The organism is Lentzea atacamensis (assembly GCF_003269295.1).
Classification (GTDB): Bacteria; Actinomycetota; Actinomycetes; order Mycobacteriales; family Pseudonocardiaceae; genus Lentzea; species Lentzea atacamensis.
The window spans coordinates 55,523-113,193 of the sequence record NZ_QLTT01000006.1; the positions used below are offsets into that span (position 1 = coordinate 55,523).

The 57,671-nt window shown below is 69.1% G+C and carries 52 protein-coding genes (2 of these 52 running past the window's edge); 19 read left to right on the forward strand and 33 right to left on the reverse strand.

The features are described 5' to 3' along the window. A protein-coding gene (locus C8D87_RS25890; RefSeq protein ID WP_112228750.1) for a hypothetical protein crosses the window boundary here: on the forward strand, positions 1-870 show its 3' portion. The gene continues 777 nt to the left of window position 1, outside the view; 870 of the gene's 1,647 nt are visible here — the last part of the coding sequence; its start codon lies beyond the left edge, outside the window; the stop codon is at positions 868-870. Here the strand turns inward: C8D87_RS25890 and C8D87_RS25895 are convergent, their stop codons facing one another. From C8D87_RS25895 to C8D87_RS25925, 7 genes are all read right to left on the reverse strand, one after another. Then, entirely contained in the window at positions 871-2,028 is a 1,158-nt protein-coding gene (locus C8D87_RS25895) for a WXG100-like domain-containing protein (RefSeq protein ID WP_109632621.1), read from the reverse strand. A 3-nt stretch (positions 2,029-2,031) separates the two neighbouring features. Next, positions 2,032-2,340 carry a WXG100 family type VII secretion target gene (locus C8D87_RS25900; protein WP_170154757.1) on the reverse strand — a complete coding sequence of 103 codons (309 nt, stop codon included), beginning with the start codon at positions 2,338-2,340 and terminating at the stop codon, positions 2,032-2,034. Then, positions 2,337-2,813: a YbaB/EbfC family nucleoid-associated protein gene (locus C8D87_RS25905; RefSeq protein WP_112228751.1), complete on the reverse strand. Its 477-nt coding sequence runs from the start codon at positions 2,811-2,813 to the stop codon at positions 2,337-2,339. The genes C8D87_RS25900 and C8D87_RS25905 overlap by 4 nt, the downstream gene beginning before the upstream one ends. Positions 2,814-2,917: 104 nt before the next feature. Next, the gene (nudC, locus tag C8D87_RS25910; protein WP_109632613.1) at positions 2,918-3,874 is read right to left on the reverse strand and encodes an NAD(+) diphosphatase; all 957 of its coding nucleotides are present in this window, start codon (positions 3,872-3,874) and stop codon (positions 2,918-2,920) included. Beyond that, positions 3,871-5,259 carry a M16 family metallopeptidase gene (locus C8D87_RS25915; RefSeq protein ID WP_112228752.1) on the reverse strand — a complete coding sequence of 463 codons (1,389 nt, stop codon included), beginning with the start codon at positions 5,257-5,259 and terminating at the stop codon, positions 3,871-3,873. Before C8D87_RS25915 ends, nudC begins: the two co-directional genes overlap by 4 nt. Then, on the reverse strand, positions 5,256-6,539 hold the full coding sequence (locus C8D87_RS25920) for a M16 family metallopeptidase (RefSeq protein ID WP_112228753.1): 1,284 nt from the start codon (positions 6,537-6,539) through the stop codon (positions 5,256-5,258). Before C8D87_RS25920 ends, C8D87_RS25915 begins: the two co-directional genes overlap by 4 nt. A 10-nt stretch (positions 6,540-6,549) precedes the next feature. Continuing rightward, a complete protein-coding gene (locus tag C8D87_RS25925) occupies positions 6,550-8,184 on the reverse strand; it encodes a DUF2207 domain-containing protein (protein ID WP_109632607.1) in 1,635 nt (544 codons plus the stop codon). Between the two features lie 216 nt (positions 8,185-8,400). Between C8D87_RS25925 and C8D87_RS25930 the strand changes: the two genes are divergently transcribed. The 3 genes from C8D87_RS25930 (at position 8,401) to C8D87_RS25940 (ending at position 11,775) form a co-directional block, all read left to right on the forward strand. After that, positions 8,401-9,498, forward strand: a complete 1,098-nt coding sequence (locus C8D87_RS25930; protein ID WP_233439272.1) for a neutral zinc metallopeptidase — start codon at positions 8,401-8,403, stop codon at positions 9,496-9,498. 325 nt (positions 9,499-9,823) lie between these two features. Further along, positions 9,824-10,861 (forward strand): neutral zinc metallopeptidase, encoded by a 1,038-nt coding sequence (locus tag C8D87_RS25935; protein WP_233442331.1) that lies wholly within the window; start codon positions 9,824-9,826, stop codon positions 10,859-10,861. A 17-nt stretch (positions 10,862-10,878) separates the two neighbouring features. Beyond that, positions 10,879-11,775, forward strand: coding sequence for a neutral zinc metallopeptidase (locus C8D87_RS25940; RefSeq protein ID WP_112228754.1), 897 nt, complete (start codon positions 10,879-10,881; stop codon positions 11,773-11,775). On the opposite strand, the gene C8D87_RS25945 is transcribed toward C8D87_RS25940, so the two are convergent. From C8D87_RS25945 to C8D87_RS25955, 3 genes are all read right to left on the reverse strand, one after another. Beyond that, the gene (locus C8D87_RS25945) at positions 11,772-12,251 is read right to left on the reverse strand and encodes a hypothetical protein (protein ID WP_112228755.1); all 480 of its coding nucleotides are present in this window, start codon (positions 12,249-12,251) and stop codon (positions 11,772-11,774) included. The two genes, C8D87_RS25940 and C8D87_RS25945, sit on opposite strands and share 4 nt — an antisense overlap. Positions 12,252-12,370: 119 nt before the next feature. Continuing rightward, positions 12,371-13,630 (reverse strand): sensor histidine kinase, encoded by a 1,260-nt coding sequence (locus C8D87_RS25950; protein WP_233442289.1) that lies wholly within the window; start codon positions 13,628-13,630, stop codon positions 12,371-12,373. Positions 13,631-13,641: 11 nt separating this feature from the next. Further along, a complete protein-coding gene (locus C8D87_RS25955) occupies positions 13,642-14,310 on the reverse strand; it encodes a response regulator transcription factor (protein WP_109632599.1) in 669 nt (222 codons plus the stop codon). An 80-nt stretch (positions 14,311-14,390) separates the two neighbouring features. Between C8D87_RS25955 and C8D87_RS25960 the strand changes: the two genes are divergently transcribed. The 3 genes from C8D87_RS25960 (at position 14,391) to C8D87_RS25970 (ending at position 16,198) form a co-directional block, all read left to right on the forward strand. Then, positions 14,391-14,960, forward strand: a complete 570-nt coding sequence (locus tag C8D87_RS25960; RefSeq protein WP_109632597.1) for a single stranded DNA-binding domain-containing protein — start codon at positions 14,391-14,393, stop codon at positions 14,958-14,960. A gap of 43 nt (positions 14,961-15,003) precedes the next feature. After that, entirely contained in the window at positions 15,004-15,456 is a 453-nt protein-coding gene (locus C8D87_RS25965; RefSeq protein ID WP_146231419.1) for a hypothetical protein, read from the forward strand. A gap of 319 nt (positions 15,457-15,775) precedes the next feature. After that, positions 15,776-16,198, forward strand: a complete 423-nt coding sequence (locus C8D87_RS25970) for an RICIN domain-containing protein (RefSeq protein WP_233442333.1) — start codon at positions 15,776-15,778, stop codon at positions 16,196-16,198. A 56-nt stretch (positions 16,199-16,254) separates the two neighbouring features. Here the strand turns inward: C8D87_RS25970 and C8D87_RS25975 are convergent, their stop codons facing one another. Both C8D87_RS25975 and C8D87_RS25980 read right to left on the reverse strand, forming a co-directional pair. After that, positions 16,255-17,295, reverse strand: coding sequence for a potassium channel family protein (locus tag C8D87_RS25975; RefSeq protein ID WP_109632590.1), 1,041 nt, complete (start codon positions 17,293-17,295; stop codon positions 16,255-16,257). Beyond that, positions 17,292-18,701, reverse strand: coding sequence for a M20/M25/M40 family metallo-hydrolase (locus C8D87_RS25980; RefSeq protein WP_233442290.1), 1,410 nt, complete (start codon positions 18,699-18,701; stop codon positions 17,292-17,294). Before C8D87_RS25980 ends, C8D87_RS25975 begins: the two co-directional genes overlap by 4 nt. Before the next feature lie 62 nt (positions 18,702-18,763). Here C8D87_RS25980 and C8D87_RS25985 point away from each other — a divergent pair, with 62 nt between their 5' ends. Both C8D87_RS25985 and C8D87_RS25990 read left to right on the forward strand, forming a co-directional pair. Beyond that, entirely contained in the window at positions 18,764-19,144 is a 381-nt protein-coding gene (locus C8D87_RS25985; protein ID WP_112228758.1) for a DoxX family protein, read from the forward strand. A gap of 66 nt (positions 19,145-19,210) precedes the next feature. Continuing rightward, positions 19,211-19,747, forward strand: a complete 537-nt coding sequence (locus tag C8D87_RS25990; protein WP_112228759.1) for a hypothetical protein — start codon at positions 19,211-19,213, stop codon at positions 19,745-19,747. Between the two features lie 116 nt (positions 19,748-19,863). Here C8D87_RS25990 and C8D87_RS25995 read toward each other — a convergent pair whose 3' ends face one another. Continuing rightward, on the reverse strand, positions 19,864-23,223 hold the full coding sequence (locus C8D87_RS25995; protein ID WP_112228760.1) for an ATP-dependent helicase: 3,360 nt from the start codon (positions 23,221-23,223) through the stop codon (positions 19,864-19,866). Positions 23,224-23,446: 223 nt separating this feature from the next. Continuing rightward, the gene (locus tag C8D87_RS26000; RefSeq protein WP_112228761.1) at positions 23,447-26,587 is read right to left on the reverse strand and encodes an ATP-dependent helicase; all 3,141 of its coding nucleotides are present in this window, start codon (positions 26,585-26,587) and stop codon (positions 23,447-23,449) included. Positions 26,588-26,761: 174 nt separating this feature from the next. Between C8D87_RS26000 and C8D87_RS26005 the strand changes: the two genes are divergently transcribed. Beyond that, positions 26,762-27,709 (forward strand): chitinase, encoded by a 948-nt coding sequence (locus tag C8D87_RS26005; protein ID WP_112228762.1) that lies wholly within the window; start codon positions 26,762-26,764, stop codon positions 27,707-27,709. Between the two features lie 42 nt (positions 27,710-27,751). Here C8D87_RS26005 and C8D87_RS26010 read toward each other — a convergent pair whose 3' ends face one another. Continuing rightward, on the reverse strand, positions 27,752-29,761 hold the full coding sequence (locus tag C8D87_RS26010) for a putative bifunctional diguanylate cyclase/phosphodiesterase (RefSeq protein WP_233439223.1): 2,010 nt from the start codon (positions 29,759-29,761) through the stop codon (positions 27,752-27,754). Positions 29,762-29,969: 208 nt separating this feature from the next. Next, positions 29,970-30,785 (reverse strand): SAM-dependent methyltransferase, encoded by an 816-nt coding sequence (locus C8D87_RS26015; protein ID WP_109633269.1) that lies wholly within the window; start codon positions 30,783-30,785, stop codon positions 29,970-29,972. A 160-nt stretch (positions 30,786-30,945) separates the two neighbouring features. Here C8D87_RS26015 and C8D87_RS26020 point away from each other — a divergent pair, with 160 nt between their 5' ends. Further along, positions 30,946-32,259 carry a cytochrome P450 gene (locus C8D87_RS26020; protein ID WP_109633267.1) on the forward strand — a complete coding sequence of 438 codons (1,314 nt, stop codon included), beginning with the start codon at positions 30,946-30,948 and terminating at the stop codon, positions 32,257-32,259. Between the two features lie 17 nt (positions 32,260-32,276). After that, on the forward strand, positions 32,277-33,275 hold the full coding sequence (locus C8D87_RS26025; protein WP_233439222.1) for an alpha/beta hydrolase: 999 nt from the start codon (positions 32,277-32,279) through the stop codon (positions 33,273-33,275). Here C8D87_RS26025 and C8D87_RS26030 read toward each other — a convergent pair. Together C8D87_RS26030 and C8D87_RS26035 are read right to left on the reverse strand one after the other, a co-directional pair. Next, positions 33,272-35,353 (reverse strand): putative bifunctional diguanylate cyclase/phosphodiesterase, encoded by a 2,082-nt coding sequence (locus C8D87_RS26030; RefSeq protein WP_109632574.1) that lies wholly within the window; start codon positions 35,351-35,353, stop codon positions 33,272-33,274. The two genes, C8D87_RS26025 and C8D87_RS26030, sit on opposite strands and share 4 nt — an antisense overlap. Positions 35,354-35,455: 102 nt before the next feature. Further along, on the reverse strand, positions 35,456-36,274 hold the full coding sequence (locus C8D87_RS26035) for an SAM-dependent methyltransferase (RefSeq protein WP_109632572.1): 819 nt from the start codon (positions 36,272-36,274) through the stop codon (positions 35,456-35,458). Between the two features lie 178 nt (positions 36,275-36,452). Here C8D87_RS26035 and C8D87_RS26040 point away from each other — a divergent pair, with 178 nt between their 5' ends. From C8D87_RS26040 to C8D87_RS26050, 3 genes are read left to right on the forward strand one after another with little or no spacing between them, the layout of a single operon-like run. Beyond that, on the forward strand, positions 36,453-37,748 hold the full coding sequence (locus C8D87_RS26040) for a cytochrome P450 (protein ID WP_112228763.1): 1,296 nt from the start codon (positions 36,453-36,455) through the stop codon (positions 37,746-37,748). Positions 37,749-37,765: 17 nt separating this feature from the next. Beyond that, entirely contained in the window at positions 37,766-38,755 is a 990-nt protein-coding gene (locus C8D87_RS26045; RefSeq protein WP_170166594.1) for an alpha/beta hydrolase, read from the forward strand. Between the two features lie 13 nt (positions 38,756-38,768). Beyond that, positions 38,769-39,086 carry an MGMT family protein gene (locus tag C8D87_RS26050; RefSeq protein ID WP_109632568.1) on the forward strand — a complete coding sequence of 106 codons (318 nt, stop codon included), beginning with the start codon at positions 38,769-38,771 and terminating at the stop codon, positions 39,084-39,086. Positions 39,087-39,245: 159 nt separating this feature from the next. On the opposite strand, the gene C8D87_RS26055 is transcribed toward C8D87_RS26050, so the two are convergent. The 11 genes from C8D87_RS26055 to C8D87_RS26105 all read right to left on the reverse strand — a co-directional run bounded on the left by C8D87_RS26055 (position 39,246) and on the right by C8D87_RS26105 (position 52,895). Further along, positions 39,246-39,887, reverse strand: a complete 642-nt coding sequence (locus tag C8D87_RS26055; RefSeq protein WP_109632566.1) for a sirohydrochlorin chelatase — start codon at positions 39,885-39,887, stop codon at positions 39,246-39,248. Further along, positions 39,884-40,978, reverse strand: a complete 1,095-nt coding sequence (locus tag C8D87_RS26060; RefSeq protein ID WP_112228764.1) for a uroporphyrinogen-III synthase — start codon at positions 40,976-40,978, stop codon at positions 39,884-39,886. The genes C8D87_RS26055 and C8D87_RS26060 overlap by 4 nt, the downstream gene beginning before the upstream one ends. Beyond that, a complete protein-coding gene (nirD, locus tag C8D87_RS26065; RefSeq protein WP_109632561.1) occupies positions 40,975-41,289 on the reverse strand; it encodes a nitrite reductase small subunit NirD in 315 nt (104 codons plus the stop codon). The genes C8D87_RS26060 and nirD overlap by 4 nt, the downstream gene beginning before the upstream one ends. Next, a complete protein-coding gene (gene nirB, locus C8D87_RS26070; RefSeq protein ID WP_112228765.1) occupies positions 41,286-43,742 on the reverse strand; it encodes a nitrite reductase large subunit NirB in 2,457 nt (818 codons plus the stop codon). The genes nirD and nirB overlap by 4 nt, the downstream gene beginning before the upstream one ends. A 112-nt stretch (positions 43,743-43,854) precedes the next feature. Then, entirely contained in the window at positions 43,855-45,159 is a 1,305-nt protein-coding gene (locus tag C8D87_RS26075; RefSeq protein ID WP_109632557.1) for an MFS transporter, read from the reverse strand. Positions 45,160-45,257: 98 nt separating this feature from the next. After that, positions 45,258-46,688, reverse strand: a complete 1,431-nt coding sequence (locus C8D87_RS26080; RefSeq protein WP_112228766.1) for an FAD-dependent oxidoreductase — start codon at positions 46,686-46,688, stop codon at positions 45,258-45,260. After that, a complete protein-coding gene (locus tag C8D87_RS26085; protein ID WP_109632553.1) occupies positions 46,673-48,604 on the reverse strand; it encodes a molybdopterin oxidoreductase family protein in 1,932 nt (643 codons plus the stop codon). Before C8D87_RS26085 ends, C8D87_RS26080 begins: the two co-directional genes overlap by 16 nt. A 105-nt stretch (positions 48,605-48,709) precedes the next feature. Continuing rightward, entirely contained in the window at positions 48,710-49,507 is a 798-nt protein-coding gene (locus C8D87_RS26090; protein ID WP_233442293.1) for a TIGR02569 family protein, read from the reverse strand. Positions 49,508-49,655: 148 nt separating this feature from the next. Next, the gene (gene moeZ, locus C8D87_RS26095; RefSeq protein ID WP_109633261.1) at positions 49,656-50,828 is read right to left on the reverse strand and encodes an adenylyltransferase/sulfurtransferase MoeZ; all 1,173 of its coding nucleotides are present in this window, start codon (positions 50,826-50,828) and stop codon (positions 49,656-49,658) included. 83 nt (positions 50,829-50,911) lie between these two features. Next, positions 50,912-51,901: a DUF3152 domain-containing protein gene (locus tag C8D87_RS26100; protein ID WP_233439219.1), complete on the reverse strand. Its 990-nt coding sequence runs from the start codon at positions 51,899-51,901 to the stop codon at positions 50,912-50,914. Between the two features lie 40 nt (positions 51,902-51,941). Next, entirely contained in the window at positions 51,942-52,895 is a 954-nt protein-coding gene (locus tag C8D87_RS26105; protein ID WP_233442294.1) for an alpha/beta fold hydrolase, read from the reverse strand. 126 nt (positions 52,896-53,021) lie between these two features. Between C8D87_RS26105 and C8D87_RS26110 the strand changes: the two genes are divergently transcribed. Next, the gene (locus C8D87_RS26110) at positions 53,022-53,651 is read left to right on the forward strand and encodes a TetR/AcrR family transcriptional regulator (protein WP_109632542.1); all 630 of its coding nucleotides are present in this window, start codon (positions 53,022-53,024) and stop codon (positions 53,649-53,651) included. Between the two features lie 30 nt (positions 53,652-53,681). Here the strand turns inward: C8D87_RS26110 and C8D87_RS26115 are convergent, their stop codons facing one another. Further along, positions 53,682-54,464, reverse strand: a complete 783-nt coding sequence (locus C8D87_RS26115; RefSeq protein WP_109632540.1) for an alpha/beta fold hydrolase — start codon at positions 54,462-54,464, stop codon at positions 53,682-53,684. Then, positions 54,437-55,324 carry an AurF N-oxygenase family protein gene (locus C8D87_RS26120; protein WP_112228769.1) on the reverse strand — a complete coding sequence of 296 codons (888 nt, stop codon included), beginning with the start codon at positions 55,322-55,324 and terminating at the stop codon, positions 54,437-54,439. The genes C8D87_RS26115 and C8D87_RS26120 overlap by 28 nt, the downstream gene beginning before the upstream one ends. A gap of 61 nt (positions 55,325-55,385) precedes the next feature. Here C8D87_RS26120 and C8D87_RS26125 point away from each other — a divergent pair, with 61 nt between their 5' ends. Further along, positions 55,386-56,069, forward strand: a complete 684-nt coding sequence (locus C8D87_RS26125; protein ID WP_109632536.1) for a TetR/AcrR family transcriptional regulator — start codon at positions 55,386-55,388, stop codon at positions 56,067-56,069. Continuing rightward, a complete protein-coding gene (locus tag C8D87_RS26130; protein ID WP_109632534.1) occupies positions 56,069-56,377 on the forward strand; it encodes a DUF4873 domain-containing protein in 309 nt (102 codons plus the stop codon). Before C8D87_RS26125 ends, C8D87_RS26130 begins: the two co-directional genes overlap by 1 nt. Positions 56,378-56,423: 46 nt before the next feature. On the opposite strand, the gene C8D87_RS26135 is transcribed toward C8D87_RS26130, so the two are convergent. Together C8D87_RS26135 and C8D87_RS26140 are read right to left on the reverse strand one after the other, a co-directional pair. Continuing rightward, the gene (locus C8D87_RS26135) at positions 56,424-56,648 is read right to left on the reverse strand and encodes a DUF3107 domain-containing protein (protein ID WP_109633259.1); all 225 of its coding nucleotides are present in this window, start codon (positions 56,646-56,648) and stop codon (positions 56,424-56,426) included. A 43-nt stretch (positions 56,649-56,691) separates the two neighbouring features. Further along, entirely contained in the window at positions 56,692-57,333 is a 642-nt protein-coding gene (locus C8D87_RS26140) for a ferritin-like fold-containing protein (RefSeq protein WP_109632532.1), read from the reverse strand. 168 nt (positions 57,334-57,501) lie between these two features. On the opposite strand from C8D87_RS26140, the gene C8D87_RS26145 reads away from it, so the two are divergent. After that, positions 57,502-57,671, forward strand: partial view of a DEAD/DEAH box helicase gene (locus tag C8D87_RS26145; RefSeq protein WP_112228770.1) — the beginning only. The gene runs 1,462 nt beyond the window's last position; the window shows 170 of its 1,632 coding nt (coding positions 1-170); it begins with the start codon at positions 57,502-57,504; its stop codon lies off the right edge, out of view.

Here is a 57,671-nt window from a genome sequence, read left to right on the forward strand (position 1 = left end):
GTGCTGAACCGGAACGTGCCGTGGGTCTGGGGCAGGGTGGCGTTCCTGTCGGTGCCGATCAGCGTGATCTGGTTGATCGGCAAGGGCGGGTACGTCTGGATCCCCGTCCTGCTGGTGCTGTGTCCGATGCTGGGATACCTCGGCGGACGAATGTTCCGGCTGGGCGCCAACCTCGGCCGCAACGTCGAGGTGCGGGTGCCGTTGCGCGACGGCTCATCGCTGTACGTGCAGCGAGATCGCCTGGTGCACAAGCCGAACAGGGCACACGCGACGGGTTCTTACCCGCAAGCCGTGTGGCTCGGTGACATCACGCTCGTGCAATCGGGCACCACGCCGGATGTGCATCCGTGGCCGACGCCCACCGGCACCACGACGTTCGTCGGCCAGAATCCGTTGCTGCGGCTGGTAGCGCGGCCGCAGCAGTGGATCCTGCCGGCAACTCAGGCCGGTGAGCTCGCCGAGCTGATCCGGTCCCGCGGTGGCACGCCGGCGTCGCCCACCCGGATGTCGGTCGAAGAGTGGCGCGAGCTGCGGCAGTGGGCCGTGCGGCGGCAGGTGGGCTTCATGCAGCAGACGGTCGGGATCGGCAAGGGCGCCTTCATACCGGCCGGCATCGGGTGGCGGCTCTTCGCGGCGGCGTTCACCGGCCAGTTCGCCTGGATCTTCCTCTACCTCGGCAGCACCGGCGTCGACGTACGGGTCGGAATCCTGATCTCGGTGGTGCTGACGGCGTGGCTGCTGGGCGACTGGTGGCGGGTGCGCCCGAGGATGCGGGTCGCCGAGCACAACGCGCTGCCGCCGGGCAGCCGGGACTGGGGCGAGACCCGTCCGGATCACGCCCCACTTCCCGGCTGGCAGCCCTGGCGGTGACTACTTTCGCGGCGGCGGGTCGGGTAGATCGAGGTGCCCGACCATCCGCGGTGGGTTCGCCCCGGACTTGACCTGGTAGTCGCTGTCCTCCTGATCGTTGACGTTGTTCGGCCCACCCGCGCCTGGGATCTTGCTCGCGTTCTCGGACCCCCAGCCACCGTGGTACGGATTGCCCTCGGTGTTGGCGCGCGTCGTCGACCCGTCGGGCGTCGTGTAGGTGTGCCCCTGCGTGTTCGCTCCGCTGGTCGTGCGAATGCCGGTCTCCGGATCCGTGTGGGTCCCGGTATCCCAGGTGTTCGACAGGCCCTCGTGCCTGTTCTGCACACCTCCGAGCGCACCACCGACGCCGCCGGAGATACCGCCGGACAGGATCGCCGAACCGAAGTCCTTCGCCTCGAACTTGCCGTGATAGACGTTGTTCAGCACGTTGCCGCCCGCACCCGAGACGGCGCCTTCCACCGCGCCACGGCCAGCAGCCGCCAGGAAGTTCTTCGACGTGTTGCCGAGTGCGGCGCTGCCCGCGCCGACCGCACCACCCGCGATGCCCGCGGCGACACCCGCGACGCCCGCGTCGACCGTCTTGCCGACGTCCCAGGACTTCCGCTCACCCGTCGCGAACTGGATCGTCTGGATCGCGGCGTCGACACCGACGTTGATCGCGACGTTGAGGATGATCTGCTTGATCAACTGCTGGAAGAGCATCTGGACGAAGGTGCGCGTGGCCACCTGCGCGATCGGGATGCCCGCGGTCGACGCACCGAACGTGGCCACCGCCGAGGCGATCATCGCGGCGATCTGGGCGGCCAGGATGATCAGAGCGGCGATGATGCTGAGTTTCGTGTACTCGACGCCGAGTGCCGCGTTGTCACAGCCTGAGGCCAGGTCGGTGCACAGCTGCTGCAGGTTGACCAGGTAGGCGTCGCCCTCGGTGTACTTCTTCCAGTACTCCTCGAACTTCTCGGCGGTCTGCCCGCGCATGCAGCCCAAAGCCGCTTTCGAGGCGCTGTTGCCGTCGTTCAGCACCTCACCGATCGACTTGGCGGCGGCCTCCCACGCGTCCCGCATGGCGCGCAGCTTGGTCTCGTCGCCCTCCGGCCACGACGCCCCGACCACGATGGGCGTGAGCCATTGAACAGCGCCCGGAATCTCGATGCCCACGGCTCACTTCCCTCCCAGCGACTTGGCGCCACCCTGGTCGACGGCTTCCCAGGTGTCGGCAGAGGCGTCCAGACCTTTGCGGATCGAGTGGATGCCCTCTGCGACCAGCGGAATCGCCTGGCGTGCCGACTGTTCGAGCGGCAGGTAGGACTTGGCGAACTCCTGGCCCGCCTCGTCGTTGCCCCAGCAGCCGTTGTTGGCGTCGAGCACGCCCCGCAACGTCTCCCACGCGGTCTGCAGCTTGTCGCCCGCCGCCGAGAACTTCGGCGACGCCGAGCGCAGCGCCGTCGGGTCGACCTCGAAGCCGGTCACCACTGACCCCCTCGGCGGTCCATGAAGGACTCCGGCGGCTCGTCGTCGTCATGCTGCTGCGGTTTCGGCTGCACGACGGGCGGCGGGGTCGGGATGAGGTCCTTGAGGGACGGCATGCCCGGGAACAGGTCCGGCAGGTCGGGAATGCCCTCCTGATAGGGCGCGAGCGCGGCGTCGGCCTGCTCCCGCGCGGAGAGGGCGGCCTTCTGGATCGTCGCGACGACGCTCTGCGCCAGCTTCTCCGGGGTGCTGCGTTCGAACGCGGCCGGCGCGAACTTGACGTCGGTGACGATGCCCCCGGCGTTGACCGTGACGTCGACCAGGCCGTCCTGCGAGGTCGCCCTGCCGACCTTGGCCATCGCCTCGGCCTGCGCCTCTTTCAGCTGCGCGGTCTGCCGTTCGAGGTTCGCCAGCATCTGGTCGACCTGGCCGCGCAACGCCGCGTTGCGCGCTTCGAGCTCAGCGTTGTTCACGAGCCCCCCTCACTCTCGGTGTGATGTGCGCTACTAGACCACACCGGATGAGGCTAATTGGCGCAACCTGGTCGCACCGCCGAATCAGCTGAACGGATGTCGTGTCACCCGCTGTGGCCGGCCGCCGCCCAGCTCTGCAGCATCCGGAACGCGATCGACGAACCGCCCGCGAGCCCGAGCCCCGGCACGCTGCCGGGCACCTCGATGGCCTGCCGGACGTCGGCCCGCGACACCCACCTGGCCTCGGCGATCTCCCCTTCGGCCAGCACCAGCGGCTCCGAGGGATCGGCCACGGCCTCGAAACCGATCATCAGCGAGCGCGGGAACGGCCAGGGCTGACTGCCCAGGTAGCGGATGTCCCGGACGGCCACGCCGACCTCTTCGAAGATCTCGCGCGCCACGCAGGCCTCGAGCGACTCACCGGACTCGACGAACCCGGCCAGCACAGAGAACCGGCCCTCCGGCCACTCCGGCCCGCGAGCCACCAGCACCTGGTCCGCCCCGTCGTGCACGAGGCAGATCACCGCGGCATCGGTGCGCGGGTACTCCTCGCGGCCGCAGCCGGAGCACACCGAGATCCAGCCCGACTTCTCCAGCACGGTCGGCGAACCGCACTTGGCGCAGAACTTCGCGAGCCGGTGCCACTGGAACAACGCCGCCGCGGTGGTGAACAACCCGGCCGACATGTCGTCCAGGGTCGCCCCGGCCTGCCGCAGGTCGAGCCACTGCGGCTCGTCCGTCAGCTCCGGCGGGCCCCACGCCCGCGAAGCCGGCACCTGCTCACCCTCCTCCGCCGGCGTCAGCACGGCGAAGTAGGCCACTCCGTCCTGCTCACCCAGCAGGACGGAGCCCGGCGGCGGTTCCTCTCCGAACTCCACGGCCGGCCGGTCGACGACACGGGTGCCGCGCTCCGCCACGAGCGTGCGTCCCCGCGTGTCGACGACGACCATCCTGGCCTTGGGCCACAGCGCGGCGATCCGCTCGGAATCGCCGCGCAACGGCTCGCACCTGTCGATCACGAATCTCGACAGCGCGGGCAGACCGACCAGATCGAAGCTCACTGGAACGAGACTCCACCCAGCGCGGAGAGCTTCGGCTTGAGCAGCTCGGCGTCACCGACCAGCACACCGGTGAAGTTGCCGGGGGCGAAGAACTCCAGCGCCGCCGCGGCCACCTGCTCCGGCGTGACCTTCTGCAGCCGGGCCGGGTGCTCGACCAGCCAGTCGATGCCCAGCCCGAGCGCGACGAGGTTCACCAGGAACGACGCCAGACCGGACTGCGACGACGTCGTGGTCAGCAGCGTGCCGATGGCGTACCGGCGTGCGACGTCCACTTCGGACTCCGACGGCGGCACCAGGCCGAGGCGCGCGAGCTCGTACCGGGTCTCCAGCAGCGCGGCCGCCGTCACGTCGGACGCCGTGTCCGCGTCGATCAGCAGCGTGGCGCCGTGGACGGTGAACTCGGGGTGCGAGCGGGCGCTGTAGGTGTAGCCCTTGTCCTCACGGATGTTCTCGACCAGCCGGGACGAGAAGAACCCGCCGTAGACGAGGTTCGCGAGCTGCAGCGCCGGGTAGCGCTCGTCGGTGCGCGGAATCGCCTGCGCGGCAAGGCGGATCTGCGACTGCACGGCACCGGCGCGGTGCACGAGCAGCACGTCGCCACCGGAGACGGGCGGCAGCGGCGGCAGCTGGACGGCCTCGCCGTCGCCCTGCCACGCGTCCAGCGCCTCGCCGATCTGGGCCACGGCTTCGGACGGCTCGACGTCGCCGACGATCACGAGGACCGAACCGCGCGGCAGCAACGCCTTGCGGTGCAACGCCAGCACGTCGTCACGGGTGACCGCGGCGACCTCGTCGGCCTCCGGCATCTCCTTGGCGTACGGGTGGTCGCCGTACAGCAGCTTCTGCAACGCCTCGCGCGCGATCACGTTCGGCTGCGAGCGGGCGATCGCGATGCGCTCGACCAGGCGGGACTGCTCGCGCTCGAGCTCCTCCGCGGGGTACGACGCGGAGGTCAGCACGTCGCGCAGCACGTCCAGCACGGTGCCGAGGCCGCTGGCCAGCGCGTTGCCGGTGATGCTCAGGCGCTCCGGGTCGACCACGGAGTCGAGCTCGCCGCCGACCAGCGCCAGCTCGGTGTCGATCTGCACGCGGGAACGGGACGCGGTACCGGTCAGGATCGTGTTCGCGAGCACCTCCGCCTGGGCGGAGTGCTGCGAGCCGGCGCTCGACGTGGCCGGGTCCGCGAACGGGACGCGCAGACGCACCTCGACCATCGGCACGGTGGCGCGCTTGACCGCGATGACGCGCAGGCCGTTCGGCAGCACGGTGTCCACAGCGGACAGGTCAGCGGCCGCCTTCTGCACACCCAGCTCGGGCAGCGGACGCGGGCCGGTGGGGGTGCGACCGATCTCCTCGGCGGAACGGTGGGTCTTGGCCGAGGTCACTGGGCTCCTCCGGTGGGCTTGACGAGAAGAAGGGCGCGGGCGTCGGGACGCAGCGCCTTGGCCGCGGCGGACACCTCGTCCACGGTCACCGAGGCGATCCGCTCGGGCAGTTCGTAGATCAGCTCGGCGCGGCCGAACAGCAGCTCCGCGGAGCCGAGGCCCAGCGTGCGGTTCGTGAGCCGGTCGTGCTCCTTGTGCATGGTCGACGCCCAGCGGGCGGTGACCTTCGCGAGCTCCTCCACCGACGGCGGCTCCTGCGCGAGCTTCTGCAGCTCCTCGTCGATGGCCGCGACGACCTGGTCGGCGGACACCTCGGCGGTGTGGATCGCGGTGATGCTGAACGTGTCGGGGTCACGGGCTTCCAAGGGCCCGAACAGGCCGCAGCCGGCGTTCAGGTCGATCACGATGCCCTCGCGGTGCACCAGGCGCTGCTGCAGGCGCGAGCTGTCGCCGTCGGTGAGCACGCCCGCGAGCACCAGGTACGCGAGGTAACCGTCGATGTCGGTGACCGGGTCGGGCACGCGGTAGCCGATCGCGATCGCGGGCAGCGGGGCCAGCGCGTCGCCGTGCTCGTGCCGCACCTCGCCCTGCGGGGCGGGCTCGGCGAACGAAGGGCGCTCCGGCTTCGGCCGCGCGGGCACGTCGCCGAAGTGCTTCTCCACCAACGCCTTCGTGGCCTCGACGTCGAGGTCGCCGGCCACGGTCAGCACCGCGTTGGACGGCGAGTAGTAAGTGTCGAAGAACTCCGCGCAGTCGTCGACGGTGGCGCTCTCCAGGTCGACGAAGTCGCCGTAGCCGTTGTGCGCGTTGGCGAACGTCTTGAACAGCACCGGCGGCAGCAGGATCCAGGGGAACCCGCCGTACGGGCGGTTCAGCACGTTGAGCCGGATCTCCTCCTTCACCACGTCGATCTGGTTGCGGAGGTTCTCCTCGGTGATCTTCGGCGCGCGCATGCGGTCGGCTTCGAGGAACAGCGCCCGCTCGAGCGCCGCCGAGGGCAGCACCTGGTAGTAGTCGGTGTAGTCCGGGTGTGTGGACCCGTTGAACGTGCCGCCCGACGACTGCACGTGCCGGAAGTGGGCCAGCTTCTCCAGGCTCTCGCTGCCCTGGAACATCAGATGCTCGAACAGGTGCGCGAACCCGGTGCGCCCCTCCGGCTCGGAGCGGAAGCCGACGTCGTAGTGCACGCTGACGCCGACGACCGGTGCGCTGGCGTCGGGGGCGAGCACCACCCGCAGGCCGTTGGGCAACGTGAACCTGTGCAGTTCGGGTGAGGCCATGTCCGCAAGCCTACGGGTTCGGCGCCCGGAGCGATCGCAGGTGGCCCGCCTGGGCGAGCACACCGTCCAGCGCCCCGAGGAACGCCGGGAAGCTGCGCCGGAAGTCCGTGTTGGTTCCCGAGTTGCCGTACCAATAGAGGTCTTGCTGACCGAACGTGGTGAGCCAGCGCTCGGTCTCGCCGAGCACCACCGCGTACGGCAGGGAACGCGAGAACACCAGCTCGCGGTCGGCCTCGGGGACGTCGTCCGGGGTCACTCCGTGCAGGTAGCCGCGCAGCCCGCGGACGTGCTCCAGCAGCTCGCTGCCGCGCTTGGTCCGCGCGGGCATCGACCGCGCGCCGAACGCCAGGGCGACACCGCCGACCGCGACCGCGAGGCCGAACAGCGCGTTGCCGATCGTCAGCGCCAGCACGACCGTGGCGGCCACGCCCAGCACCGCGATCACGATGCCGACCCACCAGAAGAGGCTCCGCTCGGCGTCGGGGCGGCGCACGAACCAGCGCTTCTCCACGACGTCCGCGTAGAGCCGGTCGCGGACCAGAGCGAGGTCGATCCGCCGGCCGCGCAGCTCGGACACCGTCACGGCGTCGACACCCTGCGGCAGCAGGGCGTCGTAGACGGCCTTCTCGTACCCGGACAGCGAGTCGTCGGCCGGGTTGCGGCGCACGATCTGCCAGTCGTGGCCCTCGACCTCGGCGATCCACAGGTAGTTGCGGACGGCGAGGTCGATCACCGTGGCCGTCACGTCGACGACGTCCACGTGCTCGTCGACGACCGTGCCGACCTGGCCGGGCAGCACGCCGTCCGGCGAGGCGAACGCAACCCTTCCGCTCTGGTCGCGCACCAGCACGGACACCGCGCCGACCTCGCTCGCGAGCGCCGCCGCGTCCCGGCCGCGCAGGTACCAGAGCAGGCCGACACCGCCGAGCAGCAACACGAGCAGCCCGCCGAGCGCGGCACCGCTGATCGGGGTCAGCGCGAACGCGGCCGCCAGCCCGGACTGCTCGACCACGACGGCGTTGGGCGGCACGACACCCGCGGACAGTCCAATCGCGACGTCGACCCGTTCGCCGGCGCCGAGCTTGATCTCCTGCGCGCGCACGCCCTTGCCGTCCGCGAGGTCCGCGCTGGTGCACGGCTGCGACGAGCCGACGGGTCCCGCGAGGCAGTTGACCGACGTGGGTGAGTCGGGGGCGGAGAACGTGACGGCGACCTTGTCGAGCTCGGTGTCCCAGCCGCCCGCGACCTGCCAGCGGACCTCCAGCGCGTCGCCGACCGGGGCGACCGCGCCGACGACCGTGTAGGTCAGCGTCGCCTGGCCGCCCTCGAACGTCGTGGAGAACTGGTCGTCGCCGACGGACGCGCTGCCCTTGCCCTCGACGCGCGCATCGGTGACCTGGTACCGGCGCTCCAGGCCGTTGCCGACCGCGAGTCGCAAGGGGACGGTCCGCTTGACCGTCTTGCCGTCCGGCACGTGGACGGTCTCGGTGATGGACAGCCTGGAGTCGCGCTCCAGCTTCATCCGGACCTCGGTGCTGACGGTCCCTGGAAGCGGCTGCGCGAGCGCGCCAACAGCCGTGCCAGAGGTCATGGCTGTCGTCAGCGCGGCCACGGCGAAGATCGCCGCTCCCCAGTTCTTCAACACGGCTGCGGACAATAGCGGAGTCCTCATATGCTCTGGCGCACTTTCGAACAGACGCCATCTGGGGGATTTTCGGCGATGACGCAACCACCGCCGCCGGGCAATTGGCCGCCGCCACGCCCGGTAGGCCCACCGCCCGTGCCCGCACCACGGCAGTACGGGCCGCCGATGCCTCCCCGCCCTGTTCAGGGACCTCCGCGTCCACCCCAGATGCGTCCGATGGGCCCGCCTCCCGGCCACCGGCCGTTGCCGCCGCCGCGTCCCGTGATGCCGCCGCCTCAACGGATGTGGGGCCCGCCGCCGTCCGGAGCGCCCGGCGGGTTCGCGCCGCCGCACCCGGTGATGCCTCCGCGCCGCCAGAGCAGCAACGGCCCGATCCTCGCGTTGGTGCTGGGCGGCGTTGTGGTCCTCGGCCTCGGCGCTGTCGGCGTCTTCGCGGCGACGTTGAACAGCAAGGTGAAGGACGCGGGCTACTCCAACTACACGACGTACAGCCCGACCTACACCTACACAACTACGGCGGCAGCGACCACCACGACGACGCCGTCCACCCGTACGTCGTCGACGCGGACGTCCTCGACGCCGACGACGCCGCCCGGCCCGAAGGCGGTCTACAAGCTCGCGGACCACCCGATCTTCGCCACCGGGGTCGGCGCCAACGACTTCCCGTCGTGCCCGCTGCCGAGGATGGAGTACAACCCGGCGGGCGAGGAGCGGTTCCTCTCGGCCGCGCTGCCGTGCATCGAGAAGGCGTGGCAGCCGGCGCTGAAGGCGGCCAACCTGCCGTACCAGCCGGTCGAGCTGCAGGTGTTCACCGGCACCGTGCAGACGCCGTGCGGCTCGCGCCAGGCGAACTCGACCGCGATGTTCTGCCGCGGCGTCATCTACTGGCCCGGCAACTTCTACGCGAACGAAGGCGGCTCGACGGTCCGTCACCCCGGCGTCTACCTGGGCCAGCTCAGCCACGAGTACGGCCACCACGTCCAGTGGCTGACCGGCCTGCTGCGCGCCGCCGACCAGGCCCAGTACGACGTCGGCGGCTGGGACACGCCGAAGGGCCTTGAGCTCAACCGCAGGCTGGAACTGCAGGCCACCTGCATCGGCGGCATGACGCTCGCCCCGTTCTCGCACAAGAACGTCGTGCCGATGGACGTCGTGAACACCGGTCTGCAGGACGCGGGCCAACGCGGCGACTACAACCGCACGCCAGACCACGGCAGCGCGCCGAACAACCAGCGCTGGGTGATGCACGGCCACAAGCAGAACGACATCAAGGCCTGCAACACGTGGGCGGCGAGCCCAGCGGACGTCTCGTGAACCGATCCTCCGGCCCGTGCGTCACAAGGACGTGGACGGGACGCGTTAGCCCGGTCGGGGGACGCACGAAGACAGTCCGCATATGCTCGTACCCGACCCAGGCTCACCAATGGGGGGACCTCAGGCGATGACGCAACCACCGCCGCCGGGCAACTGGCCGCCGCCACGCCCGGTCGGCCCTCCGCCGATGCCCGCACCTCTCGGGCAGCGTCCGCCCCAAGGCCCACCACCTCCCTATGGCATGCCGCCACAGGGAAATCCGCCACAGGGCCCGCCGCCCACCTACGGTCGGTACGGCGCTCCGCCGCCGCCACCGGGCCCGGTCATGCCACCCCCGCAACCGTCGTGGGGCGGCTACCAGCCCGGTTACGCGCCGTACCCGACGATGCCGCCCCCAAAGAAGAGCAACGGCCCGATCGTGGCGCTGATCCTCGGCGGCGTCGTGGTCCTCGGCCTGGGCGCCGTGGGCGTCTTCGCGGCGACCCTGAACAACAAGGTGCAGGACGCGGGCTTCTCGAACTACACGACGTACAGCCCGACCATCAGCTACACGACCACCACCGACGCCACGACCACGACAACCACCCCGTCGCGCCCGTCGGCCTCCCGCGCCCCGTCGACCTCAACGGCCCCGGCAGGCCCGAAGGCCGTCTACGCCCTCGCCGACCACCCGTTCCTGAAGGGCAACTTCGGCGCGAACACGATCTCCGGCTGCGCCCTCCCGGCGATGGACTACTCCCCTGCGGGCCAGGACCGCTTCCTGCGCGCCGCCCTCCCGTGCATCGAAAGCATGTGGAAGCCGGCCCTGCAGGCCGCCAACCTCCCGTACCAGCCGGTGGAACTGCACGTGGTCACCGAAACGATGCAGTACCCGTGCGGCACCGTCCGCCCCGACTCCACGGCGCGCTACTGCCAGGGCGGCATCTACTGGACGGCCAACGCCTACGCCGCCGAACGCAACCCGAACAACCCGAACCACCCCGGCAAGTACCTGGGCCAGCTGGCCCACGAGTACGGCCACCACATCCAATGGCTCACCGGGATGCTCAAAGCCTCGGACCGCGCGCAGTACGACGCGGGCGGGTGGGATACTCCAAAGGGACTTGATCTGAACCGCCGGATGGAGCTGCAGGCCACCTGCTTCGGCGGCATGACCCTGGCCCCGCTCTCGCACGGCGCAGTACCGATGGACGTGATCCGGGTGGGCCTGTCCGACGCAGGCAACCGAGGCGACTACGACATCTACCCGACGAAGGACCACGGCACACCGCAGAACAACGCGAGCTGGGTGGACAGGGGCTACCGCACCAACAAGGCCTCCGAGTGCAACACCTGGGCCGCCGACGCAGGCTCAGTCTCCTAGACCCGGAAGGGGCAAACGTGACCCAACCAGCCAAGAACAACCCGGTAGTGCTCGGGTCCGTCTTCGTGCTGGTGGTCGCCTTCGTCCTCGGAATCGGTCAACTGAGCCGCCCCAGACTGGTGACGGGCCACCCCTTGGCGGGTTCCCGCCCGGCCCCGTCCCCGTCCACCACGGAACCGTCCACCCCGGTGCGCCCCCGCGCGGTCTACCGCCTGGCGGACCACCCGTTCCTGGTGACTCCGGCCTCGCTCCCCCAGGTGACCTGCCATCTCCCGGTCTTCGGCCTCTCCGACCAACAGCTGGCGGCCTACTACGCCGCGGGCGTCGAATGCCTGGACAACGCCTGGGGCCCGCTCCTGACGTCGGCAAACCTCCCGTTCGAAAAGCCCACCCTGGACGCCTCCCCGGAGCTGAAGGACGGCCCGTGCGGCGCCGCCCCGGAATCCGACCACGCCGTCGCCTACTACTGCGGCCGCAACCGCACCATCTACATGCCCACGGCCCGCCTGCGCGACAACGGCGGCGGCGACGCCCCGGCAACCCACCTGGCCACCCTCTCCCACGAGTACGGCCACCACGTTCAAGCGCTCTCGGGCCTGCTGCGCGCCGCCGACCTGAAAATCACCGACGCGGGCGAGAAGACCCCGGCGGGCCTGGAAATGTCCCGCCGGCTCGAACTCCAGGCCAACTGCTTCGCGGGCATGTTCCTGACCAGCGTCTCCGGCAAGGGCTCCATCCCCGCCAGCCTCGCCAGGCAGGCGCAGGAGGACTTCAAGTACGCCATCGAGGAAAAGCCGGAGAACAACGCCCACGGCTCAGCGGCCAACCAGGCCCAATGGGCCACCACAGGCTTCAAGTCGAACTCCACGGCCGCCTGCAACACCTTCGCCGCCCCCGCAGCCCAAGTCGCCTAACGCAGCCGAGCCCGCTCGTCCACCAGCCGAGTGGGCTTCCCGAGGAACACCTTCAGGTCCGCAACGCCGCCGTACGCCAGGTTGAGCGTGGTCATCTCGTAGTTCCACCCACCGTCACGCGGCCGCACCCACCGGTGGTTGAGCTGCCACCGAACCCACTCCCCACGCTGCAACCGCACAGGCGAAGGCCGGGCCCACCGACGAGGCGCGGCCAGCATGACATCCTGCAACTGCACCGCCAGGATCCCGTCCTCCTCCCGGAGGCCGAGCCGCATCCGGTCGATCGAGGAGCTCTCCTCGGACCACACGGGCTCGTAGTCTTCCCACTCCCGCTGAAACACCTCGTGCACAGCAGCCTTGGTGTGCGGCAACGCAAACGCCACAGGCAGCGAGTTCCGCAGACCGGCCGAAACCCCACCCCGTGAGGCCTTGGTCCACTCAGTCCGCACCCACTGCACAACAACGTCAACGTCCATCTCTAAAGGGAACCAAACCCCGCAAAGCGAAGCGACTGGTTAACCCCAGAGGACGGAGCCGAAAAGACCAATGCGGCCTACCCCCACGCATCGCAACCACCTGCGCAACCGGGAACGACCTACGAAACCGGCGCGCCCCCAGAAATCACCCCAGGCAGAACAACCCGAAACACCGCCCCAGAATCCGAAGGCTCACAGGTCAACTCCCCACCATGAGCCAGAACGACCCCACGAGCGATGGCAAGCCCCAACCCAGACCCCCCGGACCGCCGATCCCGAGCATCATCCAACCGAACCAGCCGGTCAAAAATCCGCTCCCGCTCAGACTCCGGCACCCCAGGCCCATCATCAGAAACGGTGAACCCAGAAGAATCCACGGAAATCCGAACCGACCCCTGAGGCCCAGTGGCCTGCCGAGCGTTGTCCACCAGGTTGGCCAACACCTGAGCCAACCTCTGCCCGTCCCCGACCACAACCGCCGATTCCCCAAAAGCGGCAATGTCAAAATCAGGGGCCACAAACCGAGTCCGAGCCACCTCAGCCTCAGCCAGCCCCATCAGGTCCACGCTCTCCCGCTGCATCTCGTACCCGGCATCCAACTGGGCCAGCGCAAGCAGGTCATCCACCAGCCGCCCAGCCCGCCGAGCCTCCCTCACCAGCAGGAACGACATCTGATCCCGATCAGGAGAGTCGACCGGCGCCTGCACCAGAGCCTCAGCCACGGCCTGCACCCCGGTGATCGGCGTACGCAGCTCATGAGCAGCATCAGCGACAAACCGCCGAGTCCGCTGCTCCGACCCCTCCAACGAATCCAGCATCCCGTCAAAAGCGGCAGCGGTCCGCCCCAGCTCGGTGTCCGTCCGAGAGGGATTCAACCGCCCACCCCGATGCCCAGCGGCAATGGCCTGAGCCAGCGAGGTCATGGCGTCCAACGGCGCCAACGCCCGCCGAACAACCCAAATCATCAGAACCCCGGTGACCACGATGGCCCCGAGCCCCAACAAGATCAACAGCTTCCGCAACCGGACCTGAGCCTGCGAAATGGCCTCGGTGTCAGCGTAGAACGTGAACTTGGCCCCGCCGATGACCCGGTTCTTGCGCTGAACCGATCCCCCGTCCGGAGCCTCCCCGAACCGAGCACCGTTACCCAGCTCCACGGTGACGTGAATGTTCCGCTTGCTCAGCTGCCGAACCACGTCCCGAGGCGCCGCCCCGCGCATCATCTGCGCGACGGCCCGGTTCTCGGCATCCCGCAGAACGACATCGACGTCCCGGTTCGAAAGCCCCTGGAACGTCCGGTCCACCGAGATCACCAGCGCCACCAGCACCAGGAACAGCACCAGCAGCACCGAAACAGCGACCCGTCGCCGCAGCGACACCGTGCGAAGGTTCATTCGTCAGCCCGCAACACGTACCCCAACCCGCGCACGGTGTGCACCAACCGGGGCCCGTGCTCCTCCAGCTTCCGCCGCACCGCGCTGATGTGGACCTCGACGAGGTTCGGGTCGTAGTCCTCGTACCCCCACACAGCGGTGAGAATCTGCGTCTTGGACACCACACGCCCACGCTGAGCCGCCAGGTACACCAGCAACCGCAGCTCGGTGGCCGTCAGCTCGATGGCCTGATCGGCCCGCATGACGACGCCGGCGTCCGCGTCCACCACCAGGTCCCCGACCTGGACCGTCGTGGGCGTCCGCCCGAGCCGGCGCAACACCGCGGACACCCGCGCCACCAGCTCAGCCAGCACGAACGGCTTGCCCACGTAGTCGTCGGCCCCGCCGGACAGCCCGCGCAACCGGTCGGGCACCCCGTCCCGCGCGGTCAGCATGACCACCCCGGCCCCGGAAGACCGGCGGATCACCTCCAGCAGCTGGAAGCCGTCCCTGCCGGGCAGCATCACGTCGAGCACGACCAGATCGGGCCGGAAGCGACCGAGATCGGTCTCCAGCTGACGCCCGTCCAGCCGGTGCTGCACCTCGTACCCGGACTCGCGCAACGCGGACGACACCGCGGCGCCGATCGCCTCGGCGTCCTCGATCACCAACACCCTGGCGGACACCTCACCATTCTGCTGATCATCCGGACTTCGGGCGACTTGCCTTCAGCTCACGCTCAGAATGCGCGCGCACTCTGAGCCACATGTCGAAGAAATCTGCGTGGGCCGGCGCCATCGTCGCGGCCGCCGGACTCACCGTCGGCGGCATCGCGGTCGCGGCAGCGGCCGACAACCCCGACGGCCCGCCCGCGGCGTTCGCGGAACGCCACCCCGGCGGTCCCGGCAAGCCCGGCCGCCCGGACAAGGTGAAGCTGAAGGACAGCACTCTCGTCGTCGGACGGGTGAAGTCCGTCGAGTCCGGCAAACTCACGATCACCAAGGACGACGGCAGCGACGTGTCGTTGACCACTGACGGCTCCACGAAACTGCGCGGCGGCGACCTCAACGGGCTCAAGGCCGACCAGCGCGTGACCGTGCGCGTGAAGGACGGCAAGGCGCTGAACGTGGCGCTGGCCAAGGCCCACGAGCAGGGCACGATCAAGGACGTCAACGGCAACAACGCCACGTTGATCCAGCTCGACGGCCTGCAGACGCCGCTGGACCTGTCCGCGGTCAGCGAGAAGCCGAAGAACGGCGACCTCGTCGCGGTGACCGGAACGGTGTCCGACGGCAAGACGGTCAAGGTCGAGCAGCTGCGTCAGCTGCCGAAGTAAACCTGGGCTCCACGCGGGCCGCCGCGTCTGCGAACATCGCAGTGTGGCGGTTCCGCGAAGCCCCGACAGATGGGTGTTCATCCTGCTGGTCGTCGGACTGGTCGGGATCGGAGTCGCGATCGCACTTCTGGTGCCAGCCAAGGTGCTCGGCGCCGAGGAACCCCCCAGACCCGTGGCCGCGACCGTCGTCGAGACCGGCGCGTGCGGCCAGGGCATGGACACCGTCGAATGGGACGCGGGCGGCCAGAAGAAGCAGGCCAAACTCGACGGCTGCGGTCACAGCAAGGGCGAGACCGTCGAGATCGTCATGACGGGCGGCGACATGGTCTCCTCCGCCGCCTCGGTCCCCGCCGGACTGCCGGTCGGGCGCCGCCTCACCGCGCTGCTGCTCTGCATGGCAGCCCTGGCAGGCGGCTTCTACGCGTTTCTCTTCCGCTACGCACCTCTGCGCGCACCGGCCGTGCTGCCTGCTCCCAAGCAGGGGACGCTTTCTTAGATCCGTTCGGTCTATTTCCCTTTATGGACTTCCCCAATACCGTGGCTCTCGGACCAGGCATGGGGGCATCGAGGTCCATTGGGGGTTAAGACACTTCGTAACGCAGCCACGACTGCGCCCTCGATCACGCTGAGCTGCTGTTACGGCGTGCGACCGATTCTGCCGTTACGCATTCTTTCAGTCTGGGGACTCTTTGAAGCGTGCAAGCATTCGAATCGTCATCGCATTTTTCGGCGCGCTGTTCGCCCTGGTCGGCGCGCTTCAGCCGGCCAGCGCGGAACCGGCGGCCGCTTTGCCGGGAAATGCTGCTCCGGTGAAGATGGACATGGCGGCTTCGGCCGCCACGTGGCTGATGAACCTGAACAGCGGCAAATGTGCACTGTCCCAAGGTGGGGCCGACGGCCAGCCCGTCGTCCAGTACCAGTGTCTGAACTACAACGACCAGAGGTGGAGCCTCGTCGACAAAGGCAGCTCGCGGTTCCAGCTTCGCAACGCGAACAGCGGCAAGTGCCTGCTCGTCCGCGGTACTGGCAACGAGGCGCCCGCCGTCCAGTTCCAGTGCCTGAACTACGTCGACCAGTACTGGGAGTTCTACAACTACCCGGGCTACCCCGGTTGGTACTGGCTGCAGAACGTCAACAGCCGCAAGTGCCTGATCGTACGCGGAGGCAGTGACGGCACCCAGCTGGTGCAGTTCGACTGCGCGCAATACATCGACCAGGCGTGGGGTCGGGTCATCTGACCTGGTGAGCCCAAGTGCCCGCCTCGGCAAGTCCGAGGCGGGCACCGGCGCATCGGCTAGTCCCCGGCGGGCGTCACCTTCTTGACGTAGAGCAGCCGGTCGCCCGGCTCGATCGCGTCGGCCTCCGGTGCGTCGACCCGGTACAGCGTCCCGCCTCGCACCACACCCAGCACTATGTCCGACAGGTGCCGCGGCGAGCCGCCGACCTCGCCCGGTTCGACGTCGCGTTCGGCGATCGCCAGACCCGCGTCGGGCGTGAGCAGGTCCTCCACCATCGCGACCACCGTCGGCGTCGCCGTGGCCATGCCGAGCAGACGGCCCGCCGTTTCCGACGACACGACGACCGAGTCGGCACCGGACTGCTTGAGCAGGTGCTCGTTCTCCCGCTCCCGCACCGACGCCACGATCTGCGCCTTCGGCGCCAGCTCACGGGCGGTGAGAGTGATCAGCACCGCCGTGTCGTCCCGGTTCGGGGCAACGACGATCGCGCGCGCTCGGGCCGCACCGGCGACCCTCAGCACGTCGTTGCGCGTACCGGAACCATGCACGGTCACGAGCCCGATGGCGGACGCGGCGTCGAGCGACTCCTGCACGGTGTCCACGACGACGATCGAGCCGGGCTCGACACCGTCGCCGAGCAGCGCGGCGACCGCCGACCGCCCCTTCGTGCCATAACCCACGACCACAACGTGGTCCCGCACGACCCGCCTCCACTTCTGAATGCGCAACGCCTGACGGGAGCGCTCGGTGAGAACTTCGAGTGTCGTGCCGACCAGCACGATCAGGAACAGGACTCGCAACGGCGTGATGACCAAGACGTTGACCAGCCGTGCCGACGACGAGGCGGGCGTGATGTCGCCGTAGCCGGTCGTCGAGAGAGAAACAGTCGCGTAGTAGAACGAGTCAAGCAGTGAAACGCCGTCCTCGTTCACGTCGCGATAGCCATCGCGGTCTATGTAGACGATCAGCACGGCGAGCAACAGCGCGGCCGACGCGCCGATCACGCGCTTGACGATCGCCTGGACCGGGCTCTGCACCTGGTCCGGCATCCTGATCACACCGACGAGCGAGTGCGACGCTTCGTCAGACAGGCTCATCGTGTCAACCTCTCGGGCAACATCCGCCACAGGTGAGCAGCCCCCTCCGCGCCTTTGAGGAGCAACGGCACAACCACGCGCTCGTTCGGCGCGTGCACGCGATCATCCGGCAAGGTCGCTCCGAGGTAGACGAGGGGCACCCCGAGCCACGCCTGCAGCACCGCCGCGGGCCCCGACCCGCCGGCCCGTGCGAACCGCACCGGCTGGTCGAACGCCAGCTCCATCGCCTCCTTGACGGTCGCGTTGGCCGGGTCGTCCGGGCTGATCGCGTACGGCGGCACCCCGTCGCCGCGGAAGCTGATCTCCGCCCGGATGCCCGGCGGCGTGTGCTTGGCGACGAACTCCTTGAGCTGGTCCGCGACCTTCTCGGGCAGCTGGTCGGGCACGAGCCGGAAGCTGATCTTCGCCGTGGCACTGGCCGGGATGATCGTCTTCAGGCCGGGCCCGGTGTAGCCGCTGCTCAGACCGTTGATCTCGGCGGTGGGCCTGACCCAGATCCGTTCGAGGGTCGTGTAGCCGGGCTCGCCGCTCAGCGCCTGCGCCCCGCCTCCGTTGTGCGCCAACCACTTCTGCTCGTCGAACGGCAGCTCCGCGTAGTCCTTCCGCTCCCGCGCGGACGGCTCGCGGACGTCGTCGTAGAAGCCAGGCAGCTGGATCCGGCCTTCCTCGTCGTGCAGCGCGGCGACCAGTTTCGCCAGTGCTGTCGCGGGATTCGGAATCGCGCCGCCGGCCCGTCCGGAATGAACGTCATCGGTGCCGCCGAGGAACGTGATCTCGCCACCGAGAACACCGCGCTGGCCGGTGTTGACCGTGGGCGCGTCGCGTTCGTGCAACGCGGTGTCGGTGAACACCACAAGATCGCAAACGAGATCGTCCGCATGGTCCTGCAACAGCTTTCGCAAGTGCGGAGAACCCGATTCCTCCTCACCTTCGATGAAGAGTTTCAACGTGACGCTCGGCGCATTCTGTCCGGTCGCCGCCAGATGCGCCTTCACCGCGAGCAGGTGCATCGCCACCTGCCCCTTGTCGTCGCTAGCGCCCCGGCCGTACAACTCGTCGCCGCTGGTCACAGGCTCGAACGGCGGATGGTGCCAGCGCTCGACGGGATCGACGGGCTGCACGTCGTGGTGACCGTAAACCAGCACGGTCGGCGCCCCGGGATCCGCGGCGGGCCAGCAGGCGTAAACGGCGGGAAGCGCCGGTCCGCGATCCCAGATCGCGATCTCCGGCCACCCGTCGGCGCGCAGCTGATCGGCCAGCCATTCCGCAGATCTCCGCACGTCAGCATGATGCGCCGGATCGACGCCGATGGACGGGATCTTGATCCACTCGCGGAGCCCGGCGACGAACGAATCGCTCAGCGCGGCAACCGCGGCGCGTTCGGGATGATGAGAATCACCTGCCACGCTCGTGGACAATAGGCCAGCCCCATCTCGCCTACGCGGCGTAGGCATGACAGGGTGACGGCATGGAACCGAACCGTTCCCGAGCGCGATCGGCGCTGGCGCTCGCCGCACTGCTCGGTCTGGCGGGCGCAACCCACTTCACCAGGCCGAAGTACTACGACGCGATCGTCCCGCGCGCGCTGCCCGGCACCCCGAGGCAGTGGACCTACGCGTCGGGCGCGGCAGAGCTGGCCCTGGCGACGGCGGTGGCGGTTCCGCGCACCCGCCGGCTGGGCAGTCTCGCGGCCGCGGCGTTCTTCGTGGCGGTGTTCCCGGCAAACGTGAAAATGGCTCTGGATTTCCGCTCCAAGTCGCCAAAAGCACGCGCATTGGCGTATGGTCGCCTGCCGCTACAGGTTCCACTCATCGCTTGGGCCTGGAAAGTGGCCAAAGCAGCCCCATGACCACCCTGGGTAATCCTTAACCAAGAACTCCCAAACGCTGTCATTTTCCGCGCGAGGAACCCTAGGATGCGCCCTGTGCAAACGCTTCTTCAGCGCGCTGCGACAGCGCTGGCCTGGGACGGATTCGTCGTTCCCGACGTCGCCGTGCTCGGCCAGCAGGTGTCAGCGGTGGTGCGTTTGCTGCCCGAGGTCCACGAGTGGAGGATCCAGAACGGCTGGCCACCCCGCGCCGACCCGTCGTGGTTCCGCTCCTGGTTCGAGCCGGCCGCCCACGACCGCCTGCCCGTCGCGGCCGTCGAGCTCGTCGGCGTGCTCGTCAGCGAGTCGACCACGGACCGCGCCCTCCAGTCGTGCGGCACTCTGCTGACCCTCGCGCCGTGCGCGGTGATGCTGCCGCGGTCCGACGAGTCGCAGGCCTGGTCGTACATCGAGCTCGACTACTACGGCATCGGCGTCGTCGTGGCCGACGAGTCGTCCGCCGACCTGATGGTGCCGCCGGAGGACCGCTCGCCCGAGTTCGGGCCGTCCCTCTTCGGGCGGTGGCTGCTCGAGGTGTTGTACGAACGGGTCCTCAAGGCCTCGCACGCACCCGCCAGCACCTGAACCGACCGGCACCTGAGCCGAGATGTCGTCCGGTCCGACCCACCGCGCGACCAGGTCGGCCCGATCCCGCGACCAGGCCGACCCGATCCCGCGGGCCCACCGTCCTGATCACGCCATCACGACCCCACCGACCTGATCAGGTCCTTGAGCCCCTGCTCGTCCAACAGGTCCGCCGGCCGCACCGTGTGGTCGTGCCGCACGTAGTGGAACGCGGCCCGCACCCGTTCCAGCGGCTCCCCCACCAGCGCCGCCCACGCCAGCCGGTACGCCGCGAGCTGCACCGAGAGTGCGGGCAGGGCTTCCGCGTCCGGCACCGCGCCGGTCTTCCAGTCGACGACGGTCCAGCCGTCCGGGTCCTTGTAGACGGCGTCCATCCGTCCGCGCACCGAAATTCCGTCGAACTCCGCCTCGAACGGCACCTCGACGTCGTGCGGGGTCCGGTCGGCCCAGGCGCTGGCGAGGAACGACTCCTTCAGGCGTTCGAGGTCGGCGTCCGGGGCGGCGTCGGCGTCGCCCGCTCCCGGCAGTTCGTCGATGTCGAGCAGGCGGGTGGCGCCGAAGCGGTTCTCCAGCCAGGTGTGGAAGGCGGTTCCGCGGCGCGCCAGCGGGTTCGGCGGGAACGGCAGCGGGCGGCGCAGGCGGCGGGCCAGCAGGTCAGGGTCCTTGGCCAGCTCGACGAGCTGGCTGACCGACAGGTGGTCGGGCAGCTCCACCTGTTCGCGGCGGTTCATCGACGCCGCTCGTTCGGCCAGCAGCACGTCGACGTCCTTGGCCCAGCCCTCCGGGTCGTCGTCCTCTGGCATCTCCGGGTCGTCCGGGACCACGTCGTCGGGCAGCGGTTCGGGCTCCGGCGGGAAGTCTTCGTCCGGAGGTTCGTCGGGTGGCGGGTAGTCCTCGTCCTCGACTAGCGTGGCGGGTTCTTCCTCGAAGATCAGCGGCAACGGCTCCGGCGGGGCCTTGCGCAGTGCGTCGAGCGCGGCCAGCACCATCTCGGCGCCCTCGACCACGGCGTCACGGCGCTTGCCCAGCGGGTCGGCGGGCCACTGCGAGGTCTTCACGTCCTCGGCGAGCGGGTTCGGGGTGTCGGCTTCCGGCTCGGCGGCCCACACGCTGATGTCGCCCGGCGGGTTGTCGCGTTGCAGGACCTCGTGCATCTCCTGCAGGAACACCGACGGGCCTTTGGGCTTGTCGCCCGCCTCCGCCCACCAGTGGCCCGACATGAGCAGGCTGTGCTCGGCCCTCGTCACGCCGACGTAGAAGAGCCTGCGTTCCTCGACCAGGCGCCGGTCCTCGAACTCCTCCGCGTGGACGGTCAGCGCCTCGTCGACCTCCTTGCGGTTGAAGCCCGCCGACAGCCGCAGCACCGGCAGGTCCTGCGCGTCACCGCGAAGGTCCGCCGGCAGCTCTGTCACCGCCTTCAGCCAGCACGACGACTTCTTGCGGCCGGGGAAGACGTCCTTGACCAGGTGCGGCAACGCCACGATCCGCCACTCCAGGCCCTTGGCGGAGTGGACGGTCAGGATCTGCACGCGGTCCTCTGACACCTCGATCTCGCCGGGCTCCAGCCCGTCCTCGGCGTGCTCGGCCGTGTACAGGTAGTCGAGCAGCGACGGCAGCGTCGCCGACGGACTGGCCGCCGCGAAGTCCGTGACGACGTCGGCGAACGCGTCGAGGTGGGCCCGCCCGACCATGCCCGGCCGCGACATGGCCTCGATGTCGAGCAGCAGCGTGCGTTCGACGTCCGCCACCAGTTCGGGCAGCGGCTGGTCGAGCCTGCGCCGCAACGCCGCCAGCTCGCCGCCGAGCCGCCTGATCCGCCGGTAGCCGTCGGTCGAGTAGGCGTCCGGATCGCCGGGGTCGTCCAGCGCGTCGGCCAGACCTGCCTGTTCCGCGTGCTCGCCCGGCAGCGCGTCCGCCAGCACGAGCAACGGGTCGTCCACAACGGACTGTCGGCTTTGGACTCCGGCCAGGTCGCGCGCCCTGCTCCACAAAGCCGCCAGGTCTCGGGCCGCCAGCCGCCAGCGCGATCCGGTCAGCAGGCGCGCGGCCGCCGTTCCCGCCAGCGGATCCACGAGAACGCGCAGTGCCGACACCAGATCGCGCACCTCCGGCTCGTCGAGCAACCCGCCCAGGCCCACGACCTCGACCGGCAGCCCGCGTTCCCGCAGTGCCGCCGCGATGGCCGCCATGTCCGACCGGCGCCGCACCAGCACGGCGGCGGTCGGTGGCACGCCTTCCGCGTCGAGGTGCGCTTCCCATTGCGCCGCAACGTTGTCCGCCATCCAGTCGAGTTCCTGGCGGATGTCCTCGTGCAGCGCGAGCCGGACGTCGCCCGGCCCCGCACCCGGCCGGGCCCTGAGCTCCTCGACGTCCAGCCCGGACTCGCGCAGCGGCAACGACACCGCGTTCGCCAGCTCCAGCACCTCCGGCGGGTTGCGGAAACTGGTCAGCAGCCCGAACTTCTTCGTCGGCGGGAAGTCGTCCGCGAACCGCGGCAGGTTGGCCGCACTCGCCCCGCGCCAGCCGTAGATCGCCTGCGCCGGGTCGCCGACCGACGTGACCGGCATCGGCTTGCCCTCACCGAACAACGACCGCAGCAGAACGCGCTGGGCGTGCCCGGTGTCCTGGTACTCGTCGAGCAACACCGCGCCGTACCGTTCGCGTTCGCCCTCTGCGACCTCCTTGAACGCGGCGAGCTGCGCGGCGAGCGACATCTGGTCCGCGAAGTCGAGCGCCGCCTCCTTCCGCTTGCGCTGCTGGTACGCCTCCAGCAACGGCATCAGCGCGACCCTCAGCCGTTGTGCCCTGATGATCTCCTGCAGCTTCTCCGGCAACCCGTCGCGCTGCCTCGGCGCGCGCGGGGCGTTCTCGATCAGCGCGCAGAGCCGGTCCGCGTGGTGCTGCAGGGCTTCCGGGGTGACCAGGTGCTCGCCGAGCTCACCTGCCAGCGCCAGCAGGTAGCCGGTGATCGTCGCCGGCACCTTGTCGGTGTCGAGGTCCTTGGCCCACGTCGACACCACCCGGTGCGCGAGCTGCCACGACGCGGTCTCGGTCAGGAGCCGCACCCCCGGCTCGACCGGCAGCCTCAGTCCGTGTTCGGACACCAGCCGTCCGGCGTACGCGTGGTACGTCAGCACCACGGGTTCGCCGGTCAGCACGGCCATCTTCCGCTCACCGCTCGGGTCGAGCTCGTCGAGCAGGGGCGACCCGGCCAGCCTGCGGAGCCGCGCCCGCACGCGGTCCGCGAGCTGGCGCGCGGCCTTGCGGGTGAAGGTCAGGCCCAGCACCCGGTCCGGCACCACGATGCCGTTCGCGACCAGCCAGACGACGCGCGCGGCCATGGTCTCGGTCTTGCCCGCGCCCGCACCGGCCACGACCAGCGCGGGCTGGGTGGGCGCGGCGATGACCTCGGCCTGCTCGGGGGTCGGCTTGTTGAGCCCGAGGGCTTCGGCGATCTCGAAGGGACTGACGGTCATCGGCCGGCCAGCCTCCGGACGACGCGATGCCGGACAACACGCTGTGCGGTGGTCCGGTCGCAGGTCCAGGGCGAAGTCACCAGCACATCTTCCTACCCCGGCCGTACGCGTCCGCAGCACCCAGGACCGTGTGTTCGCCGACCGTTCGATCGAACGAAACACGCAGGTCAACGGCTGACCGTACCCCCGCAGCCCCAGTGCTCGGCCGCGCCACTCTCACCACCTACTCGCTCACCTGTCGCCCGGACGGGTGGACCGGACACGTCGTGCGTGCCGGGCAACGGTCGCAGTCCGCGTTCTCCCGTGCGGTGTAGTCAGGACCCAGCACCGACTCGGCGGCGCCCTGCACCACCTCCAGCCACGCTCGGACGCCCTGTTCGTCCAGCGGCGCCTGAGTGCGTTCCACGGCGCCGGTCTTCTTGTCCTCCTTGGCCACGTAGAGCAGGCGGGCGCCACCCGGTTCGGTGCCCAGGCCGATGTGGGTGAAGCCGCCCAGCGACGTCGCCAGCTGGTAGACGGCCAGCTGCGGGTGTTCCTGCGAGGCGTCGCGGGAGACCGGGCTCTTGCCGGTCTTGATGTCGATGACGACCGGGCGGCCGTCCTCGTCGTGTTCCAGTCGGTCCACCCGGCCGCGGACCTGGAGCCACGGGCCGCCGTCGCGTTTGGGGACCTCGACGACCATCTCCTCCTCCACGGCGACCTGGGTGAGCTGGCTGCGGCTCATGGTCAGCCAGGCGAGGAACGTGTCGAGCATGCGTTCCACGCGCAGGCGTTCGCGGCGGGAGAACCACGGTGCGCCGGCGTCGACGGCTGCCCAGGCCTCGTCGAGTTTCACCCGCAGCTGGGCCGAGTCGGCACCGGAGGCCGCTGCCTGGGCCAGCGCGTGGACCAGGGTGCCCGTCACGGACGCCAGTTCGGCCGGGTCCTGGCCTCCATGGCGTTCCACGACCCAGCGCAGCGGGCACTTCGTGATCACCTCGATGGTCGACGGCGTCACGCTGACCTTCTGCTCCTCCGTCCACAGTGGAGCATCGGTGGACACGTCCGCGACGCCGTACCAGGACTCCGGGTGCGCGCCGGGGACGCCGGCCTCGGCCAGCCGGGCGAGCTGAACGGCTGCCCGCGAACGACGATCCGGGGTCTCCGAGTCCGAGCACACGACGCGGCGCAGCTCGCCGACCAGCTCGGCGAGCACCAGGCCGCGTTGCGGGCGGTGCAGCTTGCGCTCTTCCTCGGCGGACGACTCGATCTCGTCGAGGAAGCGCGACGGCTGTTCGTCCTCACCCCGGACGGCGCTGATCAGCAGCTTCGAGCGGGCGCGGGAGGCGGCGACCAGCAGCAGGCGGCGTTCCTCCGCCAGGATCGGCGCCACGGCCGACACCGACGGTTCGAGGCCGGCCAGGACGTCCACCATGCGTTCGACGCCCAGCACCGTGCCGCGCAGGCGCAGGTCGGGCCAGCTGCCCTCCTGCACCCCCGGCACGGCAACGACTTCCCACTCGCGGCCGGCCGCGGAGTGTGCGGTCAGGACGGACACGGCCTCGCCCGTGGGTGCGGAGGCGGCCAGGGTGTCGCCGACGATGCGCTGGGACTCCAGGTAGTCCGCGAAACCCGCCACGCCCGAACCCGGCAGGCGGTCGACGTACTTCGCGGCCGCCTCGAACAGAGCGACGATCGCGTCCAGGTCGCGGTCCGCCTGCATGCCCGGCACGCCGCGGCGGGCCGACTGCGCCACCCACCGGTCCTGCAGGCCCGCCGCAGTCCAGATGTCCCACAGGACGGCCTCCACCGACTTGCCGGCCTCGATCGCCTTGCGCGCGAGCCCCAGCAGGTGCGAGATCCGCCGCGCGGGCAGCGACTCCACGTCCTCCAGGGCCGCCAGCCTGTCGGCGGTCTCCACGACCTCGACCAGCAGCTCGCCACTCGGGCGGTCACCGCCGGCGGCCATCTCGAGCCGCCGCAGACCACGCCGCAACCGCCGCAGCGCCAATGGATCCGCACCGCCGTACGCGGACGACAGCAGCATCGCGGCCGTGTCCTCGTCCAGCGAACCCGGCACCGCCGCCGCCCGCACCAGAGCGAGCAGCGGGCGCACGGCGGGCTGCTGCGCCAGCGGCAGCTCCTCCGACGGCACGGCCACCGGCACCCCCGCCGCCAGCAGAGCCCGCTGCAGCACCGGCAGGGAAAGCGTCGCCGAACGCACGACCACGGCCATCCGCGACCACGGCACCTCGTCGGCCAGGTGGGAACGGCGCAGCTGGTCGGCCACCCATGTCGCCTCCTGCGCTGACGACGCGAGCAACCGCACCTGGACGGAACCCTCGCCGTCGGCGGGCAGCACCGAACGCGTGGGAGAGGCGCCGGGCAGCCGGGCGGCCAGGCGAGCCACCGCGTCCCGGATCTCCGGCATCATCCGGTGCGACTGGCGCAGGACCACCGTCTCGCCCGGCACGTCCCGCAGGATCTCCGGGTCGGCGCCGCGGAACGTGAAGATCGCCTGGTCCGGATCGCCGGCCAGGACGAACCGCGCCGCCCCCGAACCCAGCGAGCTGATCAGCGAGTACTGCATCGGGTCGAGGTGTTGCGCGTCATCGACCAGCAGATACCGCACTCGGCGCCGTTCGTTGAACAACAGCTCCTCGTCGTTCACGAACGCCGCGTACGCCGACGACACCAGCTCGGCGGCGTCGTAGGCGGGGGCGAAAGCCGTCGCGGAGTCCAGGCCGGACAGCAGGTTCACCGACTCGTACTGCTGACCGAAGAGCCCGGCGGCCACCCACTCGTCCCGGCCGTGCTCCTCGCCGAGCTCGATCAGGTCCTCGGGCCCCAGCCCTCGTTCGGCCGCGCGCAACAGCAGATCGCGCAGCTCGTGCGCGAAGCCCGGCAGTTCCAGCGCCGGCCGCAGCCGCTCGGGCCAGTTCAGCGCGCCCAGCTCGGCGTCACCGGCGAGCAGCTCGCGCACCATCGCGTCCTGGTCGGGGCCGGACAGCAGCCGCGGCGGCGGTTCTCCCAGCAGCACCGCTTGGTTGCGCAGCACCGCGAACGCGTAGGAGTGCACCGTGCGCACGAGCGGCTCGCGGATCGTGGAGAGCCGCCCGGTGAGCAGCCGCGTGATGTGCGCGCGCAACGCCACGGACGCGCGCCGGTTCGCGGTCAGCACCAGCACGTTCTCCGGATCGGCTCCCTCCTCCAGCACGACGTGCGCGGCCAGCTCGGCGAGCAGCGTCGTCTTCCCCGTCCCCGGACCGCCCAGGACGCGCAGGAACCCGCCCGGATGCGAGAAGACCCGCTGGGCAGCAGCGTCCCACCGGGGACGCGGGCGCGTCTCCGGCTTCCGGCGGACCAGCTGGGGTGGAAGTGCCACGTCCCGATTTCACCACGCTGCACCGACAAGATCAGTCATGCCCGCCGGAAGGAGCATCGCCGATTTCGACTACCTTCTTGACAGAGAGAGGTGGTCTAGTCCACTTTTGAAGTCGTTGTGAGCCCTCTCACTGCCAGCTCCGCCGCCCTGGACCGAGCAGTTCTTGGAGGACTGATGAAGCGGTTCCTCGTCGGCGCTGTCGCTGCCGCGTGCGCGGCGATGCTGCTGCCCACGACCGCACAGGCGGCCGTCAACCCCGTGCTCGCGGCGCCGTACCTCTACCAGTGGGGCAGCGCGCCCAACCCCGCCACGGTGATGCAGCAGACCGGCATCAAGGCCTTCACCCTCGCCTTCATCCTCAGCGACGGCACCTGCAACCCGAAGTGGGACGGCAACCGCTCGCTGACCGGCTCGGACGCGACCCTGATCAGCAACATCCGTGCGGCGGGCGGCGACGCGGTGCCGTCGATCGGCGGCTGGTCCGGCAACAAGCTCGGCCAGTTCTGCACCTCGGCCAGCGCGCTCGCCGGCGCCTACCAGAAGGTGATCAACGCCTACCAGCTCAAGGCGATCGACATCGACATCGAGGCCGCGGAGTTCGAGAACAACACCACGCAGGACCGCGTGCTCGGCGCGTTGAAGATCATCAAGCAGAACAACCCCGGCGTGAAGACGGTCATCACCATGCCGACCGACCGCACGGGCCCGAACTCCTGGGGCAAGCGCCTGATCACCCGCGCAAAGGAGCTCGGCGCGCCGATCGACACGTGGGCCGTCATGCCGTTCGACTGGGGCAGCGGCGGCGACATGTTCGCCTACACCAAGAGCGCGGTCGACGGGCTCAAGAACCACGTCAAGTCCACGTTCGGGCTCACGGACGACGCGGCGTACCGGCGCAGCGGCCTGTCGTCGATGAACGGCAAGACCGACACCGGCGAGACCGTCACCCCGCAGAACTTCCGCGACATCGTGACGTGGGCGAACTCCAAGCACCTGGCCCGCGTGTCGTTCTGGGCCGTGAACCGGGACCGCGGCAACTGCGGCGCGATGAGCTCCTCGTGCAGCGGCATCAACCAGCAGACCTACGAGTTCACCAAGGCCCTGGCGAAGTTCACCGGGTAGCGATCTCCTCCGGTGACCGGACGTGACCCCGACCCCGTCCGGTCACCGGGGTTCCAAACCCCTCAGGAAGTCTCCCGGTGCCCCCGCTGTGCCGAACAGGTCGCCGGTCGCGAAGTCCGCACCAGCCGCACGCCACCACTGAGCCTGCTCCTCGCTGCTGATCCCGTCGACCGCGACCGTCACACCCGCCTCGCGCATCAGTGGCATCAGCGCCGCCACGAAAGGCGATCGGCGTTCGACCAGACCGCGAGCCACCCGCACCGACTTCACCGGCAGGTCCGAAACGGTCGAGGGATCCAGCGGTCCAAGCCCGAAGTCGTCGATTCCCACGTGGACGCCCAGCCCCGCGAGCACGCTCAGGTTGTCGGCGGCGTCGGACTCCGGCAGCACCTCGGCAGGCATGCTGAGCGCCAGTTCGTGCGTCTTCAGCCCGGTTTCGCCGAGGACTCTCACCACGCGCTCGACCAGATCCGCGTCGGACGACTGATGCGCGGTGAGCCGCACGACCAGCGACCTGTCGAACTGCCCGCGCTGCCGCCACCACGCCGACTGGCCGCTCGCGACCCGAAGCAACCACTCGCCGAGCGGCAGGATCAACCCGGTCGCCTCGGCCAGCGCCGCACACCGGTCGTGGTCCAGCACCTCGGCATCCGGCCGCTCCCAGCGCAACGCCGCCTCGACCCCGCTGACCACGCCGTCGGCCAGCCGCACGATCGGGCGGTACCGCACCGTGATCTCGCCGTCCTCCCACGCACCCGGCATCGCCACGGCCACCGCGTGGTCGCGGCGCTCCTCGGCGTCCTGATCGGGGTGAAACACCTCCCACTGGCCACGCCTGCGCATCTTGGCCCTGCGCAACGCCGTGTCCGCCGCACGCAGCAGGTCCACCGGTTCGGCGGCACTGTCGGGTCGATGCACCACGCCCGCGCTCACCGACACCGCCAGCCCGTGACCGTCCACATAGGTCGGTTCGAGCAGGTCGTCGTTGATGCTCTTCATGATCGTGCCGATGCCCGGTGTGGTCGCCGTGTTCTCCAGAAGGACACCGAACTCGTCGCCGTCGAACCGGGCGATCATCGCCTTCTCGCCCGCGAGCAACACTTCCAGCCGCCGGGCCACGTGCTGCAGCAGCCGCTCGGCGACTCTGCCACCGACGCTGTTGGACACCATGCCGAACGCGTCGATGTCCAGGTGGAAGAACGTGATGCCGTACCCGGTGTCCGTCTTGCGCAGCGCGGTCTCCAGCTGCGTGGTGAAGAACTGGCGGTTCGGCAGCCCGGTCAGCACGTCGTGCAGCGCCTGCCGCTTGAGCTCGCTCTGCAGCAGCTCCAGCTCGGTGCCGTCCTCGACCACCACGACGAAGTGGCTGGGCTCGTCGTCGGCACCTCGCAACAGTGACGCGGTCAGGGACAGCCGTGCCGCTTCACCGTCCTTGCGCAGCATCCGCTGCGACTGCCTGATCCGCTCCGCGGTGCCGCCGACCAGCTCGGCCATCGCCGTCTGCAGCATCTCGGTGAAGCCGGGAGCGATGAGGTCGGTCAGCAGCACCCCGACGAGCTCGTCCTGGGAGTGCCCGAGGATGTCGCAGATCGCCGTGTTCGTCCTGAGGAGCCGCCCCTCGATGTCGACGATCAGCACACCGTTGGTGGACGACGTGACGACCTCGTTGAAACGGGCCTCGCTCTCCTTGAGGTTCCAGTTCGCGTCGCGCACGGCCTTGAGCAACGACTTCTGCATGCCCTCCTGCTGCGCGAGCACGGACTCGGTGTTGGCCCCGGTGAAGCCGGTGCCGAGCGCGCCGATCGCGAGCGCGATCCGTTCCGCGTACCGCTCGACGGGCTGGAACTCCGGCAGCGCCAGCAGCCCCTTGCCGAGCACCTCCGCAGTGCACCGCAGCCCGAACTTCCCGAGGTGGCCCAGCGCGGTCAGCTCCGCGCCGAGCCGCTCGATCGAGGCAGTGCTGAACGGTTCCTCGTGCAGCATGGCGCACAGCGCGTCGAGGCGGCCGCTCAGCTCCTCGTCGAGTTGTGCCTGGCCCAGCGGAATTGCCACGCTGCTGAGCAGCCGATACGACCATTTCCGCGCAAGTGTCGCCCTCGCCCGAACAGCCTCCTCGGGCGAGGGCGTTACGTCAGGTGTTCGACTCGGCATGGGCATTCGGGCCGCCTCATCACGGGCTCAGAATGTCCGGCAGTTTACCCACGCACGGTTGACCTAACGAGACCGACCGTGTGAACCAACCTCACTCTATCGGCATCCCCTATGGCTTGCGGCCGACGCCCGCGTACGCGATCCCGTTCACCTCAGGGTCGTCGGAGATGTCACCCGGCCCGGTAGGCCGCCATTCGGCGAATTTGACGAGCCCCGGCTCGACGAGTTCGAAATCACCGAAGAAAGCCTCGACCTCGTCGTGAGTGCGCTCGATGACCTCGCCGCCGCCCACCTTGTTCATCCTGTCGGTGACGGCCCTCGCCTCCGCGATGGTGTGCTCGGAGGCCAGGTGTGAGATCGCGAGGTAACTCCCGCTGGGCAGCGCCTCGCGGTAGCGCTTCATCAGGCTCTGCGGGTCCGCCGCTGTCGGCACCCAGTGCAGCATGAACAGCAGCAGCAGACCGATCGGCTGGTCGAAGTCGAGCAGCCGGCCCGTCTCGTGGCTGTTCAAGATGCTGTCCGGATCGCGCATGTCGGCCTGCAGCACGCCGACGCGGTCGTTGCCGGCCACGAGCAGCTCGCCGTGCGCGACGGCGACGGGATCGCGGTCCACGTAGACGACCCTGCACTCCGGAGCCACGTCCTGCGCGACCTCGTGCACGTTGGCCACGGTCGGGATGCCCGAGCCGATGTCCAGGAACTGACGCACCCCCTGCTCGGCCATGAACCGCACCGCGCGGCGCAAGAACGCCCGGTTGAGCCTGGCCGCGCTGCGCGCGAGCGGCATCATCTGCTCGGCCTTGTCGCCCATCAGGCGGTCGACCGCGAAGTTGTGCGCGCCCCCCAGCAGGTAGTCGTACACCCGCGCCGCACTCGGCACGGAAACATCGACTCCCGGTGGGATCCAGCTCTGTCCGTCGGACACGGCGACCACCTCTTCGGTCGGGGACGCACAAGCTTAGTCATGCACAAAGGACGCATGATTAGTCCACAAGCGTGAACACGCGCCACCCGATCGGGCACTGTCACTCTCGACCGAACGACTCCTATGGTGGTCCATCTCTTTCCACTCGCGAGGAGCGATGATGTCCGTCCCGGTGGCACCCGGCAGGCTGCCATTTCTCGGACACACCCTGCCGATGCTGCGGAAAAGATTCGAGTTCACCGCGAATTTACGGCACCAAGGCGATCTCGTCGAAGTTCACCTCGGGCCGTTGCGAGCCTATTTCGTCACGAGCCCGCGGTTGATGCACCAGGTGCTGGTCACCGACGCACCGAAGTTCCACAAAGGCCGTATGTACGACAAGTTCCGGCCGTTCGTCGGCAACGGGCTCGCCCTGTCGAACGGGGCCTTCCACCTGCGCCAGCGTCGGATGATGCAGCCTGCGTTCCACCGCGACCGGATCGCGGGCTACGCGAACATCATGGCCCGCGCAGCGCGTGACCTCGTGGAGGGATGGCAGCCGGGCGAGGTGCGGCGGCTCGAGGAGGACATGCAGGGCCTCGCGGTGACGATCGTCGGTGAGGCGCTGTTCTCCACCGAGATCGGCGAACGCGCGATCGACGAGGCCCGCCGATCCGTCTTCGTGATCATCAAGAACGGAATGCTGCGCGCGCTCTCACCGGGGTTCGTCGAAAAGCTGCCCATACCGGCCAACCGCGAGTTCGACGAAGCCATCGCCCGGATGCGCGCGATCGTGCACGAGGTCATCGAGAGCCGGCGCGACGACGACATCGACCATGGCGACCTGTTGTCGATGTTGCTGCTGGCCAGGGACACCGAGACCGGTGAACCGATGACTGACGAGCAGGTCTTCGACGAGGTCGTCACGCTGCTGACCGCGGGGATCGAGACCACCGCGCTGGCGCTGGCCTGGATCTTCCACGAGATCGCCGCCAACCCGGAGGTCGAACAGCGCGTGCTGGCGGAGATCGACGAGGTGCTGGCCGGGCGGCCGGTCACGTTCGACGACGTGCCGAAGCTGACTCATCTCGCCAGGGTGGCGAACGAGGTCCTGCGGAAGTACCCGCTCTGGCTCGTCATGCGCCGCACCGCGGAGGAGGTCGAGCTCGGCGGCATCCGCCTGGCACCGGGCACCGAGGTGATCCTCAGCCCGCACACGATGCACCACGACCCCGCGCACTTCCCCGACCCGGAGCGATTCGACCCGGACCGCTGGACGCCCGAGCGCGCCAAGCACCTGCCGAAGGGCGCGTTCGTCCCGTTCGGCGGCGGTATCCACCACTGCATCGGAAACCACTTCGCACTGACCGAGATCACCATCGTGGTGGCGACGGTCTGCGCCCACCACCGGCTGGTCCCCGACCGGCCCGTGCGCACCAAGTTCACGAATGCGGCCTACCCCAACGACCTGATGATGAAGGTCGTCCCCCGCTAGTTGGAGGTTGTTCCCCCATGCGTTTTCGTCGGCTCTGTGCCGCCGTGCTGCTCGCTGCGCTCATACCGGTTCCCACGCCGGCAAGCGCTGCCCAGACCACCTGCGAGGACGTGTACACACCGGTTCAGTTCGGACTCGTCCGGCAGATGATGTACGGCAGGCTGTGTGTCCCGCAGAGGGCCACGACCGTCCAGGTGCTCATCCCCGGTGGCACGTACACCAGCGGGTACTGGGACATCCCGGTGGAGAGCGAGACCCGTTCGGTCACGCGCGCGATGAACAGCGCGGGCATCGCCACCATGGCGGTGGACCGGATCGGCTCCGGCAAGAGCACCAAACCGCTCAGCATCCTGGTCGACGTCCCCAACCAGGCCGAGGCGGTGCACCAGGTGATCCAGACCCTCCGCCCGCGGTTCTCGAAGGTGTTGGTGGGCGGGCATTCCATCGGTTCGGCCATCGCGATGGTCGAGGCGGGCAGGTACCACGACGTCGATGGCGTCCTGGTCACCGGCATGACGCACCAGTGGGACTACGTCCGGGCCGTGCCCGCGCTGACCAACCTGATCCCTGCCGCGATCGATCCCAGGCTTGGCCTGCGCAACCTCGACGTCGGCTACCTGACGACGGCGCCGGGAACCCGCTACACCATGTTCCACGCGCCAGGTCCCAACATCTCCACCGTGATCAACCTCGACGAGTCCACAAAGGACGTGGTGTCGGCCGGTGAGTTCGTCACGACCGCTCTGATGTCCAACCTCGTGCTTCCCGCGAGCAACGCCATCAACGTGCCGGTGATGACCGTTCAGACCTCGGCCGACTACTTCTGCGGCACCCCGCCGCTCGGTGCCGACTGCTCGTCGGCGCAGGCGCTGGTCAACTCCGAGAGGCCGTTCTACCTCAGGGCACCTCGACTGAACGGCTTCGTCGTCAACGGCTACGGGCACGTCTTCAACTTCGACACCAAGAACGCGAACCGCTACCACGCGGCCGTGACCGCGTGGCAGCGCAGCATCTAGAGCTCTTTCAGGAAGTCGCCCGCATCCAACGGGGAACCGAAGTGGGCGCCGATCGCGAGGTCGGCGCCCGCTTGCGTCCACCACGCCGCCTGCTCGGCGGTCTCGATGCCGTCGACGCAGATGTTCACGCCCACCTCGTGCACGGCCGGGATCAACGCGACAGAACGGGGATCCATGCGCCGCGTCAGATCCTTCGGCACGCACACGGACGCGATCGGCAGCTCCGAGAGCCAGGCCAGATCCCGCGGACCGAGTCCGAAGTCCTCGAGCGCGATCCGCACTCCCCTGGCCGCGAGCGTGCTCAGGTTCTCCGCCGCGTCGGCCACGCCGAGCACACCGACCGGCATGCACAACGTCAGCCGTTCGTGCGGCATCCCGGTCTCCTCCACGACCTTCGCCACCCGTGACACCAGATCCGCGTCGGTCGACTGGTGGTGCGTGAGCCGGATGCCGAACTGCGCGTCGAGCTCGCCGCGCTGACGCCACCACTGCGCCTGGCCGGCGGTGATCCTCATCAGCCACTCGCCCATCGGCAGGATCAGGCCGGTCTGGTCGGCCAGCTCGGCACACCGGTCCGAGAGATCCCAGTGCAGCACCGCTTCGACGCCGGCCAGCTCGCCGGTCGCGAGCACGCGAACGGGCTGGTAGCACACACCGATGTCGCCCTGCTCCCACGCTCCCGGCATCACCACGGCCAGCGCGTGGTCACGCCGGCGCTCCATGTCCTGGTTGCCGTGGAACAACTGCCACTGACCGCGCTGGTCCTTCTTGGCCTGCCGCAACGCCAGATCCGCCATGCGCAGCAGCTCCGTGGGATCGACGTCGGGCGACGGCCGGTCGACCACGCCGGCGCTCACCGAGACCGCGAGCCCGTGATCGTCCACGAAGATCGGTTCGGCCAGGTCGGCGTTGATGGAGGCCATCGTCGTCGCGATGTCCGGCGTGGTGGCGGTGTTCTCCACGATGATGCCGAACTCGTCGCCGTCGAACCGGGCGACCATCGCCTGCTCGCGCGACATCACCGCCCGCAGCCTGCGTGCCACGTGTTGGAGCAGTTGGTCGCCGACTCGCCCGCCGAGGCTGTTGCACACCAGGCCGAACGCGTCGAGGTCGAGGTGGAAGACCGTCACGCCGAACTCGGGATCGGCCCTGCGCAGCACGGTTTCGAGGTGGGTGGTGAAGAACTGCCGGTTCGGCAGGCCGGTGAGCACGTCGTGCAGCGACTGCCTGCGCAGTTCTCCTTGCAGCAGCGCGAGTTCCGTGTCGTCGTCGATCATGGCGAGGACGTGGCTCGGCTTGCCGTCGTCGTCGCGCAGCAGCGACGCCGTCAGCGTGACCCTGGAGAACTCGCCGTCGCCGCGCACCAGTTGCATCCGCTCGCGCTGGAACTCGTCGCGTTCGGCGAGAACCCGTTCCATCAGCTCGCGGAACACCACGATCGACTGCGGTGCGACGAGCTCCGCGAGCCTGGTGCCAGGCTCCGGCTGATGGCCGAGGATGTCGCCAATCGCGTCGTTGCCCCAGGCCACTCGTCCGTCGAGACCGACGATGAGGATGCCGTTCGTCGACGAGGACGCGAGGCCCGCGAACTTCGCCTCGCTCTGCCGCTGGTCCCGTTGCGCGTCGTGGGCAGCCTTGAGCAGCGAGCGCTGCATGCTCTCCTGCTGGTCCAGGATCGCCCTGGCACGGGCGCTGACGAAGCCGCACGCCAGCGCGCCGATGCCACCGACCACGTGGACGGTGTGCTGCTCGGTCGCGCTGAACTCCTCCAGTGCCAGCAAGCCCTTGCCCAGCACGTCGACGGTGCGCCGGAGGCCGGGCTCGTTGACGTAGCCGAGAGCGACGAGTCGCTCGCCCACCTCCTCGAACGGAGCAGGGTCGAACGGCTCCTTGTGCAGCGCAGCGCACATCGCGTCGAGCTGGGCGCCCAGTTCAGCGTCCAGCTCGTCTCTGCTCAGCGCGACAACTATGACGCTGCTGACCAGGTAGCTCCACTTGCGCGCCAAGGCTTCGCGCGCCCGGACGGCGGCGGTGTCCGCAGGTGGAACGGCATCGGGTCTTCGGCTCGGATTCGTCATTCCCGTTGCCCTGTATGGGTTGGAGAGTGTTCGGCAGTTTACCTACCGGCAGTCGACGCCTGCTGCGCCGACAGAGTGAACCTCCGACACTACCGGGTGGTTTCAGTCCTTACGACCGACACCAGCGTACAAGAACATGTTCATGCTCGCGTCGTCCGCGATGTCACCAGGTCCGTCCGGCCGCCACTCGCCGCAGCCGACCAGGCCGGGCTCGACCAGCTCGAACCCGTCGAACAGCGCGTTGACCTGCGCGTGCGTGCGCATGTGCATCTGGTCCGCGCTCTTGCTGCGGTTCACCACCTCGGCGGCCTCGCCGACGTTCTCACCGATCTGGTCCTTGGCGACGTGGGTCATCACGATGAAGCTGCCGGCGGGCAGCGCGTCGCGGTACGTGGCGACGAGCTTCTGCGGGTCGTCCTCGTCCGGCACCCAGTGCAGCATCAGCAGCATCAGCAGGCCGATCGGCTCGTCGAAGTTCAGCAGGCGGCCGACCTCGGAACTCGACAGCACGGCTTCGGGATCGCGCATGTCGGCCTGGACGATCGCGGCATTTTCGTTGTCGGACAGCATCAACTGACTGTGCGCGACGGCGACGGGGTCCTTGTCGACGTAGACGATGCGCGCCGCGGGGTCGCGTTCCTGGGCCACCTCGTGCACGTTGGCGACGGTCGGGATGCCGGAGCCGATGTCGAGGAACTGGCGAATCCCCTGGTCCATCAGGAAGTTCACCGCGCGGCCGAGGAACCGCCGGTTGAGTCTGGCGACGCTCGGCAGGCCGGGGACCAGCTTCTCGATCTGGGAACCGACCTGCCGGTCGGCGGCGAAGTTGTGGGCGCCGCCGAGGATGTAGTCGTAGACGCGGGCCATGCTCGGCACGTTCGTGTCGATGCCGAGCGGAACCCAGTTCTGGGGCTCTGCCACGGGAAACACCTCTTAGGTTCGTGGCGGTTCGAGGGAGACGCACGAGCTTAGTCACCCGTGCGGCTTGCGCGCTGAACCATCAGAGTGATGCGGAACCACCCGTTCAGGCACTGTCGTCTTCCTCCAAACGGCTCCTAGGGTGGTCCGTCCCCATTCGGCCCAACTCCTGGGAGTCTGGATGCCCGTCCCGGTGGCTCCGCGCCGCTGGCCGTTACTCGGGCACACACCGGCAATGCTCACCCAGCGTGCCAAGTTCACCGACGCGCTGCACGAGCACGGCGATGTGGTGCGCCTCGACCTGGGCCCCTTGCACGCCTACTTCGTCACCGATCCCGCGCTGACCCACGAGGTTCTCGTCGCCCAGGGGTCGAAGTTCCGCAAGGGCGCGATGTTCGACAAGTTCCAGCCGTACCTGGGAACGGGCCTGCTGCTGTCGAACGGCGAGTTCCACCTGCGACAGCGCCGGTTGATGCAGCCGGCGTTCCATCGGGAACGGATGGAAACCTATGCCTCGACGATGGCTCGTGCCGCTGCTTCGCTGGTTGCGCGGTGGCAGCCCGGCGAGGTCCGCGTCATCGAGAACGACATGCAGGAGCTCGCGGTCACCATCGTCGGCGAGGCGCTCTTCTCGACGGAGATCGGCGAGCCGGCCGTCGAGGAGGTCCGCCGGTCGATCTTCACCGTCATCCAGCAGGGCATGATCCGGGCGCTGTCCCCGTCGTTCGTCGAAAAGCTCCCGATTCCAGGTAACCGAGAATTCGACGCGGCCATCGCCCGCATGAAAGCCGTTGTGCTGCAGGTGATCGAGAGCTGGCGCGCCGACGGCGTGGACCGCGGCGACATGCTTTCGATGCTGCTGTTGGCCGGCATGACCGACCAGCAGACCTACGACGAGGTCCTGACCCTGCTGACCGCGGGCATCGAGACCACCGCGATCGCACTGGCCTGGGCGCTCTACGAGGTGGGCCGCAACCCCGAGATCGAACGACGGCTGCACGCCGAGGTCGACTCCGTGCTGGGCGGCCGCCCCGTGACGTTCGCCGACGTGGCCTCCCTGACCTACACCGAGCAGATCGTGCAGGAGACCCTGCGGATGTACCCGATCTGGTTCGTGATGCGCCGAGCGCTGGTCGACGTCCAGCTGGGCGACGTCCACCTCCCCGCGGGCGCCGAGGTGATCGTCAGCCCGCACGCCCTGCACCACGACCAGCGCTACTTCACCGAACCGTGGCGCTTCAGCCCGGACCGCTGGACACCTTCCTTCGCCTCGGGACTCCCGCGCGGAGCGTTCATCCCGTTCGGCGGCGGCAACCGACAGTGCCTCGGCAACACCTTCGCCCACACCGAGATCGTCATCACCCTCGCGACCATCGCGGCGAACTGGCGTCTCACCCCCACCCGTCCGGCGCGCGTGAAGTTCACGTCCGCCCCGTACCCAAACGGCCTGCTGATGAAGGCTGTCCCCCGCAACTAGTTGGAGGTCGTTCCACCATGCGTTTCCGCCGGTTGTGCGTCGCGGCTCTGCTCGCCACCGGAACACTGCTGGCCCCCACACCCGCTTCAGCCGCCGTGACGTGCGAGGACGTCCACACCACCGTCAACATCGGCCTGACCCCGCTGGTGCCCATGCTGGAAAGGATGTACGGCAGGCTTTGCACCCCGCAGGGCGCGAAGACCGTGCAGGTGCTCATCCCCGGCGGCACCTACGACAACTCGTACTGGGACATCGGCTACGAGCCCAACTCCCGCTCCTACACCCGCGCCCAGAACAAGGCGGGCATCGCCACCCTCGCCGTGGACCGCCTGGGCACCGGCAGGAGTTCCAAGCCGCTGAGCGCCCTGGTCACCGCCTCGGCCCAGGCGAACGCGGTCCACCAGGTCATCAAAACCCTGAAGCCCCGCTTCGAAAAGGTCATCGTCGGGGGCCACTCCATCGGCTCGGCGATGGCCATGATCGAGGCAGGCACCTACCGCGACGTGGACGGCGTCCTCGTCACCGGCTTCACGCACAAGATGAACTACATCACCGTCGTCCCGGTGCTGGCCAACATGGTCCCGGCGGGCCTGGACCTCGGTTACCTCACGACGATGCCGGACACCCGCTACAACTCGTTCCACAAGCCGGGCCCGCTGGTCTCCGGCGCGATCTCGTTCGACGAGTCCACCAAGGACGTCTTCTCCGCCACCGAGGCGGTCGACACGATCCTCCTGAACACCGTCATCATCCCGATCTCCCGCAAGATCAACGTCCCGGTGATGATCGCCCTTGGCAACGACACCCACTTCTGCGGCAACAACTTCCCCCTGATGGGCAGCGACTGCTCGTCCCCAGCCGCCCTGAAGGCCGACGAGCGCCAGTTCTTCCCGTCGGTCCCCCGCCTCGACACCTTCATCCTCAACGGCTACGGCCACTCCATCAACTACGCCCCGAACGCCCCCGACTACCACTCCGCAGTCGCCGCCTGGTCCAAGAGCCTCTGACTAAACTCAGGGGATGGACGAAGAGATCCACGAGCGAGTCCGCGACATCATCAAGGCCATCCCCCGCGGACGCGTCGCCACCTACGGCGACATCGCAGATCTCGCCAAGGCGCCGTCGCCACGACTGGTCGGCCGCATCCTCAACGAGGACGGGCACGACCTGCCGTGGCAACGCGTCCTGAAGGCGGACGGCACCTGTGCGCCGCACCTCCGTGAGACGCAGCTGCAGATGCTGCACGAGGAGGGCGTGCCGAACCTGGACGGCAAGGTCAACCTGCGCGAGTACCGGTGGGAGGACGCGCGCAAGGAGGAAGCACCCGGCCTCTGGTAGGCGAGGCGCCCTTCAACCGTGATGGCGAAGCTGAGCCGGACGGGACCGCCGCGTGAGCGCGTACGCACCCGCGGGCCCGCACGCCCGGTCCCCACCAAGCCTCAAACCCTGTCAAACCACCCGGTGGAACAGTTCCATTGAGGCCGGTTCACCCAAGCCTCATGCTGATTGCAGCAACACCGCCCGAGCCGCGTAGTACTTGCGCAACAACACATCGACCACAAGAGGATGCGCCCCGATCGGTTCGGACACGACGTCCGCGCCGCAGTCGGCGAGCGACCCGTGGAACGTCCCTGGTGCCAGAAGCCACGAGGCAACGGCCACGCGGCGCCCCCGCAGCCCGGCAACGACGTCGGGCACGCGGGGCGTCGCGGTAGCCACGTACCCGACAGCGGAAGCGCCGAGCAGAGCCGCAGCCCGACGAACGTCCGCCAGCGCCCGAGCGTCCGACGAACCCGCCGCGGCGAGCACCAATGCGTCGCCGCGGCGGAAACCTGCTTCCCGCAACCGGTCCCGCACCGCCGGCACCGCGTCCACGCCGAGCGGCGAGGTCAGCACCACGTCCGGCCGGTTCCCGATCTGTTCGGGGATGTCGACCCGGACGTGGTACCCGGCAGCCAGAAACGCGGGAACCACCACAGCCGGGCCGTCCACAACCGACCGGACATCGGGCTGACGGACATCGGCGTATGCGACCTCCACGGGCACATCAACCTGCGGCCGCACCAGATCCGCGATCTCTTCGCACACCACGGCGCCTCGCGGATCACGAGTGCCGTGGAAGGCAAGAACAAGCTTCATGCGGGCTCCATCGCTAGCCGGTAACCACGCTTCACGACCGTGCACACCATCTGCGGCGACCCCAGCGCCGTCCGCAACCGCCCGATCGCCGTCTCGACCGCGTGCTCCTCACCGCCAGAAGGCAAGGCGGCCAACAGGTCCTGCCGGGAGACCACCCTGCCCCGAGCAGCCACGAGCGTCCGCAACACGGCCATCGGAGCCGGCGCCACCGGCCGAAGCTCCCCGTCGATCACCACCGCCTGCGCCCGCATCTCCATGTCACGGGACGCGATCCGCAACCGAGTGGCACGCGACGGCAACTCGACGGCCAGCTCGCGAACCATCGAACCGATCCGGGAGCGAGCCGGCTGCACCACCGGAATCCCGGCGGCCACCAACGGGCCGGCGGTGATGGCGCCGACGCCGACCACGAGCACGTCCCGGCGCAACGCGGAAACCAGATCCGCGTACCGCGGCCCGGCAGTGCGCAACACCGAAGCCGCGGCAGGCGCGCTGGTGAACGTCAGCGCATCGACCTGTCCGGCCAGCACCGCCTCGATCAACCGCTGCAACGGTCCCATGTCGGCGGGCGGCTCCCACCGGTAGACCGGGATCTCGACGACCTCGGCACCGGCGGCCCGCAGCGTGTTCACGAAGTCGGGCAAGGGCTCGCCGTGCAGCTGGATGGCGACCCGCTTGCCGGACACGCCCAGCCGCAGCAGGTACTGCAGCAGCTCGGCGTTCGACTCCGACGTGGGGGACCAGGTCTCGACCAGGCCGGCCGCCCGCACCGCACCCTTGGCCTTCGGGCCCCGTGGCAGCACCACGGCGCCTTCCAGAGCGCGGTGCAGTCGACTGGCCAGTCCCCACCCCTCGGCGGCTTCGAACCACCCGCGGAACCCGATCGCGGTGGTGGCGACGACGACGTCGACCGGTGACGACACCAGTTCCCGCGTCGCGGCGTGCAGGGTGGTGTCGTCCGGCAGAGGCACTATCCGCAAGGCGGGCCCGTGCACGACGGACGCGCCCTTGCGTTCCAGCAGCGCGATGAGCTCGTCGGCGCGGCGGGCAGCGGTTACCCCGATGGTGAAGCCCGCCAGCGGCGCGTTCATGTCAGCTCCACGACGCCGTCACGCACTCGCACCGGGTGCACCGCGACAGAGACGGCGGGCTCGTCGAGGCACTTTCCGGTCGCCAGCTCGAAGGCCTGCTTGTAGACCGGCGACACCACGACGGGGACGCCGCCGCGGTCGCCCACGATGCCGCGGGAGAGCACCGCGGCGCCGCTGAACGGGTCGATGTTGTCCAACGCGTGCAAGGAACCGTCGGCGGTCAGGAACACCGCCACCTGCGATCCGTCGGGCAGCAGAGCGGCCACACCGGTCTCGGGACGCAGAACGTTGAAGTCACAGACAACGGTCACCTGACGACCTCCGGAATTCCGAGCTGGACGGGGACGCGCTGACCGCGCTCAGCGCGGAACGAGATCGTGGGGTCGGGTGTGCCGGGCGCGTTCACGAACGACGTGAACCGCGCGAGCTTCTCCGGGTCCTCCAGCACACCTCGCCACTCGTCGGCGTAGTCGTGGACGTGCGCGGCCATCGCGGCTTCCAGCTCGTCGCAGATGCCGAGCTTGTCGTCGACGATGACCTCGCGCAGGTGGTCGAGCCCGCCGTCGAGCCCTTCCAGCCACGCCGAGGTGCGCTGCAGGCGGTCGGCGGTGCGGATGTAGAACATCAGGAACCGGTCGATCACCTTGATCAGCGTCTCGGTGTCCACATCGGACACGAGCAGGTCGGCGTGGCGAGGCGTGAAGCCGCCGTTGCCGCCGACGTAGAGGTTCCAGCCGTTCTCGGTGGCGATGACGCCGAAGTCCTTGCCGCGTGCCTCCGCGCACTCACGCGCACAACCGGAGACGGCCGACTTGAGCTTGTGCGGCGAACGCAGGCCGCGGTAGCGCAGCTCCAGCTCGATGGCGAGACCGACGGAGTCCTGGACGCCGTAGCGGCACCAGGTCGTGCCGACGCAGGACTTCACGGTGCGCAACGCCTTGCCGTACGCGTGGCCCGACTCGAAGCCCGCGTCCACCAGGCGACGCCAGATCTCCGGCAGCTGGTCGACGGTCGCGCCGAACAGGTCGATGCGCTGGCCACCGGTGATCTTGGTGTAGAGGCCGAAGTCACGGGCCACCTCGCCGATGACGATCAGCTTCTCCGGCGTGATCTCGCCGCCGGGGATGCGCGGCACGACCGAGTACGTGCCGTTGCGCTGCAGGTTCGCCAGGAACCTGTCGTTGGTGTCCTGCAACGGGGCCTGTGCCTCGCCCAGGATGTGCCCGTTGTTCAGCGACGCGAGGATCGACGCCACGGCGGGCTTGCAGATGTCGCAGCCACGACCGGTGCCGTGCTTCTCGACCAGCGCCGTGAACGTCGTGACGCGAGTCGCCCGGACGATCTCGAAGAGCTCCGCCCGCGAGTACGTGAAGTGCTCGCACAACGCCTTGGACTGCTCGACACCGCAGTCGGTCAGCAGCTTCTTCAGCATCGGCACGCACGAGCCGCAGCCCGTACCTGCCTTGGTGCACGCCTTGAGCTCGGCCACGTCGCACGCGACACCGGACTGGATCGCGTCGGTGATCGTCTGCTTGGTCACCGCGTGGCACGAGCAGACCTGCGCGTCCGCGGGCATCTCGACGTCGACGGCCCCGCCCGGCTGCAGCAACGCCGCCGGAACTTCCTTGCCCACCAACGGCCGCAGCGACGGGTAGGCGGAAGCGTCGCCGACGAGAACGCCGCCCAGCAACGTCTTGGCGTCGTCCGACACGACGAGCTTGCTGTAGGTCCCGGCGACCGCGTTGTTGACGACGACTTCCAGCGCACCCTCGGTCTGCGCGTGCGCGTCACCGAACGACGCCACGTCCACACCGAGCAGCTTCAGCTTGGTGGAGAGGTCCGCACCGGGGAACGTCTTCGCGCCGCCGTGCAGCTGGTCGGCGACGACCTCGGCCATCGCGTAGCCAGGAGCCACAAGTCCGTACGCCACGCCCTCGACGGCAGCGCACTCACCGATCGCGAACACGTGCGGGTCAGCGGTGCGGCAGGCGGCGTCGACCAGGTAGCCGCCGCGCGGCCCCAGCTCGAGGCCCAGGTCGAGGTCGGTGCGCGGCCGGATGCCGGCACTGAACACCACCACGTCGAGGTCGAGCTCGACCCCGCTGGCCAGCTTGGCGATCAACCGCGAGCCGTCGCGTTCGATGGACGAGGCCGAGGTACCGGTGTGCACGGTCAGGTCGAGCTTCTCGACCAGCCGCTTCAGCAGCCCGGCACCGCCCTCGTCGACCTGGATCGGCATCAACCGCGGCGCCAGCTCCACTACGTGCGGCGAGACGCCCATGCCGCGCAGCGCGTTGGCCGCCTCCAGCCCGAGCAGGCCACCGCCGAGCACCATGCCGGAGTGCCGTCCGGGCCGGTCAGCGGCCTGGACGGTCGCCCGGATGTCGTCCAGGTCGTCGATCGTCCGGTAGACGTGGCAACCGGGCAGATCACGACCGGGCACCGGCGGAACGAACGGCACCGAGCCGGTGGCCAGCACCAGCGCGTCGTACTGCACCTCGACACCGGAAGCGCCCGTCACCACGCGGCGCTCCCGGTCGACCGAGACGGCCTTCTCACCGAGGCGGAGCTCGCAGCCGGACAGCGGCGTCAGCTCCAGATCGGCGGAGTTCCACGTGTCCACATAGGACGACAGCGCGACTCGGTCATAGGCAGGGCGCGATTCCTCGCCGAACACCACGATCCGCCAGGACGAGTCGCGGAGGATCTCAACGAGCCGGTGGCCGACCATGCCGTTACCGATCACGACCAGGGTCTGAGTCATCGGGCATCCCTCCTTCCGACCGGTATGCTCACCGGGCGGCGTGTCATCCCAAGGTCCGCAACATTTCGCGGGTGTTAAAGGAAACTCTCTCCGCAGATCAGCGCGATGTGCGTCACACGCCGGCGTAGGCGAGCGACGGCCGCGTCGCGAACACGTTGCGCCTCAAGTAGAACCACCACGTCGTGCCGAGGCACAGCGCGTAGAAGACGAGAATGGCGGTCAGCGCGGGCGTCAGCGTCTTCGAACCCTCGAGCGAGAACTTGAAGACGAGGTTCACCAGCACACCACCGGCCGCACCGATCGCGCCCGCGATGCCGACGACGGCGGCGGCCTGGCGCTTGGCCGACTTGTCGTCGTCCGCCTGCGTCTTGAAGATCGCCGGGATCATCCGGTACGTCGAGCCGTTGCCGACGCCCGCCAGGATGAACAGCGCGATGAACGAGGTGAAGAACAGCGGGAAACTCTTCATGTCCACGCTGGTCATGACGCCGATCGTGCCCACACCGAGCCCGATGAACGTGGCGAGCGTGACCTTGGCGCCACCGATCCGGTCCGCCAGCCACCCGCCGGCCGGACGGGCGATCGAGCCGATCAGCGCGCCGAGGAACGCGAGCGCCACCCAGCCCTTGTAGTCCACGAAGCTGATCTTGATCAGCGACGGGAACGCGAACGAGTACCCGATGAACGAGCCGAACGTGCCGATGTACAGGAACGACATCACCCACGTGTGCTTGTTCGACATCGCCAGCTTGTACGACTGCCCGTCCGGCTTGGCCTGGGTGAGGCTGTCCATGAAGAACCACGCGAAGGCGGTCGCGAGGACGATGAACGGCATCCAGATCAGCGCCGCGTAGGCGAGGTTGATCCCGGTGCCGATGGTGATGATGACCGGCACGATGAGCTGCGTGATGGCGACGCCGAGGTTGCCACCGGCGGCGTTCATGCCGAGCGCCAGGCCCTTCTTGCCCTCCGGGTAGAAGAACGAGATGTTCGCCATCGACGACGAGAAGTTGCCGCCACCAAGACCCATCGCGGCCGAGGTGAGCAGGAAGAACCAGTACGGCGTGCCGGGCGTGGTCACCGCGTAGGCCAGCATCGTGCACGGGATCAGCAGCAACCCGGCGCTGATCGTCGTCCACAGCCGCCCGCCGAAGCGCGGCACCGCGAACGTGTAGGGCACCCGCAGGATCGCACCCACCAGGTTGGGCACGATCAGCAGCCAGAACTGCTGGCCGACGCTGAAGTTGAAGCCCACCGAGCCGAGGCTCACCACGACGATGCTCATCAGCACCCAGACGCTGAACCCGAGGTTCTCCGCGAAGATGGACAACGCCAGGTTCTTGCGGGCGATCCGCTTGCCCTTCGACTCCCAGAACTCGGCGTTCTCGGGTTCCCAGTGCTCGATCCAGCTCCGCATGAATGTCCTCCAGGGGTTCGGCGACTGCCGAAAAAGCTAAGAAACCCGCATTACCAAGGGGTTCTGGCCGATGACGGCGAAGGCAACTCCGCCGCACATCACGCCGAGGCCGGTTGTGAGGCCCCGAGCCAGTCGAGCAACCCGCACACAGCGTCCTTGCAACCACCACAGCCCGTGGTCGCCCGTGTCGCTTCGGCGAGCTGTGGCAACGTCTCCGCGCCCGCACGCCAGGCCGACACGATCTGTCCCTTGGAGACGGTGTTGCAACGGCAGATCACCGCGCTGGACGGCAGGTCCGCCGGGCTCGCCGCCTCCGCGGGCAGCGCACGTCCCAGCAACAACGCCAGCCGGTCCGTCGGCGCGGGGATGCCGCGGTCGTAGAGCTGGGTGATCGTGGCGGCCGCATCCGGTGCGCCCAGGACGATCGCGCCCGCCACCCGGTCGTCCCGCAGGACGAGCTTCGCGTAACGACCGCGGGATGGTTCCTGGAAGCACAGGACTTCCGAGTCCGGACAGTCCACGTCGGTGTGCACATCGCCCAGTGCGGCGAGATCCACGTCACGTGCTTTCAACCGCGTCACAACGGAAGTGCCGCGGTAGCGCGCGGCCGGATTGGCGCCCGTCAGGCGATCCGCGAGCACCGCTGCCTGGTCCCAGGCCGGTTGCACGAGGCCGGAGACCGTGCCGGGGTGCTGGGCGCAGTCGCCGATCGCGTGGATGCGCGCGTCGTTGGTGCGCAACACGTCGTCGACGACGATGCCGCGGTCGACCTCCAGGCCCGCCTTGACGGCCAACGAGGTTTCGGCGCGGACACCGGCGGAAACGACGACGAGCTCCGCGGGAACGTGGCTGCCGTCGTCGAGGACCAACCCGTCGCCGGGAAGGTACTTGGCGGCGAGCGCGTTGAGGCGGAACTCGATGCCGAGCTGGCCCAGCGTCCTGGCGAGCACACCGCCCGCACCGGGGTCGAGCTGGCGTTCCATGAGGTGGCCGACCGGGTGGACGACGGTGACGAGGCAGCCGCGTCCGGCCAGGCCACGAGCGGCTTCGATGCCCAGCAGACCGCCGCCGAGGACGACGACGGGCATGCCCTTCTGGGCCTTCGCCTCGATCTCGGCGCAGTCGTCGAGAGTGCGGAACGCCACGACACCGGACGCGAGCTTGCCGTCCTCGACGAGACCTTCTGCCGGAGGAACCCAGGGGGTGCTGCCGGTGGCCAGAACGAGGGCGTCGTAGGGAATGGGCTCGGCCTCGGCCAGAGTCACCGTCCGCGAGGCGCGGTCGATCTCCAGCACCTCCTGCCCCAGCCGCAGGTCGATGTCGTGCTCGTCCGCCCACCTGTCGTCGTGCAGCCTGGTCGACTCCGGTGTCATGGTCCCGGCGACCACGGTCGAGAGCAGCACGCGGTTGTACGCGGCGTGCGGCTCCGCGCCGATGATGGTGATGGAGATGTCCTGGTCACGACGCCGCAGCTCGTCCGCGAGCCGCGCGCCTGCCATTCCGTAGCCAACGATCACGATTCGTCGCATGCCCGCTCCAATCGCACCGCGCAGACCTTGAACTCGGGCATCCGGCTCGTGGGATCGAGCGCGGGGTTGGTGAGCAGGTTCGCCCGCCCGTCACCGGGGAAGTGGAACGGCAGGAACACCGCGTCGGCGCGCATGCTCGCCACGCACCGCACGGTCGCCGTCACCGTTCCCCGCCTGGACACGACGTGCGCGGGCTCACCGGAGGCGAGGCCGGCGCGCGAAGCCGTGTCCGGGTGCATTTCCACGTACATCTCGGGAACCGCCTTCATCAGCTCGCCGATCCGCCGCGTCTGCGCACCCGACTGGTAGTGCTGCAGGACCCGCCCGGTGGTGGCCTGCAACGGGAACTCGTCGTCCGGCGGTTCCGCCGGACCCCTGTGGTCGACCGGGATGAACCGCGCGAGACCGTCCGGATGCGCGAACCGGTCGAGGAAGAGCCTTGGCGTGCCGGGATGTTCGACGGACGGCACCGGCCAGTGCAGCTGCTCGGCGTCGAGCCGCTCGTAGGTGACGCCGGAGTAGTCGGCGGGACCGCCGGCGGACGCCCTGCGCAGCTCCTCGAAGACTTCCTTCGGCTCGGTCAGGAACTTCTCCGCGCAGCCGAGGCGCGCGGCCAGTCCGTGGATGAGGTGCAGGTCGCTGCGCACCCCGGCAGGCGGGTCGAGTGCCTTGCGGCGCCTGATGATCCGGCCTTCGAGGTTGGTCATCGTGCCGTCTTCCTCCGCCCACTGCGTGACCGGGAACACGACGTCGGCCATCGCGGCGGTCTCCGACATCACGAAGTCCGCCACCACCAGCAGGTCCAGTGCGCGAAGACGATCGGCGACGCCGGACGCGCGCGGCGCCGACACCACGGGGTTGCTGCCGAACACCAGCATCGCCTTGAGGTCGTCGGCGTTGAGCAGCTCGTACGCGCTGCGCCCCGGCCCCGGCAGCCAGTCGACACCCCAGACGTCCATGATGTAGCGGCGCGCCTCGGGGTCGTCGAGCTTGCGGTAACCGGGCAGCTGGTCGGCCTTCTGCCCGTGCTCGCGGCCGCCCTGGCCGTTGCCCTGCCCGGTCAGGCAGCCGTAACCGGAACCCACCCGGCCGGGCAGACCCAGGGCCAGCGCCAGGTTGATCCACGCGGAGACGTTGTCGGTGCCGGACGCGTGCTGCTCGGTGCCGCGGCCGGTCAGGATGTACGACCGCCCGGCCAGCATGTGCACGGCGGCGCGCTGGTCAGCGGCGGAGACACCCGTGACGCGCTCGGTGTGCTCCGGCCACCACTGTGCGGCGATGCGCCAGGCCTCGTCGAAACCGCTGGTGCGAGAAGAGATGTACTCCTTGTCGAGCACGCCCTCGATGACCGCGGTGTGCAGCAGTCCCAGCGCCAGCGCCAGATCCGTGCCCGGCGCGGGCTGCAGGTGCAACGTCGCGCGCTCGGCGGTCGGGGTGCGGCGCGGGTCGATGACGATCAGCCGCGCGCCCTCGAGGTGGCGCAGGAACGGCGGCATCGTCTCGGCCGGGTTGGACCCGGCCAGCAGCACCGTGTCGGCGGACCGCAGATCGGTCAGCGGGAACGGCATGCCGCGGTCCAGCCCGAACGCCTTGTTGCCCGCCGCGGCGGCCGACGACATGCAGAACCGGCCGTTGTAGTCGATCTGCGAGGTCTTCAGCGCGACCCGCGCGAACTTGCCGAGCAGGTACGCCTTCTCGTTGGTCAGACCGCCGCCGCCGAACACAGCGACCTCGTCCGGCTCGAACTCCTTGATCCGGGACGCGACGAAGTCCAGGGCCTCGTCCCACGAGGCGGGCTCGCCGTGAATCAGCGGTGTGGTGAGGCGGCCTGGATGGCGCAGCAACTCCCCCGCCGTCCAGCCCTTCTGGCACAGCCCACCGGGACCAGGGGCCACCTGGCCGTCGATGACGCTCATGGAGCACTGCAGCGCGCAGTAGGGGCAATGGGTCACCCCGCTGACGCTAAGAAGCCCCTGTTAACCCGATGCTCCGCAATGTTTCGAACCTGGAAATTGGCCCGCTCACAGCAGTGCGGTGACCTGGTGAGCAGCTCGTTCCAAGCCCGCAAAGGACTGTGATGTTGACAACGGGTGCAGCGCGTGCACGGCGAGCCGGAACAGGGTCGCGCGCACCAGCACCTGCGTCCACTCGCTCAGGTGGCTCCACCGCTTGAACAGGCCGTGGTCCGCGCCACCCCACGCGACGGCGTCCACGGCGACCACGGCGGCGGCCCACTCGGCGGGCCGCCAGTACGCGGTGAAGTCGATGACGGCGGGCGGGGCGTTGCCGGCGAACAGCACGTTGCCGAAGAGGTCGCCGTGCACGACCTGGGACCTGAGGTTGAGCGGCTTCTGCGTTTCCTTGAGCAGCTCGAACAGCCTGCCGCCGAGGTTGGCCTCGAGCGGCACGTCCTCCTCGCCCCACGCCAGGCGGTCGGCGACGGCGAACACGTCGGTCCGTGCTTCCAGGAAGCGGGGCTTGGGCAGCTCGGCCGTGGCCTGGTGCAGGCGCTGGGCGACGGCGATGACCTCGTCGTGACGTGCCTCGGCCCGACCGGCGAGGAACTTGGTGGCGGACCAGCCGCCGACGACATAACGACCGTCGGTGGATCTCAACGGTCTGCCGATGCGCAGGTTCGGCACGTCCAAGCCGTCGAGGGTCTTGGCGATCCAGGTCGCCTCCGCCGGCTTGGGCGCCGGACGGATCGTGGCGTCGCCGCAGCGCCAGGCGGGGCCGCCGTCGATGAGCTCCGGCTCGGCGTCACGTGCCCCGAACGCCGCACGCACGTGCGCTGGGGGCGGTTCGGGGGTGCGGGTCACGGTCGGGCACGCTACCTGCTCAGACCACCCGGTTGGCGGAACGCGACACGCCGTGATTCGCGCCACCACCCACTTGGCCCAGTGGTTGGAGCGTCTGCAAGTACCACCAACTGGGCCGTTGGTGGTACTTGCAGACGCCATCAAGCCATCAGTACGTGGGCAGCGACGGGTCGACTTCGCGAGCCCAGGCCAGCACGCCACCACCGACGTGCACGGCGTCCTTGAAGCCCGCCTTGTGCAGCGCCGCGAGCGCCTCCGCCGAACGAGCACCGGACTTGCAGTGCAGCACCAGCGGCTTGTCCTGCGGCAGCTCGGAGAACGCCTCGCCGGACAGGATCCGGTCCTTCGGGATCAGCACCGAGCCCGGGATCTTCACGATCTCGTACTCGTGCGGCTCGCGGACGTCCACCAGCAGGAAGTCCTCGCCGGACTCCTGCTTGTGCTTGAGCTCGAGCGGCGTGATCGTGTTGCCCGCGGCCGCCTGCTGCGCGTCCGTGGACACGACACCGCAGAACGCCTCGTAGTCGATCAGCTCGGTGATCTTCGGCGACTCCGGGTCCTTGCGGATCTTGATCGTCCGGTAGGTCATCTCCAGCGCGTCGTAGACCATCAGGCGGCCCAGCAGCGGGTCACCGATGCCGGTGAGCAGCTTGATCGCCTCGGTGACCATGATCGACCCGATGGACGCGCACAGCACGCCCAGCACGCCGCCCTCCGCGCAGGAGGGGACCATGCCGGGAGGCGGCGGCTCCGGGTAGAGGTCGCGGTAGTTCAGGCCCTGGCCGTTCGGCGCGTCCTCCCAGAAGACGCTGACCTGGCCCTCGAACCGGAAGATCGAACCCCAGACGTACGGCTTGCCCAGCAGCACCGCGGCGTCGTTCACCAGGTACCGCGTGGCGAAGTTGTCGGTGCCGTCGAGGATCAGGTCGTAGTCGCGGAAGATGTCCAGCGCGTTCTCGGAGTTGAGATGCGTCTGGTGCAGCACGACCTTGACGAACGGGTTGATCTCGGCGACGGAGTCGCGCGCGGACTCGGCCTTCGGGCGGCCGACGTCGGACTGGCCGTGGATCACCTGACGCTGCAGGTTCGACTCGTCCACGACGTCGAAGTCGACGACGCCGAGCGTGCCGACCCCGGCCGCGGCCAGGTACAGCAGTGCCGGGCTGCCCAGGCCGCCCGCGCCGACGACGAGGACCTTCGCGTTCTTCAGCCTCTTCTGCCCGTCCACCCCGACATCCGGGATGATCAGGTGCCGGCTGTACCGCGCGACTTCTTCCTTGGTCAGCTCCGCGGCTGGCTCAACGAGCGGCGGAAGCGCCATTTGCTCCTCCTCGACGGACTGCATGCCTCTGTATCCGAGACAACATCTACCCTGCCTGGACTCTTCCTCGTTGGAAAGCCGTCTCAGCCAGCGGGAAACGGGTTCGGCGTGCAGACCTTGCCGTCGGCGGGAACCACGTCCTGCCCGGCGTTGAGCTGGGAGACGAAGTTGTTCGCGACGCCGAACGTCTGCTGCATCATCACGGGCGCGGGAGCACCGTTCTCCGGGCACGCCGCGTGGTTGTTGCCCAGCGCGTGGCCGACCTCGTGGTTGATCACGTAGGTCCGGTAGCCGGAGAGGTCGGGCCCGTAGACCATCGCGCCGCGCACCCAGCGGGCGACGTTGATGATCACCCGCTTGGTGGGGAAGTCCCAGCAGGAGGTCTCGAACGGGATCTCCTTGCCGCAGATCGTGTGCGAGGTCTTCGTGCTGGCCAGGATGATGGTGAAGTCCGGGTTCTGGTTCGCCTCGACCCGCTGGAAGGCCACTTGCTTCGTGCCGATCCAGCCGCGGGGGTCGGACAGGAAGCCGTCGATCGTGCGCCCGAACGCGGCCGCGTCGTCGTTGTAGTCGGCGGGCTTCACGCCGTCCTCGATGGCGATCGCGTACTTGCGGAACTTCTGCGCGTTCGCCTCGCCGACCCTCGCGCCGCTGCCGGGGACGGCTTTGAACGTGCCGACGCCGTCCTCCGAGAACGCGGGCCCCGCGGGCAGTTCGGCGGTGGGCACGTCGAGCTTCGGCTTCGGCGCCTGCACCTCGGACGCGGGCGGCTCCGGTGTGGTGGTGACCACGTCGGTGGGGTTGCCCGCACTGCCACCAGCCGCGGGCGACTTCGGCTGCACCGTGTCGAGCACGACCAGCGCCGTCAGCACGAGCAGCACCGGGATGGCGTAGATCCGCCATCCGTAGTTGGCGACGAGCTTCTTGGCCCCGCGCTTGCGGGGCCGTCTGTGCTGCGCGGTGCCCTCCGGCTCCCAGGCTGCCGCGAGCGGCTCCGCGCTGGTCCGGCGCGCGCCACGACGGTAGCGGTCAGAGGGCGGAGCAGAAGGTCCTCGCTCGGGGGCGCGATTCACGTTGCCCAGGGTCCCACACCCCCCGTATGGCCGTTGTTCGTCACCATGTGTGTCGGTCCACCGCCTCCCACATGCCCAGGACGGCCCTCGCCACGGTGGCGGGCCGCTCCATCTGGGCCACGTGCCCGGTCTTCGGGAGCACCAGCAGTCGTCCCCTCGGCAGCAGACGGGCCGTGCGCGGCCCCTTCCGCACGCTGACGAGCCTGTCGTTCTCGCCCCACAAAACCAGCGTGGGCGCCTTGACCAGCGGGAGGAAGCGCCAGAGCGACTTCGGGCCCGGCATGAGCCAGGTCTGCATCAGCCCGAACGTGCTGCGGTTGAGCGCGTGCCCGGCCCACTTCTGCCGGGCGCGCTCCTCGTTCTCCCTGATCGACTCCTCGATGCGGTGGTCGGGCACCACGCTCGGGTCGGCGAAGCACAGTTCGAGCATCTGCCTCGTGCGCTCGTGCGCGCTCAGCTTGGCGAGCTCGCGGCGCACCCTGGACCCGACGATCGGCAGGAACGCGAGCGCCATCCGCGGGTCCGACATGCGGTCCAGGCGCGGCCTGAAGTCGGGCACGGCCGGGCTCACCAGGGTGAGCGTCCTGACGAGGTCCGGCCTGGTCGCGGCGACGATGAGGGAGATCGCGCCACCCATCGAGTTGCCGAACAGGTGCACTGGCTCGCCGAACGTCTCGAGGTACTTGATCACCGTGCGCGCGTGCGCCGGAAGACTGAAGTCATAGCCGGGAATCGGCTCCGACCGCCCGAACCCCGGCAGGTCGATCGAGTACCCGTTGACATGTTCCCTGAGCTGGGCGGCGAGGTCCGTCCAGTTGGTCGCGGACCCGCCCAGCCCGTGCACGAAGACGGCGGGCGGCCCGTTCCCCCTGGTGACCCTGACGTGTACCTCATGGTCATCGACCTGGTGAAACTCACCTGGCCACGGCGGCTGCGACGTGTCCAGCGGCGGCAGCTCGACCGTGGACAGCGGGGCGGGGATCAGGGCGCTCACCAGACCAGGATGCGGGAAAGAAGGCGGAGATGGTTCCCGGATGTGGGCTACCAGCGAGTAAGGTTGCGCTCACGCCTCGGTCAGGCAACCCCTCTCCGACGGCAGATGACACGTGCTGGAGGCACCATGACGGAGACGGCGCAGAGCGCACCCGCAGGCAGGGGCGTTCGACTGCCGCGCACCGCCCGCCGCGCGCAACTGCTGGCAGCGGCGCAGGACGTGTTCGTCGCCAACGGCTACCACGCCGCGGCGATGGACGAGATCGCCGAGCGCGCTGGCGTGTCCAAGCCGGTGCTCTACCAGCACTTCCCCGGCAAGCTCGAGCTGTACATGGCGCTGCTCGAGTCCCATGTGGACGAGCTGGTCGGCCGTGTCCGCACCGCCATCGGCTCGACTACGGACAACAAGCTGCGCGTGCGTGCCGCCGTGGCCGCCTTCTACGACTTCGTGGACGGCGAGGGCCAGGCCTTCCGCATGGTGTTCGAGTCCGACCTGCGCTCCGAGCCCGCCGTGCAGCAGGCCGTCGAGCGCGCGACCACCGACTCCGTCGACGCGATCACCGAGACCATCACGGCGGACGCCGGCCTTGACCCGGAGCGGGCGCGCCTGCTGGCGGTCGGCCTTGTGGGGCTCTCGCAGGTCACCGCGCGGTCGTGGCTCGCGGACAACCGGCGGGTGCCGAAGGAGGACGCGGTCGCGCTGATCTCCAACCTGGCGTGGCGCGGCATCGGTGGCGGCTTCCCGCTCCAGCACTGAGAGAAGGGGCCCGCGGCGCGGGCCCCTTCTTCACATCAGCGCGGCGATTCGTCTCGCCACGTCCTCCGAGCGTTCGAACGGCAGCATGTGCCCCGCCTTCGGATAGATCACGAACTCCGCTGACGGCAACGCGTCCGCGATCGCCCGCGAGTGCCGCATCGGCGTCAGCACGTCCCACGACCCGGCCATGACGACGGTCGGGATCGACGAGAGCACCGAGAGCGCTTCCCGCCGCTGGTGCCTGGTCAGCTCCTCCCGGAGTCCGACGAACGCCTCACCCGTCGTCGCCCCGGCCATCGCCGCCGCGGCACGCACGTCGGCCCAGCGCGCCCCACGCCCGAACGTCACGCGCAGGCCAGGCGTGATCAAGCGGCCGAACCCGACCTTCGGCCGCCTGACCAGCCATCGCCCGGCGAGCCGCTCCACACCGCTCAGCCGGGGCAGGTCCCCGCACGACGTGGCCACCAGGGCCACCCCCGTGACGCGCGAGAACAACTCGGGGCGCTGCTCGGCCAGCGCCATGATCGTCATGCCGCCCAGCGAGTGGCCGGCCAGCACGATGCGCCCGGTCGGGACGTACTCGTCCAGAACCGCGGCCAGGTCGTCGGCCAGTTCGGACAGGGTCAGGGCGCTGCCGGTCGAGAGACCGTGGCCGCGGACGTCGTAGCGGACCACGCGGCCCGGCAACGCGGCTGCGACGCGGTCCCATGTCGTGAGGTCCATGGTCCAGCCGTGCAGCAGAACAGCGGTCACGTCGGAGGGCGAAGACTCCGACGTGACGACGTTCAGCCGATCAAGAACGAGCGACGCCATGAGCGCATCCCCGGCCTTCCCACAAGTCCGGCTTCGTCCAGGAACGACATGATCCGTTCCCCCGACCAGCGAATGGTCTCCTGGAACCGCGGGTTGGCCAGCGCCTGGCGGCGAGCCTCGCGCACGTCGAGGCCGACGGCGGCGTAGACGGCCGGGTTGATGATCGTGCGCGTGATCATCATCGACACGTACCCGATCAGCCACTTCTGGTACGGCAGCTCGTAGCCCTTCAACGACGACATCCCGCGGAGCAGCTCCTCTCGCGCGAACCGCACGTGGCGGGCCTCCTCCAGCACGTGGATGCGGTTCACCATCCGCACGATCGGCTGGATCGTCTCGTCGTTCATCGCCTCGCGCTGCAGGCGGTCGAGGATCTCCTCGGCGACCAGGATCGAGCCGTACATCGCCGGGCCGTAGCCGATGGTCGGCAGCAGCTTGCCCAGGCGGTGGGTGTGCCGCGTGGGCCCGTACGGCGGGCAGCCGATGCGTTCGACCAGGCGCGCGAACATCGTCGAGTGGCGGCACTCGTCGGCCACCTCGGTCAGCGCGTACTGGGCGTGCCGGGAGGTCGGGTCGGTGTTGTAGACGACCTTGACCAGCATCTGCATGAGCAGCAGCTCGAACCACAGGCCGACGGACGCGATCGACGCCAGCTCGTGCTTCGAGAGCTCGATGCGCTGCTCGGGAGTCAGCGACTCGTACAAAGGCGTGCCGTACAGCGAAATCCGCTGTTCAGGGATGTAGAAGAGCCCGTCGACCAGAGGCGCGGACCAGTCGATGTCCACCTCGGGGTCGTAGAACTTCTCGGCGGACGACTTCAGCAGCCTCTCCGCTGTCTTCTCCCGATCGGCGAGCCTCATCGGTTGCCCTCCCCGGTAAGTGTTACTTGAGGTAACGGTTACTTCTGGTAGCGTGCGTCACATGGCACGCACTGTCAAGGGGCCGGACGCGCGACGCGAACGCTGGAAGGGGCATCGCGAGCAGCGCAGGGCGGAGTTCGTGGAGGCCACGATCGCCGCCGTGGCCAAGAAGGGCCCGGACGTCGGCATGGAGGACGTCGCCGCGGAGGCGGGCGTCAGCAAGCCCGTGCTCTACCGGCACTTCACCGACAAGTCCGACCTGTACCTGGCAGTCGGACAGCGGGCCACCGAGCTGCTGATGGACCGGATGGGCCCCGCACTCGCCGCCGACGGGCCGATCCGCGCGCGCATCGAACGGATCGTCGACGCCTACCTGTCGGTGATCGAGGAGAACCCGAACCTCTACCGGTTCGTGGTGAAGGGGTCCTTTGTGGACCGCCCGGTCGAGAAGGACGTCGTGCAGGAGGACAAGAACCTCATCGCGACGACCCTGGCCCGGATCCTCGGCGACTACCTGCGCGCGTTCGACATGGACTCCGGCGGCGCCGAGCCGTGGGCGCACGCGCTCGTCGGCATGGTGCAGAACGCGGGCGACTGGTGGCTCGACCGCCAGACCATGTCCCGCGAGAACCTCAGCGACTACCTCGCCACGATCATCTGGCACGCCATCGACGGGCTGCTGCGCTCGGCGGGTGTCCAGGCAGACCCGGCAAAGCCACTCACCCCGCTGCGATTGGTGGACTGATGAGCGAGCACGACGAAGAGGGTTACACGGGCGAAGCCACCCTCGTTTTCGGCGAGGAAGAAGTCGCGGTGAGCGTCGAGCTGCGGGGCTATTTCCAGCCCATCGACGGCCGCTACCACTGGTACGGCCGCGTGAAGAAGAACGACGAGGTCACGAGCCGCGTCGAGGGTGGTGCGCGGACCGCGCTGCTGCGCACCCCCACCGGCCAGGCGGAGGGCACGCTGACCGACCCCGACCCGTGGGGCCGCTACCGGGTCGGCGGCATCTCGACCCCGCCGTACAAGATCGAAGAACCAGCTGATCACTAGAAAAAGCCCCGGTCGGAGCGACCGGGGCTTTTTTCGTTCAAGAACTTCAGGCGCCGAAACCGACCTTGCGCGAGTCCTGCGGGCCGATCTCCACGTACGCGACGCGGCCAGCGGGCACGACAAACCTCGTACCCTTGGCGTCCACCAGCGACAGCACGCTGGACTTGCCGGACACCGCGTCCGCCACCAGAGTCTCGACCTCGGACGGGTTGAGCTCACTGGTCACGACGAGTTCCCGCGGGCTGTCCGCGACGCCGATCCTGACCTCCACGCTGACCTCCGTGCTCAAAGAGAAAATCTGATCGCGAGCCTACCTAGCCCAGACCCAGCTGCGTCATGCGCCGCGCGTGCGACTGCTGGAGCCGGCGGAACAGCTGACCGATCCCGGCGAGGTCTCCAGAGCCCCGCACGATGAGCTCGGAGAGGCCGTCCCGCTCCGCCACCACGTACTGGGCCTGCGTCAACGCCTCGCCGAGCAGCCGGCGGCCCCACAGCGCGAGGCGGTCGCGGACGCGCGGATCCGACTCCACGGCGGCCAGGACTTCGCGCTCAGCGAACGCCGAGTGACCTGTGTCGGCGAGCACGGCGAGCACCAGTTCGCGGGTCGGCTCGTCCAGCCACTCCGCCACCTCGCGGTAGAAGTCGGCGGCGAGGCCGTCGCCCACGTACGCCTTCACGAGCGACTCGAGCCACGACTTGGGGCTGGTCGACTCGTGGAAGGCGTCGAAGCCCTTCACGAACGGCGCCATCGCGTCCTCGACGGCGACACCCTCGGCGGCCAGGTACTTCTGCAGCAGCGTGAAGTGACCGATCTCCGCGGCGGCCATCTGCGCCAACGCCGCGCGTCCCGCCAATGTCGGCGCCGTGCGCGAGTCCTCCGTCATCCGGTCGAAGGCCGAGAGCTCGCCATATGCGAGCGCTCCGAGAAGATCGACAACACCCTCCGCAACACCCATGACGACGAACTCTAGTGGTCAATTGGGTCCTGCCAGGTAGAATGGATACGGACGCCCGGCGTGACGAGTGTGACGAACCGCTGCGCGGCGCATGAAATGGTGCGCGTACACCTTTCCCGCAGCTGATCCGAAGCGCGGTCGAGAGGCCCGGCCAGGGCTCGTACGCGCTTGGTACGAGAGAGGCTGATCACCCTGACCGCTGAAGTAGAAGCACATCTGGACCTGATCGCACTGGAGCACAGCGAGGTCGGCGTTCCCGAAGAAGACCCGTCGCACCCGCTGCTGGCCAACGCCCCGGTGCGCACCGACTCCCCGACGTTCGCCGAGCTCGGAGTGCG

Coding starts and splice junctions, on each gene's coding strand:
- C8D87_RS25920 (WP_112228753.1), bottom strand. CDS start 6,539: ATGGCCTCACCCGAACTGCACAGGTTCACGTTGCCCAACGGCCTGCGG.
- C8D87_RS25930 (WP_233439272.1), top strand. CDS start 8,401: ATGGGCCCGCCTCCCGGCCACCGGCCGTTGCCGCCGCCGCGTCCCGTG.
- C8D87_RS25935 (WP_233442331.1), top strand. CDS start 9,824: ATGCCACCCCCGCAACCGTCGTGGGGCGGCTACCAGCCCGGTTACGCG.
- C8D87_RS25945 (WP_112228755.1), bottom strand. CDS start 12,251: ATGGACGTTGACGTTGTTGTGCAGTGGGTGCGGACTGAGTGGACCAAG.
- C8D87_RS25960 (WP_109632597.1), top strand. CDS start 14,391: ATGTCGAAGAAATCTGCGTGGGCCGGCGCCATCGTCGCGGCCGCCGGA.
- C8D87_RS25970 (WP_233442333.1), top strand. CDS start 15,776: ATGGACATGGCGGCTTCGGCCGCCACGTGGCTGATGAACCTGAACAGC.
- C8D87_RS25975 (WP_109632590.1), bottom strand. CDS start 17,295: ATGAGCCTGTCTGACGAAGCGTCGCACTCGCTCGTCGGTGTGATCAGG.
- C8D87_RS25985 (WP_112228758.1), top strand. CDS start 18,764: ATGGAACCGAACCGTTCCCGAGCGCGATCGGCGCTGGCGCTCGCCGCA.
- C8D87_RS25990 (WP_112228759.1), top strand. CDS start 19,211: ATGCGCCCTGTGCAAACGCTTCTTCAGCGCGCTGCGACAGCGCTGGCC.
- C8D87_RS25995 (WP_112228760.1), bottom strand. CDS start 23,223: ATGACCGTCAGTCCCTTCGAGATCGCCGAAGCCCTCGGGCTCAACAAG.
- C8D87_RS26005 (WP_112228762.1), top strand. CDS start 26,762: ATGAAGCGGTTCCTCGTCGGCGCTGTCGCTGCCGCGTGCGCGGCGATG.
- C8D87_RS26020 (WP_109633267.1), top strand. CDS start 30,946: ATGTCCGTCCCGGTGGCACCCGGCAGGCTGCCATTTCTCGGACACACC.
- C8D87_RS26025 (WP_233439222.1), top strand. CDS start 32,277: ATGCGTTTTCGTCGGCTCTGTGCCGCCGTGCTGCTCGCTGCGCTCATA.
- C8D87_RS26030 (WP_109632574.1), bottom strand. CDS start 35,353: ATGACGAATCCGAGCCGAAGACCCGATGCCGTTCCACCTGCGGACACC.
- C8D87_RS26040 (WP_112228763.1), top strand. CDS start 36,453: ATGCCCGTCCCGGTGGCTCCGCGCCGCTGGCCGTTACTCGGGCACACA.
- C8D87_RS26045 (WP_170166594.1), top strand. CDS start 37,766: ATGCGTTTCCGCCGGTTGTGCGTCGCGGCTCTGCTCGCCACCGGAACA.
- C8D87_RS26050 (WP_109632568.1), top strand. CDS start 38,769: ATGGACGAAGAGATCCACGAGCGAGTCCGCGACATCATCAAGGCCATC.
- C8D87_RS26055 (WP_109632566.1), bottom strand. CDS start 39,887: ATGAAGCTTGTTCTTGCCTTCCACGGCACTCGTGATCCGCGAGGCGCC.
- C8D87_RS26060 (WP_112228764.1), bottom strand. CDS start 40,978: ATGAACGCGCCGCTGGCGGGCTTCACCATCGGGGTAACCGCTGCCCGC.
- nirB (WP_112228765.1), bottom strand. CDS start 43,742: ATGACTCAGACCCTGGTCGTGATCGGTAACGGCATGGTCGGCCACCGG.
- C8D87_RS26075 (WP_109632557.1), bottom strand. CDS start 45,159: ATGCGGAGCTGGATCGAGCACTGGGAACCCGAGAACGCCGAGTTCTGG.
- C8D87_RS26080 (WP_112228766.1), bottom strand. CDS start 46,688: ATGCGACGAATCGTGATCGTTGGCTACGGAATGGCAGGCGCGCGGCTC.
- C8D87_RS26085 (WP_109632553.1), bottom strand. CDS start 48,604: ATGAGCGTCATCGACGGCCAGGTGGCCCCTGGTCCCGGTGGGCTGTGC.
- moeZ (WP_109633261.1), bottom strand. CDS start 50,828: ATGGCGCTTCCGCCGCTCGTTGAGCCAGCCGCGGAGCTGACCAAGGAA.
- C8D87_RS26110 (WP_109632542.1), top strand. CDS start 53,022: ATGACGGAGACGGCGCAGAGCGCACCCGCAGGCAGGGGCGTTCGACTG.
- C8D87_RS26115 (WP_109632540.1), bottom strand. CDS start 54,464: ATGGCGTCGCTCGTTCTTGATCGGCTGAACGTCGTCACGTCGGAGTCT.
- C8D87_RS26120 (WP_112228769.1), bottom strand. CDS start 55,324: ATGAGGCTCGCCGATCGGGAGAAGACAGCGGAGAGGCTGCTGAAGTCG.
- C8D87_RS26125 (WP_109632536.1), top strand. CDS start 55,386: ATGGCACGCACTGTCAAGGGGCCGGACGCGCGACGCGAACGCTGGAAG.
- C8D87_RS26130 (WP_109632534.1), top strand. CDS start 56,069: ATGAGCGAGCACGACGAAGAGGGTTACACGGGCGAAGCCACCCTCGTT.
- C8D87_RS26140 (WP_109632532.1), bottom strand. CDS start 57,333: ATGGGTGTTGCGGAGGGTGTTGTCGATCTTCTCGGAGCGCTCGCATAT.